Annotated in this window: 50 protein-coding genes and 1 pseudogene (2 of these 51 cut by a window edge); 37 read left to right on the top strand and 14 right to left on the bottom strand. The window is 53.9% G+C overall.

All coding sequences use genetic code 11. The features are described 5' to 3' along the window. The 7 genes from OEV49_04850 to OEV49_04820 form a co-directional block, all read left to right on the top strand. On the top strand, positions 1 to 407 hold the 3' portion of the coding sequence (locus OEV49_04850) for a PorT family protein (GenBank protein ID MDH3890390.1). It extends 271 nt beyond the left edge of the window; 407 of the gene's 678 nt are visible here — the last part of the coding sequence; the start codon falls outside the window, past its left edge; the stop codon is at positions 405 to 407. A gap of 27 nt (positions 408 to 434) precedes the next feature. Beyond that, a complete protein-coding gene (gene atpG / locus OEV49_04845; protein ID MDH3890389.1) occupies positions 435 to 1,313 on the top strand; it encodes an ATP synthase F1 subunit gamma in 879 nt (292 codons plus the stop codon). Between the two features lie 42 nt (positions 1,314 to 1,355). Beyond that, positions 1,356 to 2,762: a F0F1 ATP synthase subunit beta gene (atpD, locus tag OEV49_04840; protein MDH3890388.1), complete on the top strand. Its 1,407-nt coding sequence runs from the start codon at positions 1,356 to 1,358 to the stop codon at positions 2,760 to 2,762. A 6-nt stretch (positions 2,763 to 2,768) separates the two neighbouring features. After that, the gene (atpC, locus tag OEV49_04835) at positions 2,769 to 3,182 is read left to right on the top strand and encodes an ATP synthase F1 subunit epsilon (GenBank protein MDH3890387.1); all 414 of its coding nucleotides are present in this window, start codon (positions 2,769 to 2,771) and stop codon (positions 3,180 to 3,182) included. 671 nt (positions 3,183 to 3,853) lie between these two features. After that, the gene (gene acs / locus OEV49_04830; GenBank protein ID MDH3890386.1) at positions 3,854 to 5,818 is read left to right on the top strand and encodes an acetate--CoA ligase; all 1,965 of its coding nucleotides are present in this window, start codon (positions 3,854 to 3,856) and stop codon (positions 5,816 to 5,818) included. A gap of 40 nt (positions 5,819 to 5,858) precedes the next feature. Next, positions 5,859 to 6,800, top strand: coding sequence for a hypothetical protein (locus OEV49_04825; protein MDH3890385.1), 942 nt, complete (start codon positions 5,859 to 5,861; stop codon positions 6,798 to 6,800). Beyond that, positions 6,793 to 7,692: a twin-arginine translocation signal domain-containing protein gene (locus OEV49_04820; protein MDH3890384.1), complete on the top strand. Its 900-nt coding sequence runs from the start codon at positions 6,793 to 6,795 to the stop codon at positions 7,690 to 7,692. The genes OEV49_04825 and OEV49_04820 overlap by 8 nt, the downstream gene beginning before the upstream one ends. 115 nt (positions 7,693 to 7,807) lie before the next feature. Here OEV49_04820 and OEV49_04815 read toward each other — a convergent pair whose 3' ends face one another. After that, on the bottom strand, positions 7,808 to 8,203 hold the full coding sequence (locus OEV49_04815) for a hypothetical protein (protein ID MDH3890383.1): 396 nt from the start codon (positions 8,201 to 8,203) through the stop codon (positions 7,808 to 7,810). 252 nt (positions 8,204 to 8,455) lie between these two features. Then, positions 8,456 to 10,252 (bottom strand): cation:proton antiporter, encoded by a 1,797-nt coding sequence (locus OEV49_04810; protein MDH3890382.1) that lies wholly within the window; start codon positions 10,250 to 10,252, stop codon positions 8,456 to 8,458. 1,242 nt (positions 10,253 to 11,494) lie between these two features. Between OEV49_04810 and OEV49_04805 the strand changes: the two genes are divergently transcribed. The 8 genes from OEV49_04805 (at position 11,495) to OEV49_04770 (ending at position 19,247) form a co-directional block, all read left to right on the top strand. After that, positions 11,495 to 11,878: a RidA family protein gene (locus OEV49_04805; GenBank protein MDH3890381.1), complete on the top strand. Its 384-nt coding sequence runs from the start codon at positions 11,495 to 11,497 to the stop codon at positions 11,876 to 11,878. 115 nt (positions 11,879 to 11,993) lie between these two features. Further along, positions 11,994 to 12,446: a ubiquinol-cytochrome c reductase iron-sulfur subunit gene (locus tag OEV49_04800; GenBank protein ID MDH3890380.1), complete on the top strand. Its 453-nt coding sequence runs from the start codon at positions 11,994 to 11,996 to the stop codon at positions 12,444 to 12,446. Further along, positions 12,446 to 13,564: a cytochrome bc complex cytochrome b subunit gene (locus OEV49_04795; protein ID MDH3890379.1), complete on the top strand. Its 1,119-nt coding sequence runs from the start codon at positions 12,446 to 12,448 to the stop codon at positions 13,562 to 13,564. The genes OEV49_04800 and OEV49_04795 overlap by 1 nt, the downstream gene beginning before the upstream one ends. Before the next feature lie 12 nt (positions 13,565 to 13,576). Continuing rightward, positions 13,577 to 14,815 carry a cytochrome c3 family protein gene (locus OEV49_04790; protein ID MDH3890378.1) on the top strand — a complete coding sequence of 413 codons (1,239 nt, stop codon included), beginning with the start codon at positions 13,577 to 13,579 and terminating at the stop codon, positions 14,813 to 14,815. A 499-nt stretch (positions 14,816 to 15,314) separates the two neighbouring features. Beyond that, positions 15,315 to 17,654 (top strand): GAF domain-containing protein, encoded by a 2,340-nt coding sequence (locus OEV49_04785; GenBank protein MDH3890377.1) that lies wholly within the window; start codon positions 15,315 to 15,317, stop codon positions 17,652 to 17,654. Positions 17,655 to 17,813: 159 nt separating this feature from the next. Next, complete coding sequence (locus tag OEV49_04780) at positions 17,814 to 18,269, top strand: hypothetical protein (GenBank protein ID MDH3890376.1); 456 nt, start codon at positions 17,814 to 17,816, stop codon at positions 18,267 to 18,269. A gap of 86 nt (positions 18,270 to 18,355) precedes the next feature. Further along, positions 18,356 to 18,859 (top strand): hypothetical protein, encoded by a 504-nt coding sequence (locus OEV49_04775; GenBank protein MDH3890375.1) that lies wholly within the window; start codon positions 18,356 to 18,358, stop codon positions 18,857 to 18,859. Beyond that, complete coding sequence (locus OEV49_04770) at positions 18,852 to 19,247, top strand: hypothetical protein (GenBank protein MDH3890374.1); 396 nt, start codon at positions 18,852 to 18,854, stop codon at positions 19,245 to 19,247. Before OEV49_04775 ends, OEV49_04770 begins: the two co-directional genes overlap by 8 nt. A gap of 58 nt (positions 19,248 to 19,305) precedes the next feature. On the opposite strand, the gene OEV49_04765 is transcribed toward OEV49_04770, so the two are convergent. Together OEV49_04765 and OEV49_04760 are read right to left on the bottom strand one after the other, a co-directional pair. Then, complete coding sequence (locus OEV49_04765; protein ID MDH3890373.1) at positions 19,306 to 19,494, bottom strand: hypothetical protein; 189 nt, start codon at positions 19,492 to 19,494, stop codon at positions 19,306 to 19,308. Between the two features lie 21 nt (positions 19,495 to 19,515). Next, positions 19,516 to 21,969, bottom strand: a complete 2,454-nt coding sequence (locus tag OEV49_04760) for a tetratricopeptide repeat-containing serine/threonine-protein kinase (protein ID MDH3890372.1) — start codon at positions 21,967 to 21,969, stop codon at positions 19,516 to 19,518. Positions 21,970 to 22,132: 163 nt separating this feature from the next. Between OEV49_04760 and OEV49_04755 the strand changes: the two genes are divergently transcribed. From OEV49_04755 to OEV49_04680, 16 genes are all read left to right on the top strand, one after another. Beyond that, positions 22,133 to 22,933: an aldo/keto reductase gene (locus tag OEV49_04755; protein ID MDH3890371.1), complete on the top strand. Its 801-nt coding sequence runs from the start codon at positions 22,133 to 22,135 to the stop codon at positions 22,931 to 22,933. Between the two features lie 611 nt (positions 22,934 to 23,544). Further along, positions 23,545 to 23,895 carry a hypothetical protein gene (locus tag OEV49_04750; protein ID MDH3890370.1) on the top strand — a complete coding sequence of 117 codons (351 nt, stop codon included), beginning with the start codon at positions 23,545 to 23,547 and terminating at the stop codon, positions 23,893 to 23,895. Next, a complete protein-coding gene (locus OEV49_04745; GenBank protein ID MDH3890369.1) occupies positions 23,895 to 26,144 on the top strand; it encodes a sigma 54-interacting transcriptional regulator in 2,250 nt (749 codons plus the stop codon). The genes OEV49_04750 and OEV49_04745 overlap by 1 nt, the downstream gene beginning before the upstream one ends. Before the next feature lie 599 nt (positions 26,145 to 26,743). Further along, positions 26,744 to 27,334 carry a BMC domain-containing protein gene (locus OEV49_04740; protein MDH3890368.1) on the top strand — a complete coding sequence of 197 codons (591 nt, stop codon included), beginning with the start codon at positions 26,744 to 26,746 and terminating at the stop codon, positions 27,332 to 27,334. A gap of 3 nt (positions 27,335 to 27,337) precedes the next feature. Beyond that, positions 27,338 to 27,670 (top strand): EutN/CcmL family microcompartment protein, encoded by a 333-nt coding sequence (locus tag OEV49_04735; protein ID MDH3890367.1) that lies wholly within the window; start codon positions 27,338 to 27,340, stop codon positions 27,668 to 27,670. Then, positions 27,667 to 27,834 carry a hypothetical protein gene (locus OEV49_04730; GenBank protein ID MDH3890366.1) on the top strand — a complete coding sequence of 56 codons (168 nt, stop codon included), beginning with the start codon at positions 27,667 to 27,669 and terminating at the stop codon, positions 27,832 to 27,834. The genes OEV49_04735 and OEV49_04730 overlap by 4 nt, the downstream gene beginning before the upstream one ends. A 358-nt stretch (positions 27,835 to 28,192) precedes the next feature. Continuing rightward, positions 28,193 to 29,515, top strand: a complete 1,323-nt coding sequence (locus OEV49_04725) for a 4Fe-4S dicluster domain-containing protein (GenBank protein ID MDH3890365.1) — start codon at positions 28,193 to 28,195, stop codon at positions 29,513 to 29,515. 3 nt (positions 29,516 to 29,518) lie between these two features. Continuing rightward, positions 29,519 to 30,070 (top strand): BMC domain-containing protein, encoded by a 552-nt coding sequence (locus OEV49_04720; GenBank protein ID MDH3890364.1) that lies wholly within the window; start codon positions 29,519 to 29,521, stop codon positions 30,068 to 30,070. A 560-nt stretch (positions 30,071 to 30,630) separates the two neighbouring features. Then, on the top strand, positions 30,631 to 31,329 hold the full coding sequence (locus tag OEV49_04715) for an ACT domain-containing protein (GenBank protein ID MDH3890363.1): 699 nt from the start codon (positions 30,631 to 30,633) through the stop codon (positions 31,327 to 31,329). A gap of 4 nt (positions 31,330 to 31,333) precedes the next feature. After that, positions 31,334 to 32,191 (top strand): hypothetical protein, encoded by an 858-nt coding sequence (locus tag OEV49_04710; GenBank protein MDH3890362.1) that lies wholly within the window; start codon positions 31,334 to 31,336, stop codon positions 32,189 to 32,191. 29 nt (positions 32,192 to 32,220) lie between these two features. Next, complete coding sequence (locus OEV49_04705) at positions 32,221 to 33,576, top strand: PFL family protein (protein ID MDH3890361.1); 1,356 nt, start codon at positions 32,221 to 32,223, stop codon at positions 33,574 to 33,576. 481 nt (positions 33,577 to 34,057) lie between these two features. Continuing rightward, positions 34,058 to 34,669 carry a hypothetical protein gene (locus tag OEV49_04700; GenBank protein MDH3890360.1) on the top strand — a complete coding sequence of 204 codons (612 nt, stop codon included), beginning with the start codon at positions 34,058 to 34,060 and terminating at the stop codon, positions 34,667 to 34,669. Positions 34,670 to 34,919: 250 nt separating this feature from the next. Further along, positions 34,920 to 35,939, top strand: a complete 1,020-nt coding sequence (locus OEV49_04695) for an asparaginase (GenBank protein MDH3890359.1) — start codon at positions 34,920 to 34,922, stop codon at positions 35,937 to 35,939. Between the two features lie 142 nt (positions 35,940 to 36,081). Beyond that, on the top strand, positions 36,082 to 37,485 hold the full coding sequence (locus OEV49_04690) for a tryptophanase (GenBank protein MDH3890358.1): 1,404 nt from the start codon (positions 36,082 to 36,084) through the stop codon (positions 37,483 to 37,485). 140 nt (positions 37,486 to 37,625) lie between these two features. Next, positions 37,626 to 37,922: a hypothetical protein gene (locus tag OEV49_04685; GenBank protein ID MDH3890357.1), complete on the top strand. Its 297-nt coding sequence runs from the start codon at positions 37,626 to 37,628 to the stop codon at positions 37,920 to 37,922. A 294-nt stretch (positions 37,923 to 38,216) separates the two neighbouring features. Further along, the gene (locus tag OEV49_04680; GenBank protein MDH3890356.1) at positions 38,217 to 40,406 is read left to right on the top strand and encodes a hypothetical protein; all 2,190 of its coding nucleotides are present in this window, start codon (positions 38,217 to 38,219) and stop codon (positions 40,404 to 40,406) included. 428 nt (positions 40,407 to 40,834) lie between these two features. Here OEV49_04680 and OEV49_04675 read toward each other — a convergent pair. The 3 genes and pseudogenes from OEV49_04675 to OEV49_04665 form a co-directional block, all read right to left on the bottom strand. Next, positions 40,835 to 40,924: pseudogene (locus OEV49_04675) on the bottom strand (prepilin-type N-terminal cleavage/methylation domain-containing protein). A gap of 432 nt (positions 40,925 to 41,356) precedes the next feature. Continuing rightward, complete coding sequence (locus OEV49_04670; GenBank protein ID MDH3890355.1) at positions 41,357 to 41,800, bottom strand: prepilin-type N-terminal cleavage/methylation domain-containing protein; 444 nt, start codon at positions 41,798 to 41,800, stop codon at positions 41,357 to 41,359. An 81-nt stretch (positions 41,801 to 41,881) separates the two neighbouring features. Then, a complete protein-coding gene (locus tag OEV49_04665) occupies positions 41,882 to 43,285 on the bottom strand; it encodes a sigma-54 dependent transcriptional regulator (GenBank protein MDH3890354.1) in 1,404 nt (467 codons plus the stop codon). Positions 43,286 to 43,508: 223 nt separating this feature from the next. On the opposite strand from OEV49_04665, the gene OEV49_04660 reads away from it, so the two are divergent. From OEV49_04660 to OEV49_04650, 3 genes are all read left to right on the top strand, one after another. Further along, positions 43,509 to 44,300 (top strand): DUF169 domain-containing protein, encoded by a 792-nt coding sequence (locus OEV49_04660; GenBank protein MDH3890353.1) that lies wholly within the window; start codon positions 43,509 to 43,511, stop codon positions 44,298 to 44,300. A gap of 234 nt (positions 44,301 to 44,534) precedes the next feature. Beyond that, complete coding sequence (locus tag OEV49_04655) at positions 44,535 to 45,533, top strand: hypothetical protein (GenBank protein ID MDH3890352.1); 999 nt, start codon at positions 44,535 to 44,537, stop codon at positions 45,531 to 45,533. Beyond that, positions 45,533 to 46,003 carry a GAF domain-containing protein gene (locus OEV49_04650; protein ID MDH3890351.1) on the top strand — a complete coding sequence of 157 codons (471 nt, stop codon included), beginning with the start codon at positions 45,533 to 45,535 and terminating at the stop codon, positions 46,001 to 46,003. Before OEV49_04655 ends, OEV49_04650 begins: the two co-directional genes overlap by 1 nt. Positions 46,004 to 46,286: 283 nt before the next feature. On the opposite strand, the gene OEV49_04645 is transcribed toward OEV49_04650, so the two are convergent. The 5 genes from OEV49_04645 to OEV49_04625 all read right to left on the bottom strand — a co-directional run bounded on the left by OEV49_04645 (position 46,287) and on the right by OEV49_04625 (position 52,993). Continuing rightward, positions 46,287 to 48,788 (bottom strand): sugar phosphate nucleotidyltransferase, encoded by a 2,502-nt coding sequence (locus OEV49_04645; GenBank protein MDH3890350.1) that lies wholly within the window; start codon positions 48,786 to 48,788, stop codon positions 46,287 to 46,289. Positions 48,789 to 48,816: 28 nt separating this feature from the next. After that, positions 48,817 to 49,473, bottom strand: a complete 657-nt coding sequence (locus OEV49_04640) for an MtnX-like HAD-IB family phosphatase (GenBank protein ID MDH3890349.1) — start codon at positions 49,471 to 49,473, stop codon at positions 48,817 to 48,819. A 37-nt stretch (positions 49,474 to 49,510) separates the two neighbouring features. Then, positions 49,511 to 51,073, bottom strand: coding sequence for a S41 family peptidase (locus OEV49_04635; GenBank protein MDH3890348.1), 1,563 nt, complete (start codon positions 51,071 to 51,073; stop codon positions 49,511 to 49,513). Beyond that, entirely contained in the window at positions 51,073 to 51,702 is a 630-nt protein-coding gene (tmk, locus tag OEV49_04630; GenBank protein ID MDH3890347.1) for a dTMP kinase, read from the bottom strand. The genes OEV49_04635 and tmk overlap by 1 nt, the downstream gene beginning before the upstream one ends. Before the next feature lie 85 nt (positions 51,703 to 51,787). After that, the gene (locus tag OEV49_04625; GenBank protein MDH3890346.1) at positions 51,788 to 52,993 is read right to left on the bottom strand and encodes an inositol-3-phosphate synthase; all 1,206 of its coding nucleotides are present in this window, start codon (positions 52,991 to 52,993) and stop codon (positions 51,788 to 51,790) included. 699 nt (positions 52,994 to 53,692) lie between these two features. Between OEV49_04625 and OEV49_04620 the strand changes: the two genes are divergently transcribed. After that, entirely contained in the window at positions 53,693 to 54,340 is a 648-nt protein-coding gene (locus OEV49_04620; protein MDH3890345.1) for a TetR/AcrR family transcriptional regulator, read from the top strand. A gap of 15 nt (positions 54,341 to 54,355) precedes the next feature. Here OEV49_04620 and OEV49_04615 read toward each other — a convergent pair whose 3' ends face one another. Then, entirely contained in the window at positions 54,356 to 55,291 is a 936-nt protein-coding gene (locus OEV49_04615; protein MDH3890344.1) for a PfkB family carbohydrate kinase, read from the bottom strand. A 206-nt stretch (positions 55,292 to 55,497) separates the two neighbouring features. Beyond that, a complete protein-coding gene (locus OEV49_04610; GenBank protein MDH3890343.1) occupies positions 55,498 to 56,148 on the bottom strand; it encodes a CDP-alcohol phosphatidyltransferase family protein in 651 nt (216 codons plus the stop codon). Positions 56,149 to 56,279: 131 nt separating this feature from the next. On the opposite strand from OEV49_04610, the gene obgE reads away from it, so the two are divergent. Further along, positions 56,280 to 57,257, top strand: a complete 978-nt coding sequence (gene obgE, locus OEV49_04605) for a GTPase ObgE (GenBank protein MDH3890342.1) — start codon at positions 56,280 to 56,282, stop codon at positions 57,255 to 57,257. After that, positions 57,244 to 57,671: the 5' end (the start) of a DNA-processing protein DprA gene (gene dprA / locus OEV49_04600; protein ID MDH3890341.1), read on the top strand. The gene runs 688 nt beyond the window's last position; only the first 428 of its 1,116 coding nucleotides appear in the window; the start codon lies at positions 57,244 to 57,246; the stop codon falls past the right edge of the window. The genes obgE and dprA overlap by 14 nt, the downstream gene beginning before the upstream one ends.

Raw genomic sequence — 57,671 nt, 5'->3', positions numbered from 1 at the left:
TTAACCTGAACTATTTTGAAATCCCCGTGCTTTTGAAGTACACTTTTCCGACGACCGGAGAAATGCAACCATTCCTGTTTGTCGGTCCGGCGGTAGCTTTTGCTCAGAAAGCCGAATTTACAGTTGAGGCCGGTGGTCAATCGGCCAGCCTGGATATCGCCAATGAAAAGTCAAATGATGTAGGCTTGGTTATCGGCGGCGGCATAGATTTGGCCACCGGGGGTGTTGCTTTGGTGATCGACGCCCGGGTTACTCTCGGATTGTCAAAGGCCTTTGAGGATGTTCCACCTTTCGATTTTGTGGATGTGTTCCTTGATGAGCTCGACTTCCCGATGGCCTGGGAATCCGGGCAAGCGCTGGATGTCAAGAACGGCGCCTTTGCGCTCATGATAGGGGTTGCATTTTGATCGTTAGGAGTATTCAGAGACGCGCCTATGGCTACGCTTCGTGAAGTAAAAAAATCTATTCGCACCGTCGTATCGACGCAACGGATCACCAACGCCATGGAGATGGTGGCGGCGGCCAAGCTACGGCGTGCCCAACAGCGCATCGAAGAGGCGCGTCCGTATGCGGCCAAGATGGACGAGATGCTGAGCCATCTGGCCGGTGCCTCCACCGGCGAAATTGTGCACCCCTATTTCGAACAACGAGAGATCAAGAAACGCACCCTGGTGGTAGTTACGTCCGATCGTGGTTTCTGCGGATCATTCAACTCCAATATCATCAGGCAGGCTAGCGGTTGGATCGAAAAACACCAAGCCGAGGATCTGGATCTGATCACCATCGGCAAAAAGGGGAACGACTTTTTCAAACGTCGCTCCACTCCCATCCAACGCTTTTGGGGTGACTGGGGTGGCAGTCTTGACTACAACCGGGCGCGCGAGGTGGTAGCCTTTCTGACCGACCGCTTCGTTGAAGGCGAGACCGACCATATCAGCCTGTTGTATACACAGTTTGTATCCATGGCCAAGTATAAAGTGACGTGGCAGGACTACCTGCCGATCCCGCCGCCGGAATTACCCGATGATGATGACGACCACTCAGCCGGCAGCGGTGAATACATTTTTGAGCCGGACGCCGAGCAGATTTATGCTGCTTTGATGCCCGGTTATGCCACAACCAAAATGGTAACGGCGCTGGCTGATTCGTTCGCCAGTGAGCACGGCAGTCGGATGATTGCCATGAACGCCGCCACCACCAACGCCGGTGAAATGATCCAGGCGTTGACCCTCGAATACAACAAAGCCCGTCAGGCGCAGATCACCAAGGAGTTGCTTGAGGTTGTCTCCGGTGCCGAAGCGCTGAAGGGTTAGCAAATATGAATATGAGTGTTTTGACATAACGGAGTTTAGTCCATGGCGGAAAATATCGGGAAAATAGTTCAGGTTATCGGCGCCACGGTAGACTGCGAGTTTCGCAGCGACGCCCTGCCGGATATTCTGAACGCGATTGTCATCAAAGATGACTCAAAGAAGATCGACCTCACTGTCGAGGTAGCTTTGCACATCGGCGACAACATCGTCAGGTGTGTGTCGCTGGCCTCCACTGATGGTCTCGTGCGCGGCATGCCGGCCACCGATACCGGTGGTCCTATCACCGTACCGGTGGGTGAAACCTGCCTGGGGCGGGTGTTCGATCTGCTGGGTCGCCCCATCGACGGCAAAGAAGCGATCGCGACCGAGGCCAAGCGAAGCCCGATCCATCGTCTGGCCCCACCATTTGAAGAACAGGCCACCCATGCTGAAATGTTTGAGACCGGTATCAAAGTGATTGATCTGCTTGAGCCTTACCTCAAAGGCGGCAAGGTGGGTCTCTTCGGTGGCGCCGGAGTCGGCAAGACGGTGGTCATACAAGAGTTGATTCACAACATTGCCAAGGAACACGGCGGCTATTCTGTCTTCTGTGGTGTCGGCGAACGGACCCGTGAGGGCAACGACCTCTATCTTGAAATGACCGAGTCCGGCGTACTGGAACGCACCGCTATGGTTTTCGGCCAGATGAACGAACCGCCCGGTGCGCGTCTCAGGGTCGCTCTGTCCGGACTGACCATGGCAGAACATTTCCGCGACGAAGACCATCAGGACGTGCTGATTTTTATCGATAACATCTTCCGCTTCGTTCAGGCAGGTTCGGAAGTGTCGGCCTTGTTGGGACGCATGCCTTCGGCGGTGGGATACCAGCCGACCCTGGGTACGGAGATGGGTGGTTTGCAGGAACGAATCACTTCGACTCGCGCCGGTTCGATTACTTCGGTGCAGGCGATTTACGTGCCGGCCGATGATCTCACCGATCCGGCTCCGGCAACAACTTTCTCGCACCTCGATGCTACCACCGTGCTGTCGCGTCAGATCGCCGAGTTGGGTATCTACCCGGCGGTCGATCCGCTGGATTCCACTTCGCGCATTCTCGATCCGGCAATTGTCGGCGAGGATCATTACCGGGTGGCCCGCGAAGTTCAGGTGATCCTGCAGCGTTATAAAGACCTTCAGGATATTATTGCCATTCTCGGCATGGACGAACTATCTGAAGACGACAAGCAGATCGTTACGCGCGCCCGTAAAATCCAGCGCTTCTTGTCGCAGCCGTTCTTCGTGGCCGAAGTATTCACCGGCAAGCCGGGAGTCTATGTCAAAGTGGAAGACACAGTCAAAGGGTTCGACATGATTATCAAAGGCGAACTCGATCATATTGGTGAACAGGACTTCTACATGGCCGGTGGTATCGATGAAGTGATCCAACGTCACGAGAAGAGCAAGGCGTAAGCGAAAATGTTTCGATTGTCGATAGTCACACCCGAAAAGACGTTTTTCGAGGCGGATATAAAGTCGTTGGTTGTGCCCGGCACCGAGGGATACCTCGGTGTGCTGTCCAATCACGCGCCGTTGATCACGGCTCTCAAGCCGGGTCGGATCGAGTTTCGCGATGCCGACGACCGGGTGAAAATCACCGCAGTCTCAGGCGGCTTTCTGGAAGTCTCCAACAATGTTGCCACGCTATTGGCCGATGCTGCCGAGTTCGGCGACGATATAGACATCGAACGGGCGCAGGCTGCCTACGATCGTGAGAGGAACCGTCTCGTCTCGGCCGGTGCCGGTGAAACTGATATCGATTTGCCTTCGGTGCGGGCTGCTGTCGAACGCGCCGCCAACCGTATCAAAGTCTACAAAGAAACGCACAGGTAACCGATAAATCGGTTTTTTGTGCATCGCGCGTTATTCAACAATTGTCATACCTGCCCGCCATTTGTCATTCCGGCGCGCCATTTGTCATTCCCGCACTCTTTCTGTCATTCCCGCACTCTTTCTGTCATTCCCGCGCAGGCGGGAATCCATCTTCAGATTAGACGCGGGTGTCGGGCGGGGTCGCCCAACACCACCAGTGAACAGTAGGGCGGGTCCGTCTTCGCCTGCGCGCCGCGGCGTGAACCCGCCTATGTTGACAGTAGTAGGTCAGGACCCTTGTGGTCCTGACTTTTTCGTCAGGTCCGTGAAGGACCTGACCTACGAATTGTGCCCGCGTGATCTTCAGATCGCGCGGGTGTTTTGTTGCCGGGTGGCCCGGACTTCAGTCCGGATGTCGAAAAGTTTCATACCTCGACTCCGCTCGGTATGACATTGAAGTGATTCGCGATGAACGTGCTGTCAGGTGACTCGCCTGACAGCCAGCTAGTTGGAAGAAAGGTGTCGGGCGGGGTCGCCCAACACCACCCGTGAGATCTTATTCATGGCCGAGTCTGAAGACTCTGTCACCACAACGACATTGTGTGAGCCGCCACGCATTATAATTCTTGACTTCGTTGACCCGGACGTACAATATCCAACAACGGCCATTACCTGAAAGTATGGAGACCAGAATGCCGGCCAGCAAGAAACCAAAAAAGCAATCGTCCAAAGCAACTATTGACACGCTGTTGACCGAGAGACGTTCGTTCAAACCGCCAGCCGGTTTCGCCAAAACGGCCAATGCCAAGAAAGGAATCCACGCCGCCGCCGCTCGCGATCCCGAAAAGTTCTGGGCGGGAATGGCCAAAGAACTGGTGTGGAAGAAAAAATGGCGGCAGACCTTGAGCTTCAAAGCACCGGACGCAAAGTGGTTTGTCGGCGGCAAACTGAACGTAACCGAAAGCTGTCTTGATCAGCATATCGAGGGCGGACGACGCAACAAGGCAGCCTTAATATGGGAAGGTGAGCCGGGTGACCGCCGCACCATGACCTACTTCGAACTCTACCGACAAGTTAACAAATTTGCCAATGTGCTCAAAAAACTGGGTATCGAAAAAGGTGATCGGGTAGCTATCTACTTGCCGATGATCCCGGAACTGATGATAGCCTGTCTGGCCTGCGCGCGTGTGGGAGCGATTCATTCGGTCGTGTTCGGTGGTTTTTCGCCGGAGTCGTTGCGTGATCGCATCGTTGACCTGGAAGCAAAACTTCTGATAACCGCCGATGGTGGCTACCGTCGCGGCCAGATCATCCCGTTGAAACACGACGCCGACGTGGCTTTGGCTGATTGTCCGTCAATCGAACACGTTGTCATCGTCAAGCGTGGTGACTTCCTGCTCAGGTTCAAAGAAGGTCGCGACCACTGGTATCACAGGCTTATGCAGGAAGCCGACAATTTCTGTCCGCCGGTCTACATGGATTCAGAGGACCCGTTATTCATACTGTACACATCGGGCACCACCGGTAAGCCGAAAGGTATCCTGCACACCTGCGGCGGCTACCTGACCGGCGTTTATGCAACAAGTAAGTTGGTTTTTGATCTCAAAGATGACGACGTCTTCTGGTGTACGGCCGACGTCGGCTGGGTGACCGGGCACTCATACCTCGTGTACGGTCCTACGGCCAACGGCGCCACCCAGGTGATGTACGAGGGTTCGCCGGACTGGCCGGATCGTGATCGCTTCTGGCAGATTGTCGAGGACTACGGCGTCAACGTGTTCTACACTGCACCGACGGCTATTCGCGCTTTCATGAAATGGGGTGAGGAGTGGTCGGGCAAACATGATCTGTCATCGCTGCGCCTTCTGGGCACGGTCGGGGAGCCGATTAATCCCGAAGCCTGGATGTGGTACCACGAAGTGATCGGAGCAAAGCGCTGTCCCGTGGTCGACACCTGGTGGCAGACCGAGACCGGCCACATCCTGATCACACCGCTACCCGGCGTAACGACCACCAAGCCGGGTTCGGCGACACATACTTTCCCCGGTATCGAAGCAAAGATCCTCGATGAACAGGGCAAGGAAGTCAAACATGGTGGCGGATATCTGGCCATCACCAAACCATGGCCGGGCATGCTGCGCGGTATTTGGGGCGACCGTGAGCGATTTGTCGAGACCTACTGGTCAAAATGGCCGGGCGTTTATTTTCCCGGTGACGGCGCCAAGATCGATAAAGGAAAGTACTTCTGGATTCTGGGTCGAGTCGACGATGTTATCAACACAGCCGGACATCGCATCTCGACTATGGAAGTCGAATCGGCTTTGGTTGAGCATGACACCGTGGTCGAGGCAGCCGTGGTCGGTGTGCCACACGACTTGAAAGGGGAGTGTCTGGTAGCTTTCGTGACGCTGGCCGGTTCGCTTGAGTTCGACGACAAAACGGTGGCGCGACTGAAGGAGTTTGTCGCTCGCAAGATCGGTGCTATCGCTCGTCCGGAGCGGATAATCTACGCTCCTGAGTTGCCCAAGACACGTTCCGGAAAAATCATGCGCCGTCTGTTGCGCGATATTGCCACCGGCAAAATCCTCGGAGATACCACCACGCTGGCCGATCCCGATGTGCTGGGTCGAATCAAGCGGCAGTACGAAGAGGACTGAGCGATGAAATGCCGAGTTTAGAAGTAGGATGATGGGAACGATGTATGGCAGGACTCGATTCAAGGCGATTGTACTATCACTGGCCGCAGTATCGGCAACGCTGCTGTCTGTCTGCTCCGAACCGGGAGAAGACATGACCTCGGCAATAGCACCCCCCAATGAAATCATGGGCTGGCGAGCCGCCGACAGCGTTGAAACCTACGACCGTGAATCGATCTTTGATTATATCAACGGCGCCGGCGAGGTCTATCGTTCGTATGCCTTTCAAGAAGTAACCGTGCATCGCTACACGAAACCGGACGCGCCGGAGATTACGGTTGAAATCTTCGATATGGGGTCGTCCGACGATGCATTTGGTGTGTTCAGCTATACACGTGAGTCGGAGGAGCCGGGCATAGGTTCAGCCTTTGAACGGCGCGGCAGTGTGCTCTGTTTTTGGCAGGACAGGTATTACGTTTGCGTCGTTGCCTATAAATCATCCGATGATGTGAAAACCGCGATTGACTCGTTGGCCCGAGCAATGGCCGAAAGGCTACCGCCCGCTGGGACAATTCCAGCTCTGATATCGCTTCTGCCTGCAAACAACCTCATCAGGTTCACCGAACGGTTTTTTCACATCCATCCATCGCTGAACTATCATTATTTTCTGGCCGAGCAGAATATTCTCAATTTGACCGAACATACCAACGCCGTGCTGGCCTCGTATGAACCGGGTACGACGCACTTGTTGTGCATCGAGTACCCAACAACAAGCGACGCGAAGGCGGCACGCCAAAGTTTTATAGACAACTATGTGCCTGAAACTGCGAACGGTGACGCCGTTATGATCGAAACCGATAAGTGGGTTGCCTCAACACAAGCTGACAATTATCTCACAATCTGTTTTGATGCCGTCGACAGTGAAACAGCGCTGGAACTCATAGGAAATATGAAGGCGAATCTGAAAAAAGCCGGGATGCTTGGAGAGGACGACCATGAATAAGAAAACCCATCGGATTACCCGACGAGATTTTGTAAAAGGAGTCTCAGGCGCCGCCGTTGGCGTGGCCCTTGGTCTGCCGGCCGTGGCAGAGGAGATTATCACCGAACCTGACAAGTCGCGGGTCGTTTTGATACGTGATGCGGCCGCGGTCGATGCCAAAGGGAAGATCAACGGTGAGGTCATTCAGACGATGCTCGACCAGGCGGTGATGAAGCTTTTCGACAAAGACGATCCGGTGGCCTGTTTCAAGTCAATGATCAAACCGCATGACAACGTTGGGATCAAAACCAACGTATGGGAACCTTTGCCCACCACCACCCAGGTTGAGCAGGCTATCAAGCGGCGCGTTATGGATGCGGGTGTGCCCGAGGAAAGAATCGGTATCGATGATCGTGGTGTGCTGAATAATCCTCTCTTTAAGAAAGCGACAGCATTGATCAATGCCCGCCCGATGCGCACCCACGCCTGGTCCGGGGTGGGTAGTTTGATCAAGAACTACATCATGTTCGATCCCAATCCGCCCAACTATCACGATAACTCATGCGCGCCGCTGGCTACTTTGTGGGATCTGCCGGCTGTTAAGGGAAAGACACGGCTGAATGTGTTGGTGCTGTTGACACCGCTCTTTCATGGTGTCGGCCCGCATCACTTTGATACTACTTATGTGTGGACCTATGGCGGGCTGGCTGTCGGTACCGATCCGGTGGCTGTAGACAGTGTCGGCCTGCGTCTGTTTAACGCCAAGCGCAAAGAGCATTTCAATCAGGACAAACCGATCAAACCGGCCGCCCATCACATTGCCTTTGCCGACACGCGGTATAAACTGGGTAATGCCGACCCGTCAAAAATCGAACTGATTAAGCTGGGCTGGGAGGAAGGGGCGTTGATTTAGGGAGGGGCTTGTGCGCGGTGTACATGGTCGTGCGTCGGGCCCATGTCATTCTGAGCGGAGTCGAAGGGTGAGCACAGTCGAGGCATGGGCATTGGGCAGATAAGGGATATAGCCCTCACGCCTCCTGCGGCTCGACCCCGTTCTTGATCCAGTCCAGGGCCACCTTCTCCCAGTCTTTGACCAGAGATGCATCGATGTACCGTTCCCATAGCAGGATACCGGTCTGTTTGGCGATGCGTTGGAATTGGCGCGTGAGAGTCGCGCTTTCGAGAATAACCACCGACCGTTCCATCCCCTTCTGCTTGTACATCCGTTGTCCCTTCTGCATCTGCACCTGGGACTCCGAGGCAATCGGTTCGAGCGTGCGCATATCCACGAACACCGAGAATTTGCCCCGCTGTTCGGCTAACACCTGTACTGACTCCTCGACCCAGGCAGCCATCTCGTCTTCGAGTATCTTACCACCAAAGGTCATGTGGTAGCCATATTCCGTTTTTTCGATTATATACATTGTTCCAGGTTCCCTTTTCCATTTGCCGTCCGGCCGAAACTCCACTCGGCATCCTGTGCCGAAGATCTAACTCCATGCGGGCGCAACAACCTGGTGAGGACGGTGTTCACCAGAAAGTCGTATTCTGCTCGCCGGTCGATCCGGGTGAAGCAACTTAATTCAATCGCAGTACTCTAAATCAAGTGTATTAGGCAGCCGCTGTCAAGTAATAGACCTCAAAAGATACCGCCCAAGTCCTCAGCGGATAACCTGTCATCCCTGATCCTTGTTCGGTGTTACCAGACTAATCAGGTGATCGCCGACACTTACCGACGGTACATCGCCTGACACACAGACATTGAGAGCGCCCGATTCACTCATCGTAAACAACGGTAGCGCATTCTCGCCATAGAGATCGTGCAAACCGTCCAGGTTGAACTCCTCAGTAATAGAGTGTTTTTTGATCACAGCTCCTTTGGCGAAGCGTTTACTGATCGTGGCGTGGTCAGCATCGGCCGCGAACAAATATCGGCCGCGCAAATCCGCCGAGCGAGCATCATCGATGCCTGTCGGGCTCGGCGCCAACTGGTAGACACCGGCGCGTGAGAACAGATGGACAAAGTGCAAAGCGGCCAGCGAGTTGACATTGTCGTTAGGTGTTAGTGCCAGTAGCTTGCCGATGCCGTTAAGTTGCATCTCATGCAACGTTTTTTCCGCGAGAACGTTCCCCAGGTGCGCCGTCAGGCCCATACTTCGAGCCTGGGTCACATGGTTCCAGTTGGTGTCTATCAGTGCTACTTTGTAGTTCTCCTCGGTCAGTTTTTGGGCTATCTCCCTGGCCCAACTGTGGGCGCCCACCAGAAGCACTCCCTGTGGATTCGGCTCGGCAACCTTCAGCCGACGAGCCAGCGGCAGGGCTGTCAGGCCGTAGATGGCAACCGTGCCGATTATCACCTGAAAAGTCACCGGGACCAGTTGTTCGCTGCCCTGGACACCCTGCTCGGCCAGGCGGATAGCAAAGACCGAAGCAATGGCGGCAGCGACAATTCCACGCGGCGCCATCCAGCCCAGGAATATCCGATCGGTCCGTTTGAGCGATGATTTGACTGTTGACACCAGTACCGACAGCGGGCGCACTAACAATACCAAAACAAGCACGAAGATCCATCCCTGAATACTGCCCATTTGACCATCGGCAATCGGCAACCGGGCGGCCAGAATAATGAACAGGCTGGAGATCAGGATGACCCGAAGGTCTTCTTTGAACTCGGTGATATGCTTAACCGAAACATACTTTTGATTGGCCAATACCAACCCCATGACGGTCACAGCCAACAGTCCGGCCTCGCTTTGGAGCATGTCGGCGGCGGCATAACAAAGGACCACCACCATTAGGGCGGCCGGGTTTTGCAGGAAATCCGGGATCAGGTATTTCCTGAGAAGCAACATCATGATTGCGGCTCCGGCCAAACCGATAACGCTTCCATACAAGAGAGCTGCGGCCATAGACAGAATGGCCTGTGAGGTACCCGCCTGCGATCCACCGGCCAGAATCAATTCGAATATGATTACAGCCAGGATAGCACCCAGCGGGTCATTGATGATACCTTCCCACTTAACTATCGAACCTACCTGCCCGGCCGGTCGTATCTGGCGCAACAACGGCATGATTACGGTCGGACCGCTGACCACCAGCACCGCGCCCAACAAAAGAGCTGTCGACAGCGACATCGAAAGAAGCAACCAGGCCACCGCCGATGTCAACACCCACGTGATCAGCACACCCAAAGTGGCCAGGCGCACTACCACGCCGCCCACACCGCGCAGTTCACGAAAGCGAAGATTGAGGCCGCCCTCGAAAAGAATCACCGCCACCGAAACAGAAACAAGAGGAAACAGAAGCTCACCAAAAAGTCCGTCGGGATTCAGCAAGCCGCTAACCGGACCGGCGAATATCCCGAAAACCAACAAGAGCAGGATAGCCGGTAATTTCAGCCGCCAGGCCAGCCATTGGGCGCCAATGCCCAGTGCGACAATACCGGCCAGGCCTAATAACATTTGTTCGTGCATAGTTTTCCTTGACCGACAAGATACCATGCTTGCCGGGCATGGTCCACCAAAAACCACGCGGTGGCTTTTTCGTTGTGAGTAACATGAGGATAGCGATATATTCAGGCATGTTACATCGGGTGGCCGTCTCAAGCCTTGTTTGGGGCGGGCAGGCAAGCCTGCTATATGCGCTACGCGCTCAAAGGTCAAGAACCTGCCCGAGGTTACAAACTAGAAAGCGATTTATCACCACCCCCAAAGAAGCTTTGAGGGTGCCACCCAGGAGCGAAGTCGGTTTTAGTGGGTGGCCGTCTCAAGCCTTGTTTGGGGCGGGCAGGCAAGCCTGCTATATGCGCTACGCGCTCAAAGGTCAAGAACCTGCCCGAGGTTACAAACTAGAAAGCGATTTATCACCACCCCCAAAGAAGCTTTGAGGGTGCTACCCAGGAGCGAAGTCGGTTTTAGTGGGTGGCCGTCTCAAGCCTTGCTTGGGGCGGGAGTAAAGTTGATATTGTGTGAAGAATGGGTAGACGAAAGCGTTTCAACACTCCGGGTCACGCTCACGAACTGACGTTTTCATGTTACCAAAACCGTCAGTATCTGTCCAATCACCAATACTGCCAATACTTGGCTGAAGCAATTTCGCTGAGCAAACAAAGACATTCTCTTATGCTCTGGGCTTATGTGTTCATGCCGACTCATGTCCATCTAATAATCTATCCAACTTATGCCACATATGACATTGCCAGGATTCTTCAGGGTATCAAGCAGCCAGTGTCACGACGCGTGATGGATCAAGCCAGAAAATCGGGATCAGAAAAGTTGGCGCAGTTCTCGACCACAGAAAAGTCCACGCCGTATAGGTTTTGGCAAGCAGGCGGTGGTTATGACAGAAACATTGTCAGTAGAATTGCCTTGGTGAAATCTATAGATTATATACATAACAATCCAATTAGGGCAGGCTTAGTGAAGTCTGCTGAGGAATGGAAGTGGTCGAGCTTTCTGGATTGGGCGAATTTGGGATGTGGTCCGATAAGCTTGGATCGAGATGATATACCGTTGACGTAGCAAAGACACCCCCAAAGAAGCTTTGAGGGTGCCACCCGGGAAGAGAAGTTGAAGTTACAAGCACGCGACGCGCAAGAAGCCCATTTATGGGTCACCCCCAAAGGAAGCTTTGAGGGTGCCACCCGGAAATGAAGTTGAGGTTAACAACTAGAAAGCGATTTATCGCCGCGAAGCGCGAGAAAGTGATCTATCACAATGAAAGAAATCATCACAACCGACCAGGCTCCGGCCGCAATTGGCCCCTATTCGCAAGCCGTTAAAGCCACTGGAAGGAGCACGATATACTGCTCTGGTCAAATAGCTCTGGTGCCGGGGACAAGTGAACTGCTCGATGGTGACGTAACTGCTCAGTGCAAGCTGGTCATGACCAATTTGCAGGCTGTTCTCAAGGCGGCCGGGGCGGCTTTTTCCGACGTGGTGAAGACTACCATCTACTTGCAGGATATGGCCGATTTTGTCGCTGTGAACGAGGTTTACGCTTCCTATTTTGACGACAAGCCACCGGCGCGGGCCACAGTGGCGGTGCGCGGGCTGCCCAAAGGGGTTCAGGTTGAGATTGACGCCATAGCCGTTCTCTGAGAATGGTACATAAAAACAGTCCTGATTGATTGAATAGGAGACCGTTTCCGTTTGACTTAAACGGCGCATCTTCTTACCATGTCCGCTGATGTAGACGAACGACTTCGGAGGTATAGTGACAGAGAAGAAAACAAGCCGCCGTAGTTTCCTGGGACTGTTTCTTGGTGGTGGTGCCGTGGCTACGCTCGGATCGATATTGTACCCGGTGGCGAGGTTCATTACCCCCCCGGCTGTCGGTGAGGCCAAGCTTTCCCAATTGAAACTGACCTTTGCGCGGACCGACATTGAGGCCGACCCTACCCGGGCGAAGTACTTCAAATATGGTCGTGAGTTAGGTATTATCTTCATGAGTGATGCGGGCGAGTTGAGGGCTCTGGCCGCCACCTGCACTCATCTTGACTGTACCGTGCAGCACCGACCCGACCTTGGTATTATCTGGTGTTCCTGCCACAATGGTCGTTATGATCTTGATGGACAGAACATATCCGGTCCGCCCCCCAAGCCGCTGGCTTCGTATGTGATTAACGAAGTCGACGGAACGATCTTTGTCAGTCGGGAGGATGCATAATGACGAACCCCACCGACAATAACATGGGCTCACAAATCTACGGTTGGTTCGATGAGCGTTTCAAATTGGATTCGCTGGTAGAGTACATGCGGGGCAAGGTGGTGCCGGTCCACAGCCACTCGATCTTCTATTACTTCGGTGGCATTTCGGCCTTTCTGTTTATCGTGCAGGTCCTGACCGGAATTCTGCTTCTCATGTACTATCGCCCCGGCGCCGATTCCGCATACGAGTCGGTGCGGTTTATCATCTCCAACGTCGAGTTCGGCTGGTTGATACGTTCGCTTCACTCATGGTCGGCCAATTTGATGGTTCTCGCCGTGTTCATCCACATGTTCAGTGTCTATTTCACCTCGGCCTATCGCCGACCGCGTGAGATGACCTGGCTGTCGGGAATGGCGCTACTGGGACTGTCATTGATGTTCGGGTTCTCAGGCTACCTGCTTCCGTGGAACGAGCTGTCGTTCTTTGCCACCCGAGTAGGTACCGGCATGGCCGGCGCGATACCGGTGGTCGGCAAACAGATTTTGATTGTCATGCGCGGTGGCGAGGAAGTTACCGGCGCCACCATCGGACGGTTCTTTGGATTACACGTCGCCATCCTGCCCGGCATCACCACGTTGGTTTTGTCGGGGCATCTGCTCTTCTTGCAGCGGCAGGGGATGAGCGAACCTCTGCACTGGGAGAACATGCCGGCCGATCAAAAGCGGTATCAGAAGTTTTTCCCCAGCTTCATACTTCGTGACTTGCTGGTCTGGCTGATCGTGCTAAACCTCCTGGCCGTTTTATCTGTGCTTTTCCCGGATGGCATCGGCGCCATTCATTGGCCGCTGGGGGCCAAAGCTGATCCCTTTGCTCCACCGCCGGCCGTGATCAGACCGGAGTGGTATTTCATGTTTGCCTTCCAGGCGCTCAAAATGCTCCCGGCCCACGTCTGGTTTATGGAGGGTGAGCTGTTCGGCATCGGCGTCTTCACCATTGGTGGGCTGATATGGACCCTGGTGCCTTACTTAAATCGAAAATCCGCCAAAGGAAAGCCCTCGAAACTGTTCACGGCTTTCGGCATATTCGTGCTGGCCTTCGTGATTGTCATGACGGCGCTCGGATACATACTGGAATAGGAGGCGGATGAAATGAATACAAAACTGTTCATAATAATCCTCGGGCTGATACTCGCACCCACATTTGTCACAGCCCAGGATGACAACTGCCTCACCTGTCACCAGGATTTTGAGGACGAAGATAGCGGACCGTCGCACCTGATTACACGCGACATCCACTTCCAGAAAGGTCTCGGCTGTGCCGATTGCCACGGCGGCGATCGGTCGCTTGACGATATGGATGACGTTCGCGAGTCGCGCGGCTGGCGTGGCGTGCCCACCCATCTGGAAGTGCCGGACTTTTGCGCCCGTTGTCACAGCGATGCCAACTACATGCACGAGCACAATCCCTCGCTACCGACCGACCAGTTGGCCAAATTCAAAACTTCGATTCATGGTCAGCGCTTGTTCAATGACAGAGATGACAAGGCCGCCAACTGTGCTTCGTGCCATGGCTCACACCAGATAGCCGACGCACGTACACCACACTCCAATACGCATCCTTTGAACCTGCCACAGACCTGCGCCAACTGTCACGCCGACACAACGCACATGGCCGGTTATAACATCCCGACCGATCAGTTTGAAAACTACACGGCCTCGGTTCATGGCAAGGCGTTGTTTGAACGCAACGACCTGGGTGCGCCGGTCTGTAACGACTGCCATGGCAACCACGGAGCGGCGCCGCCGGGGATGACATCGGTGTCGCACGTATGTGGTAACTGCCATGCGATTGAGGCGGAGTTGTTCGACGCCTCGCCCCATCGGGCCGCTTTCGAAGAAAACGACTTCCCGATGTGCGAAACCTGCCACTCGAACCACTTGATCGAAGAACCGTTCGACCAGATGGTCGGCAACAGAGAACCGTCGCTGTGCGTAAACTGCCATGATGAAGATGACGGTACACAGGGACTGGCTATCGCCGCGGCCATGTCGCTGGCCGTTGAGAAACTTGCCAACGCCCACAACGAAGCGCGACTGGCTCTCGACGACGCTATCACCAAAGGCATGATGACCACCGATGAAGAGTTCCGCTTCAAAGAGGTTCAGCAAACTTTGATTGCCACGCGGACCCAGGTCCACGCTTTCGCCTTGGATACTATCCTGGCCATGGCCGACGAAGGTTACAACAAAGCGATGGAAGTGAGGGCTAACTCCGGTGCTCTGATTGATGAGTGGTCTTTCCGGCGGCAGGGGCTTGGTCTGGCCACGCTTTTCATCACGTTGGTGGTAGTGGCCCTGTGGACCTATATCCGACGCCTGGAGGAGTAGGGGCGCGCGGTCCTTAGCCCGTGCGATTTGATCTCTCTGGTTCGGGGCTTCGATCAGGCTGCAATAGCCTGATCCGAAGCATGAATCGACTGTTGACACCTTGTTTTAAGTTTACTATACTTGCGCAAGTGTTCAAGACCAGGCAAATAGGGAAACGGAGTGACAGGCGATGACCGATCCAGTATCTGGGCGACCAACGGATCGATCCCGCCCAATCAGCGGCAAGACCAGGTGGCCGATCAATAAGGTCCGTGGTTGGTTCGACAGGCAAGCCAGAAAGCTCTACGAAAGAAGCGTGCTTGAGGCGTTGGTGGGACGGTTCAGCCTGCTGCGAGGACTACAGCGCTACCAAGTGACAGAGTTGCGACACTCGCCGCTGGCCATGTTCTTCTACAATCAGCGAGCGATCTTCCTGGCCCTATCGGGGGCGTTTTGGGGGTCCTACGTCTTGCTCGTTTGGTATGGGTGTACCGTAGCTGAGGTCTATGAGGAATACTGGATGTCGGTGTACGTGTTAGGGGGCGCCTGGTTCACTGCGGTTGGGCTGAATCTCGCATTGCACAGATCGTTTGCGAAGGGGATTGAGCGATGGGCTGCAAAGGCCGGCTCGGAAGATCTTCCGCCCCGGTTCGACTTGTACTTCACGTTGGACTTTGGTGTCTTGTATGTCACAGTACTTGTCGGTGCAATAATGGGACTCGGATTCTCGCATCTGACTATCTTGCTGGTGTTGAATCTGGTTATCTACGGTGCATACGTAGGCCGCAATCGCAACTATGCTGTTCTACTCTTCGCCGGTTTGTTGGGCTTGTTGATTATTGGACAGTTTGTCGCACCTCAATTAGGTGTTGATCCGCACCACCCGACGGGGGTCTTTCTCTTTCTGGGCGCTGGTCCGATATTGGGGACCCTGGCGGTCACGGTCTTTACGGTGACCATAATATCTTCGCTCAGATCCGCCGCCGAAGAAGTAGTAAAAGCCAGGCTCCGCATATTACAAAGATGTAAGGACCATTTTCGCCAGGAATCCAGTACAATTCCTGATTATGGTTCTTTAGCTGTTTCTGATGAATCGGTGCAATCGAGATTTGATGAAGCCGTTAGTAAGTCACTTGAAGATCTCTGCACAAGCGAAGAGGCTCTGTGGTATGGATCGGCGTGCCTCTGGTACGAGGTAGTGCACCAAGACAAGGGGCGGCTCCTCATAATGGGACCCCAATACGGGAGGCAAGCTGAACAGGCTGACACCTCAAGGGTTATTTCAGATGGCTCAGTAATGGCAACCAGAAAATGTCTGTTCTATCGTTCCCTAAAGAAAGCGGTCCAAAAGCAAGAGGAGGTTTGGGACCTGTTCGCGGACGCCTTAGATGCTCCGGCTGTGATAGTACCGATCATGGTGGGACAGCGCAGAGTTGCGCTGTTAGTTTTGACAGGAAGGGAAAAGGGACCACCCATCATCACCCAGGAAGAGTTATTCGTGAACGTACTCGGAGATGTCTTTGCTGATGCGTTGAGCCAAGTCTTGGGACGAGCAAAAGCGGAGGCGATTCGGGAACTTGATGATTTATTCCGATTGAAGGAATTCGCACAAGTGTTCCCATCGGCGGCAGATGTTCTAAAGAAGCACTTAGACGCCGAAGGTTGCATGATAATCTACCGTGACCCGCCGGACAAGGATCTATTTGCTCTCGAGGCGTCACCTGGTTTCTCAAAGAAGATAGAGCTTGAAGATGATCACATAATCTTCCGGACTGGAAGTATGACTGATCTGGTGGCTAACGGTGGGGAGACAATGCGAATCGATGATGTCCGCCTTCATGAGCAAGAGTTCAATGGACCAATGCTCCAAATCCTCGAGAAGGCACTTGGCAGTCCTATCGAATCCTGGATGGGGATACCGATAGGCTCCAAATCTGAGAACTACGGCGTCATCAAAGTTGTCAATCGTCGACTCAAGGGTAGCTGGTTTACAGATGCTGATCAAGAATTGGGCGAAAGACTCGCTCTGCGATTGGTGCAAATAATCAGGTGGCAGTTGCAGATGCAGAAATCGGAGGCAAACAGGCTGGAGGCTGTACGGCATGCAGATGCAGCCGAACAAGCGCTGCAGGTAGCTGAAGCCATGGCCGATGACCGAGAGAAACAACTCCTGACACTCACGCATCAGATAGTAGGCCCCTTGACCAGTATGTCAGGCGCAGTGTCGGTTGTGCTTGATGTCCATCTGACGCCTTTTCTTCAGGTACGTCTGCGTCGGCTCCATGACTTGATAGAGGACGCCCTCTGCCTTTCTGTCGGCACCTTCAGCACTTTCGCTGTAGAGGCTGAGCAGGACGTAAGATTGGTCAACGAACCGATCAACGCGCCAGAAGAAATGCGAAGGCTTGCCGAGAGACTACAAAGTACCCAAGCTCGGCCTGACTTGAGCTTTCACTCCATCACTGCTCAGGGCTTTCCGACTGTACACTTGCCACGCATGGTCTTCACGAGCGTTCTTTACAGTCTAATCCATAATACAATGAAGTACGCCGATGAGGACTCAAGAGTGGATATAGAGTGTGGCTATGAACGGAAGACTGGTGAAGCAGTGCTGAAGGTCAGGAGCGTTGGCGAACCCATACAACCTCATGAAGTCGAGCGGATTTTTGTGAAATTTGGACGCGGCTACTATGTTGGACTGGGTCGCCACCATGGTGGAGCAGGGCTGGGTCTTTGGGTAGCCAGGGAATTGATAAAAGCGGTGGGGGGAGATCTGGGTGTGGAACTGTCTGAAAAGCACGAAAGACTCTCCACTTTCATCGTACGCCTGCCAACACAAGGGAGTCTAGACAGAGTATAAAATAAATTGCCTAATAGGGAGTAACTGTTGTATGATTAGATGGGTTTGAGGGATAGTGAAATCCGCCGCCAAGGCTCTTCAAGGTTGCTGATGTCCAGCGTAGAAGTACAAAGACCAGCCGTGCGGCACACTACAAAGGTAAGGAGTTAATACAGTCTTATGCAGGAAGAAGCGCAAGAGAGCAAGGGTCGAATCCTTTGGCTCGACAATGACGCATCGTGGTTGACGCCATATGTTGAGAAGCTAGAAATGGCTGGATATGAAGTCACCACTGTGAATCGTGTCAGCCAGGCCGAAGAGAAACTGTGCGAATTCACCTATGACCTGTTGATTCTCGATGTAATGATACCGACCAAGAATACCGAGGAAGAGAAGAAGTACCCTGCATCGAAGACGGATTCAGGTTATGATACTGGTCTTGTGTTCTATAGGCTGATGAAGAGCAAGTTGGATGCATCTGGCACAAGCGTACTCGTTCTTACGACGCGCCTTGACAAAAAGATAGCAGACGACTTTACTGAGGCGCTCTTACCTGCTGGGTGTTTTTCCACCCGTTTGGAACTGAAGGATGTTGGCGTTTTTCTTGCAAAGGTTGAGCAAATCATGCCGCTGTAGGAATCGCTGACCTGTTAGAGCCGTCGCAGGATTTGCCAAAACTAATGCGCGACCAATAACACAGAAGACTTTGGGGAAATACCGATATGAGTGAAGATAACACGAAGGTGCCCTACACGGGCGAACCGGTAATCAGGGCGCAGCACACAGACTGGCGAGTCTGGCAAGTTGTGCTTCCATTGGGTGTGCTTTTAATGGTGTACTTCGATCAGAGTTTTATCGTCGACTCTAGACACCCGGTACTCAAGGTGTTTGCACAGGGGGACCTTTTGCTGTTTTCCTCAATGCTCCTATTTGGAGTCTCTGTGCACTTGAGACAGGTCCAGTTGCGTTTGCCCCATTTCTTCAAATTGAACAGCCCCGCAGAATATTCTCGGATGGTAGCAATCCTGATTCTGATGGTCTTCGGTTTCATTAAACACGATGTCTTGACCAAAGAGTATTTTTGCAACGAAGCGACCCTTGGCCTTAGCAAGCTTTATTTATACCTCGTGGCCAATCTTGTGGCGGTATTAGCCAGCGTGTCGTATACGGTGTACACTTTCGCCAAGGTCACCCAAAAACAACTGCAGGAGGACAGTGATGGCTGAAATAGTTGTACTGGCTGTGAGCGCACTGCTCCTGATCGTATCAGTCTTATCGATTGTTCGTACCAGGACCATCCGAAAGGATATTCGAGCGCTTAAGCTGTCTCGGCTTACTGCCGCCCAATCCTTGGCAGAAGAGACCCAAGCATACATCACAAGACAGATTAGAGCAGCGCAAGCTCAAATTGAATCGGAAGACGAGGATGAAGTGATGGTAGCGTGTCAGACATTCGAAATCGTTGGCAGTCCCAGACATCTGAAAATCCTTGATCGCGTTGCCCGCAGATTTCGTGGCAACTCAAGTGTTGTGCGTCAGGTTACCACTGCTCAGTGCAGGATCAAGCATCGTCATGAACGTCAATTATCCGAAGAAGTGGCTGTTGCCAGATAAACCGAATACCCAAGGCAGGGTTGTGAAGGAAACTGGATAAAGTAGTTCGGAACACTTCTCAACTACCGCGCTGAACGAGCCCGTGCCTCTCCAACAAAGACTGAAAACGAGGGTGCTCACGCAGGGGATCAAACTCAGGATCGAGATTCAGGCTGTGCGCAGTGTAACCACCCTCTATCGACAACAAATACTCCAACTCATCGATGGCTGCGTCCTGCTCCCCCACCATCGTGTAAATCTTGGCCATGACCATGACCACACCCGGTCCTCACCAGTGGCAGTCGTCAACCGACATCATCTCCTTCGCTTTGAGTCCCGCCTCAATCGCCCTGTCAGCCTCTCCCAGACAGGCATAGGCCATCCCCAAAACTTCGTAGACCCCGTGCTCGTTTGTCACATAAGACAAGATCGCCTCAAGTGCGATCCTTGTGGAATCACAGTATTCGATCATCAATTCTGTTTGTCCGGCAGTGCGGTATGCCTGGGCGACTGCGCCGTAATACATTCCGGGAGGTACTGAATCTCGGAAAGGCCCCGAAAGGCTGTTCAAAAGCGAGTCGTTTGAAATCTCCGTTAATCCATACTGCAAGAATTCCACAGCCAATACTTCGAGCACGTCCACATGCTTGGCCGCTTCCTCAAGAACTGCTTTGGCGCCTTCCAAGTCGCCGTATCCATCTATCAGCAAACCTATCTTGCGCGTATAGTACATTGCCTGGTCCGGCTCCAATGCAATTGCTCGATCCATTATCAGCAACGCTTCGTCAAACTCATTGGTGAAGGAAAGACATATTGCCAGACTAAACTGGTTCTCTGCCGTGAGCGGATCGAGCTCCACCGCTCGACGATAGTTCGCCTGAGCATCACCAAATCTCCCCTGACGCCACTCGACCAGAGCAATCGAGGAAATCAACTGGGCATCACTGTGGATCTCTGAGCGTGCCTTTGAGAATTCCTCAAGTGCTCGATCATAATCTCGTCCCACCAGATTATGATAAGTACCCATTGCCAGATACCCCATCGACAGTTGCGGCTGTAGTTCAAGTGCCTTCTGAGCGGAAGTAAGCGACATAGCTCGGTGATCCGTCGTGTCCTTCTGCCACCAGAGAAAGCCAAAGGCCTCCCAGGAATGGGCGATCGACTTGTAAGCGTGGGCCAGTGCGAAGTCCGGGTCTAAGGCCAATGCGCTGTCAAACTGGGCAATAGCAGGATTACTCCCCCGAATCGATCCTATGTCAGGATCCCGGGTCATGCTTACTCCCTTTAGGTAGTGGGCATAGGCTTCCGGATTGTCGGTTGGTTGTGAAGCTAATCCCGTGCGATCAGTTTCTACCAGTGTCAGACCAAGTTGCTGAACGATCTGCATTGCAATATCAGCCTGGACCGCGAACACCTCCATCAGTTCACGATCGTAGATCTCCGCCCACATCTGACGATCGTCGGCAACCCGAATCAACTGCGGTGTGATGCGCACCTTTGCCTGACCTGAGACCTTGCTCCACCTTACCGTGCCGGCCAGTATGTAGCCAACGTTAAGCTCTTGGCCGATTTCGGTTAGGCTTTTGTCACTGTCCTTGTACTTGATGGCACTGATGCTGGAGATCACGCCCAAACCTTCGATAGTGGCCAATCGGGAGGTTACTTCGTCGGCCATACCATCGGCAAAGTATTCGTCATCCGGCGCCCCCAGGTTCTCAAACGGCAGCACGGCGATCATTGGTACCGTGTCCACCGGTGTTTCTGTCTCCCACGGCTTCCAGAAAATCACCGCGACAACCAGAACGGCCAGAACGCCGATTAGTCCGATCAGCGGCAACGGTGAGCGTTTGCGAGGCAGCACCACCGGCGTCGATTTGGTTGAGGAACCAGCCCGAAGCGGGCGTAGGTCTGGAAGTACACCTTCGGCTGACTGATACCTGAGGTCCGGGTCTTTGGACAGAAGCTTGTCGACGATTTTGCACAAATCTTCCGGAAGGCCACTGCGATATCTTTCGAGCGGTTGTGGTTCGTCGTTGACTATGGCCTGAAGTGTTGCTGCCTCGCTGTCACGTTTGAACGGTGTCCGACCGGCCAGCATTTCGTAGAGAACCACGCCAAGGCTGAACAGATCTGAACGCTGGTCTATCTGTTTGCCGGCAACCTGCTCCGGCGACATATATGCAATCGTACCGATAGTGGAGCCTGTCTTGGTCAGTTTTGCATCACCGGCCACCGTGGCCAAACCAAAATCGAGGATGCGTGGTCGACCTTTTTTGTCGACTACGATATTGTCCGCCTTGATATCGCGATGCACTACCCCATGACTGTGCGCTTCAGCGAGCCCCTCGCACAATTGGAGCATCATCTCTACAACTTCCTCCACCGATTGGGGGTCATCGTGGGCGAAACGATGCAAGGTGTCACCGGGTACGTACTCCATCGCGAAATAGGGTCGATCGTGAAACTGACCCACTTCGTAGATATGAATAATATTCGGATGATTCAGGACCGCAGCCGACTGAGCCTCCCGCATGAACCGTGACTTGGCCTCTTCATCGTTCGCGAGAGCCGACGGAAGGAATTTGAGCGCCACCTGTCTCTGAAGTTTGGTGTCGTCGGCCAGATAAACCTCACCCATCCCGCCGGCTCCGACTTTCTCAACCAGACGGTAGTGTGCGACTGTTGTGCCGGGCTTCAACGCGAAATGAGTACTGGTCCGGTCGTCTGAATTCGGTTCCTGCATATACTTCGACACACCTTAATTGTAAGTAAAGCCGTGTTGGCACTCATAAATAGAGTCTCCAAGTCCGTTTTGCAACAACAAAGTTAACTCGCTCTAGTTCCGCTGTTGGAAGCAATCTCAGGCCTTGCCAAGGCCGAATGGCGATAGTACAATAGAAACAACCATGGACCGATCTGATTTCACAGCCCACCGACCACTCGGCCGCACAGGACTCAAGGTCAGCCGTCTTGGGTTGGCCAGCGCTTACGGAACACCCGCGGCGACTGTCGAAAAGGCGTTTCACGAGTATAATATCAACTACTTCTATTGGGGGGCCCTGCGCACCCGTGGTATGCGAGACGGTCTTCGGAATCTGGCTGCCAACAATCGTGAGAATATGATCGTAGCGCTGCAATCCTTCGATCACTTCGGGATAACGCTTTCGCGTTCGATCAAGAAGGGTCTCAGAACGCTTGACTTGGACTATGCCGACGTGCTGGTTCTGGGCTGGCACAACAAATCTCCGTCCGAGCGCATAATTGCCAAGGCAATCGACATGAAAGAGGCAGGTCTGGTCCGCCACATCGCATTGTCCGGACACAACCGGAGTCTTTTCGGGAAACTGGCGCAGCTGGAAGATTCATCGATAGATATATTCATGGTGCGATATAATGCGGTGCACCGAGGGGCCGAAGGGGATATTTTCCCATACCTTTCAGACCACGACAGGCCGGGGATCACAGTCTTCACCGCAACCTGCTGGGCGAAACTGCTCAAGCAGAAAAAGATGCCACCCGGTGAAGAATCGTTGTCGGCGGCCGATTGTTATCGCTTCGTTTTGTCCGATCCACACGTCGATCTCTGCATGATGGGACCTCGCAACGAGAGGGAGTTCGATGAAGGTGTCACTGCCCTCGCCAAGGGTCCTCTGTCCGACGATGAGATGATTCGCATTCGCAAGATCGGGGATTATATTCACAGGTAGTTTAGGATAGCATGTTTGCGCCCCGTGACCTCAAAACGAGCACACCAACTTCATCTTGAGCAGAGTCGAAGGGCGACTCAAGTCTTGCCGTTCAGTAGGGTCCTGGTCCGCCGCGGCGGAGTGTGACCCTGCTGGTCATCCACGCGCTGGGTCTCATCCCCCGCCCGTGGCGAGAAGGACCCAGCGCAACATCCAAACCCTACGTAGAGCCCACCCATCGCAGCAGTCTTCGTAGGTTGGGACCCCTCGGGGTCCCGGCGATTCGTTACGTCAGCGGACAGACCTGCCTTGCTCCCCCCCCGCAAGACTTGCCGCCTCTGTGTTTGATGGCTGACCCGTCCGGACCGCAATTCTGTGCCGTTCCACTTTTGCCCCGTCCACTACCTACCAGCGAGATAGTAGGCCCACAAAGGCTTTGTCGCATCTTCGCACACACCATGTCTCACCGGAAAAAGCCCTTGACAAACAACACCTTACGGCGTACCTTCTATGTGAGGGTGGGATGCATAATGGGCTTATGGACCAAGCCAACCTCATTCCGCCTACCCCGCCATACATGAAGGTGACAAGAATAGTTATCTTTACCATAACTCATACCAAGGAGTGATGCGATGAAACGCACGATTTTTGTGTCAGCGTTGGTGTTGACGCTGCTGGTCGCGCTTAGCGGTGAGGCTTTCTCCCGTTCGGCGCCGTGGAGCTATGCCAGTCCCTCAACCGGTGATGACCACACCTGGGGTGGCGACAATGGTCCCGACGATGGTCCCGGTGGTACCGGTGGCGCAATCGGCGGCGGCTGGATTCCGGCCGATATGATTATCACCGACATCCTGTTCAAGTGGCTGGGCTTTAGCGGCGTCGAGGACAAGAACGATGCCGAAGCCGACCACTTCATCCAAGGGCGGATCCAGGAGATTGAACCGACCCAACCCGTCAACACCAACTTTGGAGGCAACCAATAATGTCGAAGGAAACACCCGTTGGCATTGAGTTTCGCGATGCCATGGCGCACTACTTAGCGTCATTGGTAACAAAGCGAGATTTCGCCGGCGCGGTGCGGTATTACGAAACGAATCGTGATACTTTTGACACCGCCGGCGGAACATGGGCAGGTTCTATCCTGCACCATGTCGCCAAGGCCTACGTTTCCCTCGACAACCACCCCGCCGCTTTGCGGACCGCCAGAATGGCCCAAAACAAGACCGCCGAAGAAGGCGACTCTGTTTTGTTGGCTGAGATCTTCGTTACATTGGCGAAGATCACACGTTCTATGGGTGAATTGAAGGAAACGGAAAAGGCCCTGCGCGACGCAGAGTCGATTTTTCGTAGAAACGACTGCTTGGAAGGACAGACCAGGGTTCTCAACCTTCTGGCCGGACACTTCTACAGTCAGCATGAGTACCAGAATGCTCTGGGCAACCTCATGGATGCTATTCAGATCGCCAAACGTTTAGGTGATCGGGCCAAGCTGGCCTACATGGTAGGCAACATTGGCCGTATCCATACTTTCATTGGCGACTTTGAGGAGGCTCAAAAGCATCTCAATCTCAACATTGAACTATCAAGCGAGTTGGGCGACTGGCTCGAAGTAACCCGGGCCAATATTGCGCTCGGCTATGTCCAGATGCTCAAGGGTGAGTATGCTATTGCTGAGGAAACTCTCGAAGCAGCCTTACCGGGCACACTGGAATTCAGCCGGCCTCGTGACGAAGCGATTTGTCTCACTTATCTGGGTGAGTTGCGCTATCGGTTAGGCCGTCTGGATGAAGCTCGCGAGACGCTGGAAAAGGCGCTGGAGATCGCCGAGCGGACCGCGCCGGGCACCAGTCTTGGTGGTCGGGTCATGCGTCATCTGGCCGAACTATGTGTCAAGATAGGCAACTACCGCACAGCTCGACGGTACCTGTCGAAAGCGACCGTTACAATGGAAACGGCGCACGATCGTGTCGAGATTGGAGCCCTCAAAAAGGTAGCTGCCATTATCGCCGAGGCTGATGGTCGGACTGATGAAGCAACCGCTCTATTCGGTGAAGCTCTCGCTATGCTTGAAGCTACCGGAGTACGAGCCGAATTGGCCGAAGTGTTGATAGCGGCCGGTTGCTCCGAAGTCTATCCGGTGCGGCGACGACTCACCCTGTTATTCAGGGCCGAGGAGTTCTTCACCGGAATGAAGCTGATGGTCAAGCGTCAGGAAGTGGAAAAACTGATAGGCGCCATCGACTACCATGAAGGGGCAAGCGGTCATCGACTCAGTCGGTCGGACGAGAGCGATGTAGACTTCCCGACCAACTGTGCCGCGATAATTCAATTCAAGGAACAGTTGGCCGCTATCGGACGAGCCGATCTGACCCTTCTGTTGACTGGAGAAACCGGTGTCGGTAAGGATCACATGGCGCGCTATTACCACCATGTGGTTCGACCGGGAACACCATACGTGGCCATAAACTGCGCTTCGGTACCGCACACTCTGCTTGAATCCGAGTTGTTCGGCTATGACCGCGGCGCTTTTACCGGCGCCGACAACAAAAAGCCAGGCCTGTTTGTAGCGGCCAACGGTGGCGTCCTGTTGCTGGACGAAATCGGTGATATGCCGCTTCAGTTGCAAACCAAACTGCTCAATGTGATTGAGGAGAAAGAGGTAACACCTCTCGGTACAACTGAACCTGTTCGCCTGGATATCAAACTGGTTGCCGCGACCAACCAGGATCTTGAGGCGATGGTTGAACGGGGTGAATTCCGGCGTGACCTGTACTACAGGCTCTCCGGGATTCCTTTCAGTATACCGCCGTTGCGCGAACGCAAAGAGGACATCCCAATGTTGTTGGATCACTTCCTCACTCAGCGAAAGCTTTTGGCCGAGGGTCAGAAGCCGCCGATGGAGTTAGTGCGCCAGTTTGTGGCCTACGACTGGCCCGGCAATACACGGGACCTGTTCAACAAGGTCAAACGGCTTGAGGTCATGGCCGACCTGGTAGCCGACAAAGACTTAGTTGAGCTGTCGCGAACCCTATTCACGACCGAATCTGCATCAGCCGGCAGTTCCTTGTTCGAGCGGGTTGAGCAGTTTGAACGTCAATTGATAGTGGAGGCACTAATCACCGCCGGAGGAAATAAATCCGAGGCGGCCCGGATGCTCGGTATCCACGAGGCTACCGTGCGAACGAAACTAAAACGATACGACATTGTGCCCCAGTCAGGGCAGGCCAGCTAGCCCAGGCAGCAGGCTTGTTCCTGGATGCATGGTGAAGCTTCGGCGCGGTTGAGCAGATGCCAACGTGGGCCTGACGAGGCCACATTTGATGCGTATCAATACCGGTGGCCCGGCCTGCCTACCTTAGCTGCGGCGACTTAGCCCTGTATCAGGCAACATTTTCGTATTGAGCGACGAAACGATAGATCACTCCTTGGTTGCGGTAAGCGTCTGTATTACAGGCGCTTGCCGCTTTTTTTGTGCGTTTTCGCTCGTACATCTGTACGAATCGAATTTGCAGGCGAATCCTCAATTCTGGCGGGGGCTTACGGTAATCGGTTGGCACACTGTAGGTTATGGGCGCTAATAGGCGACTCCAGGGAGATGCGGCATACCGGTTGCATACATGTTGACTGTCATTTTTGCTCCCTGAGCGCTGTAAAATGTGCTTGGATGTTTTTTCTCTGAGGACAGGCCACCCGCATTCGAGGGGAGTGCGGGTGGCCCACTATCTCGGGGCGGTATTTCAACGGGCTCTCTGGAATGCCGCCCCGCTTTTTTTACCCGGTCGCACAGTGCTACCGGTTTACTTTTGGACCGCTTTGACTTATTCTTAGGCAATGTCCAAATACGCCCTCGGCCTTATAGAAACGCGTGGCTTGATAAGCACTATCGAGGCCACCGATGCCGCCGCCAAGGCGGCTGCGGTAGTGGTCGCGTCGGTTGAGTATACCGGTGCCAGTATGATGATCATACGAATCGAGGGTGAACTCGGAGCCGTACAGGCTTCTGTAGAGGCCGCAGCTCAGGCAGTGGAACGAATCGGTGAACTGGTCGCGGTACATGTCATCCCCAATCCCGACGATGGTTTGTCGCCGCTCATCCCGACAAAAGTATACAACTCGCAGTTCCGTCCCGGTGACGACCGCCCGCCACTGAGTTACGACTCCGCTCCCACGCCGCCCAGCCCTACTGTTCCCGGCGGATTGTCGGGTAGGGCCCCGATAGCTCCGCCTAAATCGTCGGCGCCTTCGCAGGTCGTGGATCGAACTCCAGGTGCTGATCCGCACGATCTCGAAAACATGACCGTGGTCGAACTGCGCCAGGTGGCCCGTGGACTCAAGCGGTTACACTTGAAAGGGCGCGAGGTTTCAAAAGCAAACAAACAACAGCTAATCGACGCTATCAGACGCGTCATAGATATGGATTAAAGCATGTTTATCGGAAGAGTTGTCGGGTCGCTGTGGGCTACTCGAAAAACCGCCAACACCGAGGGGATGAAATTCCTCATCATCCAGCCGTATAACCTCGATAAAGCACCCAACACCGACACGGTAGTAGCGGCCGATATCCTCGGCGCCGGTGAGGGGGAGTTGGTGATGGTGGCTTATGGACGCGCGGCCAGGTTGGCCGTGGAGAATGACGACTCATCGATCGAGGCGGCTGTGGTCGGAATCATCGATGAGTACGAGGTCAAAGAGCAGTTTTACAGAGGTGATCTGGACCCCGAGAAGATCACTTTCAAAAAATCGGTGCATGAAGCATGAAGGATTTCATGATGCGTAATCTCAAGTGGTACTATATTGTCGCCGCCGTGGTCGGACTGGGTGCGATTGTTGCCATAGTTTACATTGTTGTTCGCTCCGGTGGGCTTTTGGAGCGTATTAATCACCGACGGGCTCAGCAGCTCGAATCGGATGTTGAGGTTTAGCCTCTTTTGTGAGGTCGATTTGTCGGTCATTGCAGAAAGCGTCTTTCAGGAAGAGCGCAGTCTTATAAGTCCCCTCTTGAGAGTCGGTTTAGGGGTGTGTTATTGATTTCATTGCGTGAAGAACACACCCCGCCCCGCCGTCGGCGGGGCACCCCTCTCTAGAGAGGACACACAAGTGTGTTTTTCGCTCTACATGCGGTTGTGCGGGAGCACAATTGCCGTCATTCCCGCGAAGGCGGGAATCCATTGGTCACCCTGAGCGCAGTCGAAGGGTGAGAGATATATCGGAAAGATCATGCCTCGACTGCGCTCGGCATGACAAAGGTGCGATTTAGATTGGATAACGGGACCGTTCCGAGTGCATAAAATAGTTGAACAAGTAAAACAGGCCGGCATCGTGGGTGCCGGTGGCGCCGGGTTCCCCGCCCACATAAAGTTCGACGCCAACGTTGAGATAATGCTGGCCAACGGCGCCGAGTGTGAACCGCTTTTGTCCAAAGACAAAGAACTCATGCTGCGCTTTCCGAACGAGGTCAAGCAGGGCATGGAACTGGCCTCCGAAGCTGTGGGTGCCTCGCGCACGATTCTCGGAATCAAAGCCAAAAACTCAGAAGCTATCGGACAGTTCAGGCGCATCTTCGGCGACACCGGTTTCGAGATATTCGAAATGGGTGACTACTACCCGGCCGGAGACGAGTACGTGCTCGTCTTTGAAGCAACCCAGCGACTGATTCCGTATGGTGGCTACCCGGTCGATATCGGCTGCGTTGTCTCAAATGTCGAGACGCTTCTGAATGTAGCCAATGCCGCCAGCGACATCCCGGTGACCGAGAAGTTTATCACCATAGCCGGGGCGGTGAACAGACCGATTACGCTGAAAGTGCCAATTGGAACCAGCTTTTCCGATCTATTGCGACTGGCTGAAGGACCCTCATGCGAAGGCGATATCGCCTTGCTCGATGGCGGCGCTATGATGGGTACACTGGTGACCCATTTGTCATCCCCTGTCACAAAAACAAGCGGAGGATACATCGTGCTGCCGGTGGATCACACCCTGATCCGTCGTCGCAGCCAGACGATACCTGAGATCAAGAAGATAGGTCAGTCGGCGTGCGACCAGTGCACCTACTGCACCGAGTTTTGCCCCAGGTATCTTTTGGGCTATGAGATCGAGCCACACAAAGTGATGCGAACTCTGGGTTTTGCCGGTGAGAAAGAAGATTTCTGGAGTAAGTTCGCCCTCAATTGTTGCGAGTGCAATCTCTGCTCGCTTTACGCCTGCCCGGAGGATCTCGATCCCAAACAAGCCTGTGTCCGTTCCAAGGTCAATGTCCAATTGAAAAATCTGCCCTACACACCGCCGGATCACGACCTTAAGGCCCATCCGATGCAGGCCGACCGCAAAGTGTCTATCAAACGTCTGACTCGCAAGCTTGGTTTGATGCCGTATGATAGACCGGCGGAATATGTAGAAAACGGTTTCCAACCCGAGCAGGTAGTGATACCTTTGAAACAGCACTTTGGATACCCGGCTGTCCCGCTGGTAGAGGTTGGCGAAAATGTCACGAAGGGACAGAAGATCGGCGAGATACCGGAAGGAACAATCGGTGCGACTGTGCATGCATCAATCGACGGACGGGTGACGCACATTGACGACGGCATTAGAATCGAGAGTAATTAACAGATGGCTTACAACGCAATCGGCCTTATAGAATACAGTTCAATCGCCCGTGGTATCGGCTCGGCCGATGCCATGATGAAAGCGGCGGCGGTCGAACTGGTGCTCAGCCGCACGATCTGTTCCGGCAAGTTTATCAACTTGATCGCCGGTGATGTACAGGCGGTGCAGGCATCTATAGACGCCGGTGAGCAGCACGGAAATGAAACGGTGATCGACTCGTTCGTGATTCCGAATGTTCATCCGGATGTTTTCCCGGCTATGTCGTCTTCAACCGATGTGAGCAAACTCGATGCACTGGGCATTATCGAGTCGTTTTCGGTCGCCTCGTTGATCGAAGGGGCCGATGCCGCCGCTAAGGCCGCCGATGTTAAGCTGATTGAAATCAAACTGGCCATGGCCCTTGGTGGGAAAGCGTTTGTTACGCTGACCGGTCCGATCGGCGCCGTGCGTTCGGCGGTGGAAGCGGGCCGTGAAGTGATTTCACGAAGCGGGATGTTGGTCAATATCGAAGTGATCCCCTCCCCGCGCGCGGAGTTGTTGAAGGATATACTGTAATGGAACCACACAGTCATTCCCGCAAAGGCGGGAATCCATCCGTGCTCGCCAAGACTTCAACGCCGAAGGCGAGAAACCGATTTATCGGTGTCACCCTGAGCGCAGTCGAAGGGTGTTTACCGACAGTAAAACGTCATGCTTCGACTCCGCTCGGCATGAGGTTAGTGTGTTTTTCAAAGTCCCCTCTTGAGAGTCGGTTTAGGGGTGTGTTATTGATTCGAACTCCCAAAGAACACACCCCGTCACGCCTTCGGCGCGACACCCCTCTCGAGAGGGGAAGGAAGACGGTGGCCCACCCTGCCCCGGCTGGGCTGTGGGATCATTAGGAATGTAGATCAGTTGACGGATATACTGCGATGCAACTTTGCTGTCATTCCCGCGAAGGCGGGAATCCATCCGTGCTCGCCAAGACTCCAACGCCGAAGGCGAGAAACCGATTTATCGGTGTCACCCTGAGCGGAGTCGAAGGGTGACAGGCAAGCCTGTTTTTCGCGCTACGCGCGTGACTGGTGTACCCCCAGCTTGCTGTGGAATGTGAAGGATAAAGATGGAATGGTAACATGAGCTTATCAGACTTTGAAATAGGCAAGATCGCCGAGATCGTCGCCGGACAGTCCGGGACTAAACTCGACGCCAAAGCGTTGCGCCAGGTGATCGACCGTGTCGTCGACCAACTCAACCAACAACGCGGCAACCCCGAAGTCGAAGGCGCGACGTGCGACACGCCGGCAGCCAATGAAAATGAACAGGTCACGAAGCGACAAGAAGTGGCTTCGCCACCAGACCTGCCACCAAAGGCGGGTTCGAAGACGGACCCGCCCTACGAGGAAGCCCCCTCCAGTCATTCCCGCGAAGGCGGGAGTCCATCTTCGCCCGTGGGTGGCCCACCCCGCCATAGCGGGCCTGTGGGTTCCCAGCTGCCCCCTCCCGACGAAGCGTTGGTGGAAGCACAAGGCGGGCTCTACCAACAGATCGAAAAGTCCGACAAGACGCGTGTGATAATCGCAGCTTTCGGCAAGGACCGTCCCGGTGTCGGCGCGGCGTTGACCTCTGTGCTGGCCGAAAGTAATTGTTCTATCGAGGACATTTCGCAGACGTTGTTGCAGGATTTCTTCTCGATGATAATGATCGTGAACATCGAGGGGAGTACTGTTGACTTCAGTGGTTTGCGGGAACGTTTGCAGGAGACCGAAACGCAACTCGGCATGAAGGTTTATGTCATGCACGAGGACATTTTCAGGTACATGCACAGGATATAGGCGCGTGACCAAAAAGGCAGCAAAAGAGAATCTCAGGGAGCTTAAGAGCCACTTCAAGAAGAGCATCACTGAGTTGTCCAGATTCGTAGCACTGGTTGGAGAGAAAGCCCACGAGGAAACTAAAAAGTCCGTCAACGCATTTATTGAAGAAGTGGTCGACGCGGCCCAGAAAGCCCCCCAAGTTGTGAAGTTAGAAGCCAAGCCAGGCCCACTTGGTGAGCCTCCAAAGGGTGAGGAGTACAAGGACGCCCTCATAGAAGCAGTAGCAAGAGAGCGAAAAGCCCGGTTCCCGAGTTGGCAACAGCGAGTGAGTCAAACAGGTTTTCCGTACAGCATAGCCATCGTCAATAAGATCGCACTCGTCTATGGGATTATGTTGTTTGAAGAAATCGTGAAAGAGTATGTGCGAGTGTTCTTCGCATGTAGGCCTGGACAACTAATTGGTGGTTCAAATCAGCGGGATGGTCAACAACGGAAGTCCCTCGACTATAGCGAAATCTTGTCAGCGTCTTCTGTAAAGCAGTTGAAGAACAACATTATTGATCGGGAGTTAGACCGACTTGGTCATGAGAGCATCGACGGCATTGCAAAGTTTTTTCAGGAACGTATGACTGTTCACATTAGCCAAGACCTACTCAAGTGGTCCGATCTCAGGGCTGCCTATTACACTCGAAACCTTGTCGTGCATAATCGAGCTGAAATGAATAAGTACGTCCATGATCGCATAAAGCTATGTCCTATAGGACAGAAAGTGACCGTCAAATCGAAGCTCATTACAGATCTGACTGATGCTCTGACCGAGTTGAACGAACATCTATATAGGACTGTACGAGTCAAAGCTGGAGTTGCGGACAAAGCTTAAGTACCCTTATTGATAGATTGAGCGAGCCCATGCCCTACGATCCGAACGAAATAGTCGAAACGATTCACATGACCGAGGTGCAACACCTCGACATAAGAACCGTGACACTCGGTATCTCCCTGCGCGATTGCGCCAGCCCGGACCCGGGCAAGCTGGCGTCTAATATCCGAGAGAAGTTGCTGAGAGTGGGGGAGCACCATGTCAAGACAGTCGAGACGGTCTCCAGCGATTTCGGGATACCTATTGCCAACAAACGTCTGGCCGTGTCACCTATCGCAATAATCGCCGACGGACACTCGCATGAAACATTTGTGAACATTGCCAAGACGTTGGACGAGTGTGCCGCTGAACTCGGTGTCGACTATCTCGGTGGCTTCTCGGCGTTGGTGCAAAAAGGCATGACCGCAGGCGATGTCACCATGATCGACTCGATCCCCGAAGCACTTGCAGCAACCCAGCGCGTTTGTTCATCGGTCAACGTCGCCTCGACCAAGGCCGGGATCAACATGGACGCGATCGGTCGCATGGCGATAGTTATTAAAGACCTTGCGGAGAAGACCCCAGAAGCAATCGGCTGCTGCAAGCTGGTCGTGTTCGCCAACTGTGTCGAGGACAACCCGTTTATCGCTGGTGCCTTCCACGGCATGTCGGAACCGGACACGGTTATCAACGTAGGTATCTCCGGACCGGGCGTGGTGCTTTCAGCAGTCAAGAAAGCGGGACAAGTCGATCTGGGCGTCCTGGCCGAAGTGATCAAACGGACGGCCTTCAAAGTAACCCGCATGGGTGAGTTGGTTGGTCGCAAAGTATCCGAACGGTTGGGCGTACCGTTCGGCATTATCGATCTGTCATTGGCTCCTACGCCCGCCGAGGGCGACTCGGTGGCCGATATACTTGAAGCGATGGGTCTCGAACGATGTGGTTGCCCCGGCAGTACCGCGGCTCTGATGATGCTCAACGACGCAGTCAAAAAAGGCGGTTTGATGGCGTCGTCGTATGTCGGCGGACTGTCCGGCGCGTTTATTCCGGTTTCCGAAGATGCCGGTATGATACGTGCGGTCGAGGCGGGTGCTATCTCGCTTGAAAAACTTGAGGCGATGTCGGCGGTCTGTTCGGTCGGGCTGGATATGGTCGCCATACCCGGCGACACACCGGCTGAAACTATCGCCGGGATCATCGCCGACGAAGCAGCTATTGGTGTCGTCAACAATAAGACCACCGCCGTGCGGATCATTCCGGTGCCCGGCAAAATGGTTGGCCAGTCAGCCGAGTATGGCGGGCTTTTGGGGACAGCGCCGATTATGCCGGTGTCGAAGTTTTCCTCGGAGCGGTTTGTTCTTCGCGGCGGACGTATCCCCGCCCCTTCGACGGGGTTGAATAACTAAGACGGTCAAGCCGTGTTTCTCGCGCTTCGCGGCGATAAATCGCTCTCTCGCGCTTCGCGGCGATAAATCGCTTTCTCGCGCTTCGCTCCGACTTCCTACTATCCACTACATTTCCTCCACCCCATCCTGAGCTCCTCCTCCATCTCATCCTGAGCGGAGTCGAAGGATGAACTTCGGTATCCCACCAAGAGCGATGCGGCTCGTGGGTTCGTTCACGTCTATCAGAGCCTTGAATCCCGGACTGAAGTCCGGGCCACCCATCCGCTGCAATGACGCGAACCAGCACGTTGCATGTGCTGTTAGGCGACTCGCCTGACAGCAGGCAGGTTGACCGGTAGGCGTCGGGCGGGGTCGCCCAACGCCACCCACGAAAGGTCCGACTATCCGCCCGCTTGCCTTACCCCGCTTTTTTGCCTACCTTGCCCGCCATGTTTGCAGGACTGTTTTTGAAGAACAAGTTGTATTTCAGAATGGAGATAAAATGACAAAGAGAACTTCGACACTGAACTTAGCGGTTCTACTCGGACACTTGTGCATCGTTGCCATGGTGATGGCGGCTTCCTGTTCCTCGGGCGGAGGAGGTGGAACCGGCGAAGCGAGCAAAGCAGCCAATGCAGCCCACGACGCCTACCGTGCGACCGATTGGACAACATACGCACAGGCGTTGCACCCCGACGGTCTGGACCGCTACCAGTCGATCTTGCGTCCGATGGTCGAATCTGCGATTCAGGTCGATTCCACCGGCGCCGTGGCCGATAGTTTTCAGTGGCTCGGTCGGTCACTCAACACGCAGGAGTTTATGAACATGTCAGCCGCTGAGTTCTTCGCCTTTTCCATGACGGAGATTCTCACCGCCGTGCCGCAGTTGCAAGCGGCCATGAGTAGCGCCGAGATCGAGATACTTGGTGAAACGGTGGAGGGTGACACGCTGGTACATGTGGTAGTGCGGACGTCGGCTGAGGCTATGGGGATCGGCATGTCGGAGGTTTCGGTTTTGACCACGAAGAAACATGAGGGTGTCTATCGCGTGATGTTGTCCGGGCAGTTGGAGGGCTTGATCACGGCTATCGCCCAAAACATGGGACCTAGGTAACAAGTTACTTTTTTCGCGCTACGTTCCTTAGGCAAGAAACCGACTTATCTGTGTCACCCTGAGCGCAGTCGAAGGGTGAGCGCGTGGCGAATAGGATTTCATGCTTCGACTGCGCTCAGCATGACACGGTATTAGTCATTGCGAGGAAGCATAGCGTCGCGGTAATCACCTGTAGGTCGATACCCTCGGTCCGAAGGACTGCCCTGAGCTCAGTCGAAGGGTGAACGGACCCAAAGATCGAAATTGACACATGAATAACCAACCCCACCTCGCGGCCCGCGTGTATCGCGGTGATGAAATCGAAGCGCTACACTATGCCTCGATTGCCGTAGTCGACGCATCAGGTAAGCTGACCCATTCGCTTGGTGATCCTGAAATGGTCAGCATGACCCGCTCGTGCATCAAACCGTTTCAGCTTCTCCCGCTGATGACCGCCGGCGCCGCCGACCATTTCAAGTTCACACCGCGACAACTGGCTATCATGTGCGGCTCACACAACGGTTCCGACGACCACCGCGATGTCGTGCTATCGATTCTGGAAGCCATTGGCTGCACGCCGAATGATCTCCAGTGTGGCAGCCACTGGCCGCTCGGTATGCAAGAGACGATGGAGTTTCCGCATGACGGCGAAGAAACCGATCCGGTACGTCATAATTGTTCGGGCAAGCATGCCGGGTTTCTGGCGCTGGCGAAGTTTCTCGGTGAAGAGCCCGGCGAGTATATCAATCCCGAGAGTAAGACCCAGAAACTTGTAAAGCAAGCGGTCAGCGATTTCTGCGAGTATCCGATTGAGAAGATGCCGACCGGGGTCGACGGGTGCAGTGCGCCGAACTTTCCGCTACCGCTTTTGAACATCGCACGAGCATTTATGAGACTGGCCAATGTCGATAGTGACGATCTAATCGTTCGGGCGGCGCTCACTCGTATCCGAGACGCTATGCGCAGCTACCCCGAGATGGTCTCCGGTCGCCACCGGCTCGATCTGGCTTTGATGCGTTCATTCGAGCACAATATCGTCTGCAAGGTGGGTGGGGAATCCATCGAGGGAGTCGGTCTGGCCGAACCATCGGTCGGGATCGCAGTCAAGGTCCACGACGGCAACTGGCGGGCGATGGGGGCGATAATAATTGAAGCTCTCAAGCAGCTTGACATAATAAAGAATATTGAGCATTATCCCTTTATGAAAAAGCACGAGCAACCAGAGGTTCGCAACGCCCGGAAGATAGTCACCGGACGGATCGTTCCATCCTTCAAGCTAAGGAAAGCATGATGGCGAACGCACGATACACAGCTCTGTCGCTCATACACCTCGGGATCGAGTACCATCGCCGCTGGGTAAAAGACGCCACCTAAGCCGCTCTCTTTGACCGCTGGTCCGTAAACCTGGAACCGTCAAAAAAGAGAGTACTAAAATGAGAAAGCGTCCACCCGCGGAACCCTACCGCGTTAAATCAGTCGAACCGATTAAGCTGCTGTCGCCGGAAGAACGTCTCTACCGGCTCAGGCAGGCCAACTACAATGTTTTCAAGCTCGATGGCGAATGGATATACCTCGATTTGCTGACCGATTCCGGTACCGGGGCGATGTCGGCGCAGCAATGGGCCGCCCTGATGTTGGGCGATGAGACTTATGCCGGGGCGAGGTCGTTTCGTAAGTTCGAAAAGACCGTCAAAGAGATATTCGGTAAGCGGTTTTTGCTCCCCTGCCATCAAGGGCGTTCGGCTGAGAACATAGTGTTCACATCTATCCTGGAAAAAGGAAAGTATGTGCTGAACAACACCCACTTCGATACTACCCGCGGCAACACCCTGCACAAAGGCGGCATACCGCTCGATCTGCCGTGCCCGGAAGCGGACTCCGATGAACCACTACCGTTCAAGGGGAATATGGATGTCCTGCGGTTGGAGGAGTTTATCCGGAAGCACACTTCGGAGCAGATTTCGATGGTAATCATGACCATCACCAACAACTCGGTGGGTGGGCAGCCGGTGTCGATGGCCAACATTCACGAAGTGTCGCGCATCTGTCGCTACTATCGGATTCCGTTTTTCTTCGACTGTGCTCGCTTTGCGGAAAACGCCTACTTTATCAAGCGGGACGAGCCCGGGTATCAGGATAAGTCTATCGCTGAGATCACTACCGAGATGTTCTCACTGTGCGACGGCGCCATGATGTCGGCCAAGAAAGACGGGCTGGCCAATATCGGCGGGTTTATTATTCTCGACGATGAAGAGCTGTTCGGCCGACTCACCGAACTTTTGATTCTGATTGAAGGCTTCCCGACCTACGGCGGTTTGGCCGGGCGCGATCTGGAAGTGCTGGCCATTGGATTGCAGGAGGTGATGGAACACGACTACCTCGATTTCCGGATCGATCAGGTGAAATACTTCGGTGAGCAAATCAAGGCGGCTGGAATACCTATCGTCGAACCGACTGGCGGTCACGCCGTGTTCTGTGATGCTGGTAAACTGCTGCCCCAGATACCGGCTGAACAGTTCCCCGGTCAGAGTCTGGCCTGCGCCTTTTATGTTGATGGTGGCGTTCGGACCGTGGAGATAGGTTCCTTGATGTTCGGTGGGGTCGACCCCAATACCGGTAAGAAGATGCACGCCAGTCGTGAACTGGTGCGGATGGCTTTACCTCGAAGAGTGTTTACCAATTCACATCTGGATTATATTGCCGAAACGGCCGAAAAGATTGTGGCTCGCAAAGACAGCCTGAAAGGTTTCGAGATCGTGAAACAGCCGGTGTTTCTCAGGCATTTCACCTGCGATCTGAAAGCTCTCAACGCCGAGACTGTGACGGTCGACTCATAAACTGATAAATGGGTTCTTGGCGCTTCGCGCCCGAGACTTCATCCAGGTTAACAAGGTAGGTCGAAACCCCTGTCCCGAAGGGGTCGTCCTGAGCGCAGTCGAAGGGCGAGGTTTCGACAGTTGATTAGGTCTGAGGTATTTTGGCCATTCCAGACGCTGACAACGAAGAATCCGATAAGTCTGCACATCAACGGATCAATCCCAGAGACCGCCTTACCCTAACGATTCTCGTATATGCTCTTTGGGCGGTGGCCGGTTATTTGATACTCGGAGCGGTCGAGAATGTAGACATTTCCTCCGGCAACATTTTTGAGATTCTTTTTCGGCTGTTCAAAGCCGTGCTCACATCAGATCGAGGTCTCTTTGGAGTGGCGTTGTTGGCCGCAGCCATTTGGATATCGCGTATAGTGTTCAAGAAGCGCAAGGAAAAGCTGTAGGCTCCAGGGATTACTCGCTTACTCCGACCGCAGGATCACACCCTCCTGCGGCGTGCAAGACCCTGTGGAACACGCATGATGGAAATCGGGAGAGGGCAGCGAAAAATGGTTGAGTTCCTCTACGGTATTTATTATACTCTCACCAACAATACGAACTTGCTTGGGAGTGAGAATCGTTGATGTGTGCTCAGCTATGAATGTACTTTTGGCTCTTCATCTGATCGCAGGTTAGTTGACCAATGTCCATCTCTGATTAGGAAACGTGGCTACAGTTACAAGACAGGGAGCTGGTGAATGACAATCAATAGGCAACTCATAAACTCGCTTGCTTTAACCTTACTGATACTCTTTGCTGGCTTTGTTGGTTGGGCAGATGAGGGTACAGAGGGCGGTTCCCTTCTTGACACCGTAATCGCCACTGGGCCAGAAGGGAGCATTTACGCAGAGATCGGCAAAATGGCATCGCAGTTGAGCCAGAATTCGAACGTGAATGTCCGAGATTCCATCACAAACGGTTCTCAGCAAAACCTCCGCATGTTGGATTCCGGAAAAGTCCGGTTCGCGCTAACTCAGCAGGATGCTCTAGTCGAGCATTTGAGGCATGATTCCGAGTCAACTATCCAAGTCATCAAACCCATATTCGAGGAATATCTTCACATTCTGGTCAGATCTCAGTTCAATATCCAGCGCGCCTCGCAGTTTCGTGATCTGCGGATATTTCCCGGGCTCCCCGGCAGCGGTACGAAATCTACTACCCAGGGACTGTTCAACACTCTCGGTATTTCGTCCGGGCAATATACGCATAGAGAAGATGTTTCCTTGGACGAAGTTGAAGGACTCTTTCGTGCGGATGAACTTGATGTCGCGACCTATGTTGACGGGTTAGGAAACGATCTAGTTAAAGACCTCATGAGGGCGAGAGTGGCGCATCTATACTCACTAGATCATGATGCACGCAAACAAATCACAATCGGACGATCCAAGGACAAACGTACAGGGATTTACATCCGAAGTATTCCTGCCAGGACGTATGCTAACCAGTCATCCGACATCCACGCCATATCGGTGCCGGTACTTCTGGTTACAACAAGAAACGAGGATTCAGCACTTGTAAGTGGAGTTGTGACTCTAATTAATGCCGCCACTGCTGAGCTCGAAAACCGCGACAGCAGTGACTACTCAGGGCTCTTCTCCAGGTTTCAATCCACTCAATCCCTGGACAATTTCTCTATATACGGCAATGGTATCTACATGCCCCCTCCGAGCACGTTTTTCACCCCCATCAACATTGTCTTGGCAGTAGCCTTTGTGACGCTGATAATCTTGTCATTCCGGTTCCGTCTGAGGCTGTTTAGATTCTTTCGTTCCCATCCCGCTCGCGGACTCGGAGTCATTGCTATTATGCTGGCTCTTGCCTGTTCCTATGGTGCCTATTTAGCGGAACACGAGATCAATGCGGCCTTCTCCAATTTCTTTGAGTCCGTGTATTCTGTTGTGATATACATAGTCAGCGGAATGGAAAATCGTGTCCCGGTAACTGGAGTGGGTAGGCTTTTTTGCCTATCGGCACTAGTCCTAGGGCCATTGATGATTGCCCTCATTACCGGTCTATTCGCATCGAGTTTTATAATTCATTTCATGGAGGCAGGTATGCCCAAGCAACTCTCCGATCACTTTGTCATTGCCAATTGGAACTCCCGCGCCCTCGCCGTAATCGAACAGCTTAGGAGTCCTATCCTTGAACACTCGGTAATCGCAGTGGTTTCGGACGACCCCGGAATTGACTTCAAAGAGCTCAATCGACAATTCCAAAAACGGCGATCGGAGGGATTCGAAGATGTGTATTTCTGTCCCGGCGACCCCGGGGCCAAAATGTCACTACTAAACGCAAATGTCGAGAAATCAGATGCCATCATTGTGCTTGCTGATGATCGCGAACAGTCCAGTGATGAAAAAACACTTCGCACGGTATTTGTGCTAAAGGAGATCGCGGAAGATAACGATGTGGAGCTCGATGTAGTGGTGGAATTGCGAAATGTCGCCAACGTCAAGGTGATTACTGAACTGAGACGATCTTTCCCCGGAACGCTGGACTTTGTTGCCTCAAGTAACATTCGGACTATGCTACTTGCCCAATGTGCTTTGAACAGAGGTCTCAGCGACGTCTATCGCCAGTTGTTAACACCCACGGGAGACACCTGCGAGCTTTATACCGTGAAAATACCGGATTCTGTGACGGGTGCTTCCTTCAGAAAGTACCGCGTCGCATGTACCGACGTCACAACCAAAGACGGTGTCATTCCCATAGGTATTGGCCGGCGAGTGAAAGGAAGGATTCAGTTCAAGATCAATCCGTTGCCGATGCTGTCCAACAAGAAGGAGAATCCTTTTCACACGCTACAGAAGGACGATATGCTTCTGGTCATTGCTTACGATCCGCCCAAGACGAAAGATTTGCCAAGCAGTGTCAAACCATCTGTATAGCGGCTAGCACAGGCCGTTGAAACTCAGGTGACTTATCACCAAAAAAAAAGCGCCCCCGGAGGGGCGCTTTGTTGTCTGAGTTCAGCTTGGCTCTATGCGCAAGCCGCAGCCTCAACAACATCATCACAGTCTGGAGCGAGTAATCCAGTCTGATCGATAGTCCAACTATCAATCGCAGCATCGTCATCCAGGTTGGCGGTGGCGGTGCAGGAGAAAGTGTTGTTGGCGGCCGTCATGGTGTAAACGTAGGTGGCTTCGCCACTGACTTCAACACCGATATCCGCGAAGACGTAGTCAACACCTAAGGTGCTGGCATCTCCGTTATGGGCGTAGAGGCCGTTTTCCTGACGGTAGGCACGCTGCATGGTGTAGATCTGCTTCAGAATCTGCTTGGCTTCCGACTGCTTGGACTTGGTGGTAGCCTGCATGAAACGCGGGATGGCCAGAGCGGCCAGAATGCCGATGATCACGACAACGATCATCAACTCGATGAGGGTGAAACCCTTGCGATTGTGAATACGACTGAACATTGCGACCTCCTTGGGTTGGTCTTCCGGTTCTTGGTTTCGTGTCTTCTTCTGCAGGGGACTATCGCATAAACCGTGCAAAACCAGCCGACTTTTTCTGCACAGCTTGTAAGTCCTTTGAAGGCATAGGTTCTTCTCTAAGTGGCTAATATGTATGGTCTAACCTCCACATTTTTGACAGGTTTTCGCAGTGAGAGCAGTTGCGTCTTGCGAAAAAGCATGGCAAAATGCAATGACAATAGGCTCGGATTAGATAGAGTTTGGCCACAGTTGTGTTCAGGTCCAAACCCCGTAACGTTCCGCGGGGTTTGCCAACATGCGACAAGCTTAAGGCCGCTTTCGGAGAGACGGGGTGGAGCTTACAAAGACAAAAAAAGGCGCCCCCACAAAGGGCGCCTCAAGCATTTTCAGGCCGGTAGCAGCTTAAGCACAGGGGGCGGACTCATCAACATCGTTACAAGTGCAAGTCAGCACACCGGCATCGTCAATAGTCCAGGTGTCCACGGCCGCATCATCGTCTATGTTCCCCTCGGCTGTGGCCAGAAAGCCGTTGCCCACACTGACCACGGTGAAACTATACTTGGCGGTGGAGCCGATCTCTATCCAGATTTGGTTGAGAGCGTTGGGGGTTAACGCCGAGGCCGGTCCGGCCGGAATATAATAGGCGTTGTTCCCCTCCTGTTGACGAAAAGTGCGTTCGTTGACATAAATCTGCTTGAGGATCGATTTGGCTTCCGCCTGTTTGGTTTTGGTGGAGGCCGACATATACCGGGGAATGGCCAGGGCCGTTAGTATGCCTACTATCACTACCACGATCATCAACTCGATCAGTGTGAATCCGGCTGAGCTATTTCTGAGTATCTTCATAGTGTCCTCATGTCATGAGTTCGGTCACTGCACCGCCGAATAGTGGCAAATCGTGTTCCTTTGAGCTGCCTGAATTTCCTACTAATCTACTTTGATCGATTTGAGCCCCTCGGTGTCCTTCGAACCGGCGGTATCCTTCAAACCATATCGTTCGATTTTTCGGTATAACGTGGAGGTGTCGATCCCCAGAATCTTGGCCGCCTTGGCCTTTTTGCCGTCGGTCTGGCTCATCACGAAGTGGATATATGCTTTCTCGATCGACTCAAGGGTGGGTGTCGACGGCTGAGATTCCTGCACCACCCCCATCTGCGGAGTAGTGTTGATTTTGTCCGGCAGGTCGGAGGCTTCGATAGTATCGGACCGGACCAGCAGGACGGATTGTTCTATCATGTTCTCAAGCTCTCGGACATTGCCCGGCCAGTGGTAGTTTTTCAGAAGGTCTACCGCTGTTTCAGACACGTTCTTCAGGGTGCAGTTGAGCTTGCTGCAATAGAGGTTAATGAAATGGCCGGTCAGCAGTTTTATGTCTTCTTTCCGTTCCCGCAAAGGAGGGATGTGCAAAGGGATCACGTTAAGACGGTAGAACAAATCAGCGCGGAACCGCCCGGCCTTGACATCATCTTCCAGGTCTGAGTTGGTGGCCGCGATAAGCCGAACATCAACCTCAACCGGTTTGGTCTCGCCCACCGGTGTGATTGTCTTGTCTTCGAGAACTCTCAGGAGTTTCACCTGAATAGCCAGAGAAGTGTTGCCGATTTCGTCGAGAAAAAAGGTGCCGCCGTCGGCTGCTTTGAAGAGTCCTTCTTTATCTCGAATGGCGCCGGTGAAGGCCCCTTTTTTATGGCCGAAGAGTTCCGACTCCAACAGTTGCTCGGGCAGGGCGGCGCAATTGATAGTTACGAACTGGCCGCCGCAACGTGGCGAATGATGATGAATGGCCTTGGCGATCAGGTCTTTACCGGTGCCGGATTCACCCAAGACCAGAACCGTCGAGTCGGACGAGGCCACCCGGCGGGCCAGTTTCTTCAGCTTGGCAACCTGTTCGGAGGTGCCAATGAAATTGTCGAATGAGTTATCGCCCTGGAGTTGTTTTTTGAGTGTGTCGTTCTCGATCAGCAGGTGTCGACGGTTGATAATCTTTTCGATTGTCAGCTTGATCTCATCCACTTTGAATGGTTTGGTGATGTAATCGGCGGCGCCTTGTTTCATTGCTTCGATGGCCGTTTCCACCGAGGCATAGGCGGTCATCACAACCAGGTCCTGATCCTTCTTAAAGGCACGAATCTGTTTGAGCACGTCAATGCCGGACATTTCGGGCATATTCAAATCGGCAATGACCAGGTCGTAGTTCTTCTCTTTGAGCATCGAAACGCCGTCAGGAGCAGAGACAACGGTATCGACAGTGTAGCCTGCCTTGGCCAGCATGATCTCCATGAAATTGCACATGGAATCTTCGTCGTCTATGACCAAAATCTTGGTGGGCATCAAAACACTCCGTCTGAGTTTACTCGCGATAGACTACATCATTATTAGTTTCGGCAATCGCTTGAAAGACTGAAGGTTCCCTCAGGTTTTACTCAAGCAATAAACAGCGTTGACCCCATCGATAAACATCACTTATATTGCCCTCTAAGTCTGCCGCACCGGCTTGTTGCCCGGTGGGCCGAACCAAATAGGCCACAGCACGTTTATCTATGGAAGAATGAGAGTGCCGAAAGTGAATATGGACGCCAAAACTCAGTTGGACCAGGCTATTAGCAGGCATGTCCGCCCGGACAGTTATCCCCTGGCGGTGCGAATGGTAAAACCGGGGGAGACATTGCCGGAAAGGACAAAGCGACCCCGTCAGGAATTCGGACATCCGGTGGCTGTATGCCAGACTTTCTCGATCGCCCGTCGCTATGGATGGCAGATGGCCGTAGGTGTTGAAGATATCAACTGCCCGCTGGCTCTGACCGCCTTCGGGTTCAAACCGGAAGTGGACGCTTTCACCTGCGGCGAGATGTGCTCGGGCATGTTCACCGAGTCCAAAGAAGCGGGCCAACGCACCGAAGCCGATGTGCCGAAGTTTAACTTTCAACAGTACAGCCATATCCTCACGGCGCCGATCGGTCGGGCCGGATTTGAACCGGATTTATACCTGATCTACGGCAACTCGGCCCAGGTGATGCGCTTGTTGGTGGCCTGTCTTCACAAGGACGGTGGGTACATAAACTCACGCTTTTCCGGTCGGCTCGATTGCGCTGATATTTGCATTGAGACGATCAACACCAACAAACCGCAAGTAGTCCTGCCTTGCTACGGCGACCGCGTTTTTGGACAGACCCAGGATCATGAAATGGCCTTGACCATTCCGAGCGGTATGGAACAGCAGATTGTGGCCGGGCTTTCAGAAACCCACAAAGGTGGTATCCGGTTTCCCATCCCAAGCTACTTGCGCGCCGAACCTGAGTACCCCAAGCACTACTACCGGTTGTTTGAGCAGTGGGGGGACAAGTGATCGATAGGCAGACGAGATCGAACCGTAGGGGTCTGTTTACCGACGTCTTCTTGTGGTGGCCGAGTCTTCAGACTCGGCCACGAGTCGATCCCCCTGTGTCTACTCCCGCGCGATCCGAATATCACGCGGGCACCACGCCCTGTTCTCTCCCAAATGGCCGTCAGGCGAGTCACCTGACAGCACCTGAATCAATCGATAGAACATCAGAACCTGCGCAATTAACAGGCACCTGCTATGGATAAGTATAATCATCGCGAACGCTGCCAGATGATCCTGGCCGGTGAGAAACCGGATCGGTTCGCCGCTTCATTTTGGCGCCATTTCTTTCACATGGAACACCATGCCGAGGGTACTATCGAGGCGATGGTTGGTTTTCAGAAGATGCTCGACTGGGATTTCATGAAGCTCAACCCGCGCGCCGATTATCACGCCCAGGGCTGGGGTGTGCAGCTTGAGTATTCCCACCACGAGTTCACAAAGCATGGCAAGAGCAACTTTCCGGTGGTCACGCCTGATGACTGGACGAAGATACAGCGGCTGCCGCTGTCCAGCCCACCGCTGGCCGAGCACCTCAAAGTCGTTGCCGGAATCCGCAAGGCTCTGGGCAAGGAGCTGCCCATTCTGATGACAGTCTTCACGCCGTTGTCAGTGGCCGGACGGTTGGTAGAAAACCATCAGACGCTGCTTGAGCATCTCAGGTCCGATCCGGATTCAGTCCAACCTGCCCTGGAAGCCATCGCCGAAACCTTCGCCGCCTTCACCAGCGACCTGCGTAATGCCGGGGCCGACGGGGTTTTTTATGCCACCACCCAGTGGGCAACCAGAGACATGCTAACCTGGGAGGAGTACGAACGGTTTGGACTGCCCCACGATCTCAAGGTCATCGAAGCGTCTGAGAGCGATGCGATTAATCTTCTGCACGTTTGCGAATCGAACAACTATCTAAAACAACTGGCCGGCCTTGACCACCACTGCCAGTTGGCCAATTGGGACTGTTGTGATCCAACCAATCTGCCTCTGGACAATGCCTCCGACCAGATCAAGAACCTGACACTGGTGGGTGGGGTAGATCAAAACGGATGGCTACTACACAGCAACCCCGAAGAAGTCGGCTACCAGATCGACAGGATCAAGTCCGATCACGATCCTCGTCGATTGATCATCGGACCCGGCTGCTCGATCCCACCGGAGATACCCATGGAGAACCTGCGGGCGATCAGGGAGAAGCTGTAATGGAATCGCAACGCCTTGAGTTGATCGATACTGTAAGGACGGCCGCGACTGAAGCTGATTCTGAAGCGGTGCTGCTAAGGACCGTGATTGAGTTGATCGACGGCTTCTCGGACGGTTACAACTGGACCGGTTTTTATATGATGCAGGGCAGTCACCTCGAAGTGGGTCCCTATATCGGAGAGGAGACAGAGCATGTCAAAATCGAACTCAACCGTGGCATCTGTGGCGCTGCAGCGTCACAGAAAACGACTGTCACTGTCGACGACGTTCAGTCCGACTCACGCTTTATCGCATGTTCACTTTCCACTCGTTCAGAAATTGTAGTGCCGCTGATGGATGGTGACACTGTCCTGGGAGAGATCGATATCGATTCGGATCAACCGGCTTTCTTTACCGATCAGGACAAGCTTATGCTCGAAGAGATTGCCGCCTTGGTCGTCGATCGCCTGCGCCGGATTCGTTCCCTGTAAACCCCAACATGGCGGCCGGATGCTTTGCATACTTGTAACCTCACCCTGAGCGGAGTCGAAGGGTGAACCTATTGTGCCTGCGTGATCTTCAGATCGCGACAGCCGCATCGCCGACGAACCGTGTTGCCGAATCTGAAGATTCGGCAACCACAAACTGGGCAGATACCTGTCCGCGAAGATAGTAGGTCAGGTCCTTTAGGAACCTGGCACTTTACAGGAAGTCAGGACCACAAGGGTTCTGACCTACAAGACTGGCCGTAAGGATACCTGTTGGTGAAAGCCGCTATGCGTCCTGCGATTCCTCGACGATGGCCGAGTAGCGCTCGATCAGGTTCTGGATTCCCTCCGGTGATTCCGCTTCGGCTGATATATTGAAGGCCGCGGTCAAGCGATCCGGCGCCACCAGTACCCAACCTTCATCCTCAAATATCCGGACGCCATCGATCAACTGCCTTTGCTTGTCGTCCGAACCAACGATCAACTTACGCATGACCGTCCCCTTCATCGACCAGGGGCACGGCACCGAGACCGTCCGCCTGACCAGGTGTTCGAACTTGCCACGGATGGAGCCTAATCGTGTTTTGGTGGTGGCCATCATCTCAAGGAGTTTCACCGCCGCCAGCATGGCATCGGTGCTCATCTGGAATCCCGGGAAAATAAATCCGCCTCGGGTGCCTCCGACAAAATCTACTTCGCCTCGTCTGAAGACCTCCATCATGGCCAGATGATCGTTGGCCACGCGCACCACCTCGACGCCGTGGTCACCGGCTATTTGCTCGACACCCATCGATGCGGCCACCGGGACTGCGATTTTCCTGGCTTGGTTGGTGCTCAAAAACAGATCGGTGACGATCAGCAAGAGCAGTTGACTCTCGATCGGCCGACCGAGTTCGTCGATCGCGGTCAGTTTCTCAGCGGCGCTATTCAACAAAAAGCCAATGTCGCAGTTGAGCGAGGTGACAATAGAAGAGAGTTGAACGATTGCCTGGCTGTGTTCTTCAAGGGAGCTTGAGAACTTGCGCGGATTCAAGTTGGCGTTCAACTCAATCGCGGATATCCCCAGGTTGAAAAACAGAGTGGGAAAAATCTGACTGGAAGAGCCATTGGAATGATCGACGACCAGCTTGAAACCGGCCTGCCTGATGACGGAGCTGTTAATCGCAGCCATGAAATCGGTGCGATAGTTTTCCTGCACATTCGCAGGTATTTCCAGATGACCGGTGGCATCGAGCGATGCCCGTTCGAACTCCTCGCCGAAGTAGATTCGTTCGACCTTTTTCGTCTTGGAGGTCGGCAGATCCAGCCCTGTGCCGTCGAAGAAAATGCAATCGATCATTCGATAGTCCTGGGGGCTGTGGCGGACATAGATACCGGCGGCGAAGTCTCCGCGTCTGAGTCCGTGGCGCACCACCGGGATGGGCAGCATGGCCAGGTCGGATACATTCACTCCGGCCGCCAGGAGACCGGCGATCAGACCACGTTTCAATAGCCTCGAAGTATCCGAAGCATCACGGCTGGTAACCACCGCCGCGCCGGAGCCAAGAAACGCGCCGAAGGCGGCGCCGATTCGGACCATCATCTCAGGCGTGATTTCCACCAGGGCCAATCCGGCGATTTTTGAGTCGGTAAACAGCTCTCGATTCCACTTCTCGCCCCAGACCATTGAGGTGGACACGATAGCGCCGGCATCGACCGACTTGCCCGGCCAGATTTTACAGTTGGCGCGCACGGTGGCCTTGTCGCCTATAGCGCAATCGTCGGATACGATGACGTCGTCCAAAAGCTGCACGTTTTGGCCGATGCGGGTATGATAACCGACCACAACGTTGCTCATGGTAGTCTTGGCGCCAACCACATTGTCATCCCAGAGGACGGTGTTGGTGAACTCGCAGCCGGCCCCCACCCAACTACGATGCCCGACCACGCAGTTGTGCAGTCGCGCCTGGGGTCCCACCGACACATCGTTGCCGAGAATCACTTTCCCGCTTAGATGCGCCCCTTTGTCTATCTGAACGTTTTCCCCTCGGTACAGGGCGAAGCCATCACCTTCTTCACCGGTCGTTTTCAAGTCGAGTTTCAATTTGTCGTCGAACAGATCGATGTGGGCGCGGCGGTACTCGGCCACATTACCGATATCCTTCCAGTATCCCTCCATGATTTTTCCATACAACCCCATCTCCTTCGACAGCATCAACGGAAAGAGGTTTTGCGCGAAATCAAAATTGGTCTCGGGTGGAATAAGCCGGATAGCCGCCGGTTCAAGGATGTATATTCCGGTATTGATGGTGTCGGAGAATGCCTCGCCCCATGACGGCTTTTCCAGAAACCGAACGATACGGTCATCGGAGTCCGTTATCACGATACCGTAGGCCAGCGGGTTCTCACGTCGCGTCAACAGCAGGGTGGCCTCGGCTCGATGTTGCTGATGCCAGGCGAATGCCTCGGACAGGTCAAAATCGGTCACCAGATCGCCGGAAATAATCAGCACCGGCTCATCGGTTGTCTCCAGAGCACATCGCACGGCGCCGGCGGTGCCGTAGTCATCATCCGGTTGGACATAGTCGATGCTCACCCCGAAGGAGCTTCCGTCGCCGAAGTAGTCACGAATATGATCGGCCTGAAAATACAAAAGCGATGTGATACTCTCGACACCATGCTTGACCAGCAGGGATACGACATGCTCCATCATCGGCAGATTACCGATAGGCGCCATTGGTTTGGGTATGTTTATTGTGAGTGGTCTCAGCCGGGTACCGAAACCACCGGCCATGATGATAGCTTTCATGTCTCAACTCTGTTCAGTTTTGTGGCCATCAACTTCTCAACAATCGACGCTCGGTCAAGAAGCGCGACACGTCGTCGAACGTATCGTATCTGATGTGGTCAATATTGTGTATGACACAGTATTGTTCAAGGTCTTTCTTGGCCAAAACAATATCGGCCTCGGCAGCGCCGCAGGCGTCGGAATAGCCGTCGCCCACAAACACAGCCTTTACCTCCCCATGCCGAAGCCGATATTCCCGTATGCGTTCCCCTTTGCAGCTTCCGCATCGGCGGCACGACTGGTTGTCGTGGGGAAAGGTCACGATCAGGCGGTTGTCCTCCAAACGTCCGGCGTTCGCAATGAGCGGCAGATGATTCAACCGATGGCGCTTCAGCACGTACTCAATGTAGAAATCCAGACCGTCGGAGAGAATCGCCAAGTCCGCCGAATTCGCCTGACACAACCGGACAAACGGTTCGAAACCTCGATTGAGTTCAAACTGGTCCAGGTAGCGATAGATCTCATCGGAGTGCGCATGCACCATCGCCGCTTCCTTAAGCAGACATTCGCGCGTTGTCAGTTCACCTTTTTTCCAGAGCGGGACAAGTTCATCGTTTCGTCCTTGCGAGAAGTGATGAAACAGGTTGTAACCGATATCACGTCGGGAAATAGTGCCGTCGAAATCACAAAAGATAGCTGTCTTCATGTTGCCTGTGACCTAACGTTTGCAAAGGCTGTGTCATTCATCGCTTCAACAGTTGGCGGGCGGCTATAGCGATTCCGGAATCGTGTCTCATAACACCTTCATCATAGGCTCTGTATGCGGAGTAGGCACGTTCAAGAGCAAGTTGCACCAGGCGTCGCTTGATATACGGTTGATACTGGAACAATCGTTGCCGATCATACCGGGTGGCGGCGGCCAATAGATCCTGAGTCACCTTGCCTGTTTGCAGTGCGCTGTCTGCGTCTTCGGCGACCTCAAGCAGGAATTCGACTTGCAGCATCAGGTCGGATGGATAGTCAAATTCGTCTTGGATAAAGTCGGCCAGCAGTTCGATCCATACATCATCCAGCTGGGCACTGTCGGCTTGTGCTATAATCTCCGTCTGATGAATATGTGCGAAACGCTGAAGCAGGAACGACCGCTCCAAAAGGCGCACATAGGTTTCGGTGCCGTCCGAATCGAAGTAAACGTCCGGCGGTAAGCCGTGTCCCGTGTCATGTAGCGTCGAGTCGAATTCGTTCAGGTAGACGCCGCCTTCGAAGTAGTACCGCGATATTGTCAGGCGCAAACCGTCGTCGCCCAGGAACCTCAGGTATCCCTGCACCAGCCCTTTGCCAAAGGTCGTATCTCCGACCAGTATGGCCCGGTTGTTTTGCTTCAGCGCTCCGGCTACGATCTCTGATGCCGATGCCGAGGCGCGGTCGACCAGCACGGCCATCGGCAGACCGTTGGTTTTGTCGCCTGAGGAGGTCGTGAACTGTTCGTCATTCCAGCGTGAGCGTCCATCGGTGCCGACCAGAAACAGACCGTCGTTCAAAAACAAACCGGCCGCTGCCTGAGCCTCGACAAATAAGCCACCCGGGTTTCCACGCAGGTCCAGAATGATACCTTTCACCTCCCGGTCAATAACCAGCGAATCGAGAGCCGCTTCGACGTCGTCGGTGGCGCCCGGTGCGAAATCGGTCAATTTGATATAGACGACCGAATCATCCGTACAGCCGGCGTAGGCCACATGGTGGTAAATGACCTCGCCACGCACTACCGGCAGTTTAAGACTGTCATTGTCGGTCGGTCTGTACACCGTTAATGTAACTGTGCTGCCATCCTCGCCGCGCAGTAGCCTTGATGCTTCGCGGGAAGTCTTGTCGGCCAACACCGTCGAGTCCGCAGCGACAATGATGTCACCTGAGAGCAACCCGGCGGCCTTGCCGGGGCCGTCATCGCGGATAGAATGTACCAATAACCCGTCATCGTGTCCGATTACGGTAACGCCGATGCCCGAGTAGTATCCTTCGCGCTGTTGTCTTTTTTCGGCGAAATCGTCAGGCGTGACATATCCGGAATATCGATCCAGGTCATCCATCAGGGCTCGGCGACCGATTGGCAGCAGCCGATCCCAGTCCACTTCTTCGAAATGGTGCTCGTCAATTAGGCTGGCAACTTGCATCAGACGGTGGGCATGGTCGAAAGCCGGATCGGACAAGACAAGTAGCGCCATCATCCCGTTAAGCACGATCATGACACTTAACAAGGCCGCCGCGGTCAGGATTGAGCGACGGTCGATAGTCTGAGATGTCGTCATTATCTGTTGATCCGCCGGTCGAGGATTTTAGTTATACTACGAAACACCTGGTCAACCGTCTGTCTGGCGTCGATCACTTTTACACGCGGGCGCTCCTTGCGGGCAAGTTCCAAAAAGCCCGCCCGCACTCTGGTGAAAAACGCTTTCGACTGAGATTCCAAGCGGTCCGGTCGTCCTGTCCTGCGACTGAGGGCGGTACGTAAGTCGAGGTCGAGTAGAAAGGTCAGGTCCGGTTTCAAGTCACCGACGGCAAAACGGTTGATACTTCGCACCATTCGAATGTCCAGCTTTCGACCGTAGCCCTGATAGGCCGTAGTGCTGTCATAGAAGCGATCGCACAGAACGGTATACCCGGAGGCCAACAGCGGCCTGATCTCACGATGGCACAGTTCGGCCCGGGCCGCCTCGTACAGAAAGAGTTCAGTCACCGGGGCGACCAGCCCTTCTTTGTCCAGAAGCAGATCACGGATCCGTTCGGCGGTGGCCGTGGAGCCGGGTTCACGCAGAAGTTTGACCCGGTAGCCATGCGATTTCAGGTATTGGTAAGCCATCATGGCCTGAGTCGTTTTACCGCAGCCGTCGATACCCTCAAAGGTCAGAAAGAGCGCTTTCTGCTTTCTTGCGGACAACTGTAAATCCTTGCTGTATGCGTACAAAAAACCGGCGACTTATTCAATCGCCGGTCAAGTTAGTCAAATCAAAAATGTGAGCAAACTACTTTTTGCGTTTCACCACCCGCTTCTTTGAACCGGAAGCCGATCTTTTCGGTTTGGCCGCAGCCGGGCGCGCCGTTTTGGTTCGTTTGGCTGCCACTTTGGCTTTACGCTTTGCCTTGGCGGTCTGTTTCCAGCCATACTTGGTGATGAACTCCTCGGTCATGCGGCGAGCATCGTCATCGGTATACTGGACCGGCGGTGATTTCTTGAAGTAGGATGACGGCTCCAAAAGTGGTCCGGCCACGCCGTTATCCAGAGCCAGTTTGCAGCAGCGCACGGCATCGATCACCACGCCGGCCGAGTTGGGGCTGTCCCAGACTTCCATTTTCATTTCAACATTGAGAGGGACATCGCCGAAAGTGGTTCCTTCCATTCGAATGTAGGCCCACTTGCGATCCGAGAGCCATTCGACGTAATCGGACGGGCCGATGTGTACGTTGCCGTCGCCGATGTCGTAATCCAACTGGCTGGTCACGGCGTTGGTTTTGGATATCTTTTTGGACTCCAAACGCGAACGCTCCAGCATGTTCAAAAAGTCGGTGTTACCGCCCACGTTGAGCTGGCTGGTCCGATCCAACCGGACACCGCGTTCGAGAAACAGGCGCGTCATCACTCGGTGCGCGATAGTAGCACCCACCTGCGATTTGATATCGTCGCCGATCACCGGCAGACCCTTCTCCTTGAACCGCTTCTGCCAATACTGTTCTTTGGCGATGAACACCGGGATACAGTTGACAAAGCCGCACCCAGCCTCCAGAATCTGCTCCACATACCACTTGGTGGCCTCTTCGGAACCGACCGGCAGGTAGTTGATCACGACGTCGGTCTTGGTATCCTTGAGGAGTTTGACGATGTCGACAGTGTCGCCCGGCGCTTTTTCAATAACCTGCGACAAATAATGACCGAGTCCGTCATGAGTCATGCCTCGCATAACTTTGACGCCGAGCTTGGGTACTTTCGAAAAAACCACGGTGTTGTTCGGCTTGGTGAAAACAGCCTCGGAGAGATCCTTGCCAACCTTGTTTTTGTCGATATCGATTGCAGCGGAAAACTCAACGTCGCGGACATGATAACCCCCCAGGTTGACATGCATCAACCCCGGCACCTGATCTTCGTCCTTGGCCTTCTTGTAGTATTCGACGCCCTGCACCAACGACGAGGCGCAGTTGCCGACACCAATAATGGCGACTCTTACTTTGCCCATGAATGAATCCTTTCTTATCGAACTGTATTGTTTTCTATTCCGCCGAAAAAAGTACGCCTCTTTTCAAACCATGTCAATTCTGTGTTGACAAAGATCGAGTTTTATATAATATTAGTATATGGTTTATGACCGGATGGTCATAGGGCATGCGCGGCTAGGATTTGCGGACGTCCGGGTCACAAGATCCAACGGATGTTCTTCAAAGTCCCCTCTTGAGAGGGGATTTAGGGGTGTGTTACTCGAATCCCACAGCAAGCTGTGGGCCACCCGCAGGAGTGTCGGGCGGGTTCGCCCGACACCACTTGAGTGGGTTCACCCTTCGACTGCGCTCAGGGTGACATGATCTGTGGGCGGCAGACGTCCTCGTCTGCCCCGGTATTCGCGTGGTACACGAGGACGTACACCACGCACAAATTGGCCGGATGGTCACCGGACTATTGTGGTAGAGGTAGGTACTGGTAGGGCGGGTCCGTCTTCGCCTGCGCGCCGCGGCGTGAACCCGCCACAGGCGGCAGGTCTCCAAGAAAAGAGAGACCTGCCCTACAAGATAACCGATCGCGCATTGTGCCCGCTGAGTCTTCAGACTCGGCGGGATAAACTGCCGAAGCCGAATCTGAAGATTCGGCCGCCACAACAACCGGGTTTGAGGCTGCCACCCAGTAGCGCTACGTTGACAACACCACGCCACGAGGAACCTCGATGTTGGATGAGAACATAACGGCCAACTTAGCCCAACGGGGCATCGTCACGGAAACTTTTCGCCGCCTGACGCCCGATAAGAAAGAGCTTATTTACCGCGCCGCTATTGACCTGTTCGGAAAGTTCGGCTATGACGGTCTGGCTGTCGACCAACTGTGTCGTGAGGCGGCCATTTCGAAGGGTTCTTTCTTTCAGTATTTCCCCTCGAAGAGCCACTTGCTTGAATACGTCGTACTTATGTTTGACGATTTCCTGACCAAGTGGATGGCCGATCTGAAGCAGGCCGAGAAAGCGGTTTTGGCGCGAGAACGTTTGTTGTATTTGTATGATGCGATAGTTGTGAACTCAAAACTGTACCCGGCTCAGGAGCGCTTCTTTCTATTCGTGACGCGCGGTCTGGAACATGCGGCGGTACGCCTGGAGGGGATCGATTTGGAGCGACATTTCAACGGCTACATTGCCCAGATCATCCAACGCGGCGAACAAACCGGTGAGATTCGCGGTGATTTCGATGTGGAGTTGACGGCCCGCTTGACCTCGTTACTGATAGAGGGGTTAATCCGGCGTAGGTTTAGAGCCGGGCGTTTGCCTCGGCGGGAGACCGGCGAGTATCTGATCTCGTTTCTGTTCGATGGCATTAAGGCGTGAAGCGACAGGTCAGCCTCACCGGTTTACGCCGACATCGACTTTGAAACCCGCAAGCTTCACCAACTCAGCCTGTCGTTCGCGGATCATGTTTTCGGTCATGGAGAAATCAGGCCCGGAGTTTTCGATCATCACCGACGACGTGCACGATGCATAACAACCGGCGCGATGCAGATCGCCACCGGTTTTGAGGTACTCGAACGTAAACCCGGCCATGTAGGTATCCCCGGCGCCGGTCGAGTCCATCAGGTTGATGTCATAAGGGGGGATGTCGACAAAGTCCACGCCGTCATATACAATGGACCCCAACTCGGCCAGCGTGACGATAACGATCTTCGGTCCCCACTCCTTGATGATACGGGCCGCCTGGTATGGGTCCTGGCGGCAATCGATACCGGTGAGTATCTGCCCTTCCAGTTCGTTGGGTTTAACGATATCAAAGGCGCCAAGCGTCTGTTCAATTCCCTCGCACTTCTCGTGGAAGATGCGTCCGTTTTCGTCGGCGCCACGGATCAGTCCCTGCGGATCGCAGAAGAAAAGCCCGTCGAACGATTTGCGTATCCTGTGGACAGACTCAAACGATACTTCCCCGAGAATTGGTCCGATCAACACCGCTTCGGCGTCATGGTACCAGTCGGGATCGATTTCGCCTATCACAGCCGCGCGTCCCAGTAGATCAAGGGTACGGTTGCCGAAGTCATCGTAGTAGTTAAGCGAAAAACCGCCGGTTTCAGCCGATGGTACAATGCGGAACTCGATGCCAAGGGCAGACAACTCACTTTTGAGATGTTCTGAGTAGTCGTCGCCAATGGCTCCCACCAGGCGCGCATCGGCGCCCATTTTTGCCAGGGCCAGAGCGGCGTTGGTGGAGCACCCGGAGAGGACGCGGCCTTCCGGTTCGACTTTTTTGGTTTTGATATAATCGTAAACGGGATTACCGATAGCCGTGATCATAATAGCATAACCTTTATTCTACATTGAGATGCAAACCGTAACTACCGACGGAATCAGCCACACTCTGGTGCAGGGGGTGGCCCTGTGTCGCCCCTGCGGAAGTCCCCCTCGACTGCGCTCGTGGTGACAGAACTTGGCGGAGACAAGCCCCGCCGCTACGGTTATGGAAAACGATTCCTGGAGACAACCTACAGTTTCCTCGCCACTCACACGTCCCGCTTGTCGCCGAGCAGTCTTTTGGCGTAAACCAAACGCTGGATAGCCGTAACCAACGAGGCTGTCCCGACAATAATCAGGGCCAGTTCCAACCAGCCGCCTTTGGGCCAGCGGCCGGTGGGGAGCCAGTGTTCGACAATTGAACCGGCAATAATCAGCAGGAACTTCTCCACTCGGCCCATGACGCCAACTGCGCAGTTTTCGATTTTTCCGATCGACTCGGCTGCCGCGCGCGTATAGCTGGCAATAATCATCCCAAACAATGCGAACAGCCCCCAACCCGGATGGACCGCGCCGGACATAGTGATTCCGGCCAGTATAAAGAACTCGCCGTAACGGTCGGCCACATGATCCAGAATGCCGCCGAACACCGTGCCGAGATTTCCGGCTCGCGCCGTGGACCCGTCGAGCATATCCAGAACGGCGGAAGAAATCATCCAGGCCACTCCCCAGAGCATCGCCCCCTTCCAGAACGACAACCCGGAAGCGACCGAACAAAGAAGCGATAACCCGGTGAGCAAGTTTGGTGTGAGGCCCAGTTTGAGACAGATACGTCCCAACCCCAAACTGGACTCTTCATACCATTGCCTCTTGCGCTCGTTGAGCGTGGGCACACCGTTCTGGACTTCAGCCTTGGCCATGCCGGAATATAGTAGACGGTTTTTGCGAGGTCAACAAAGAGCCAAAACCATTTTTCGGCGATCCGGGACCGTCGCCACTTCACACCTCTATATGATTGACAACAACGGCAACGGGTTGAATATTGCGTCCGATGTTTATCGATCAGGTCGAAATCGAAGTCCAGGCCGGCAATGGCGGATCGGGCTGCATGTCGTTCCACACCGAAAAGTTCGTTCCCAAAGGAGGACCGGACGGCGGCGATGGGGGTCGGGGCGGTGATGTAATCGCAGTGGCCGACACCAACCTGACCACGCTGTTGGATTATAGGTATCGTCGACACAGCAAAGCAGAAAACGGCCGGGGCGGACAGGGGAGCAACAAAACCGGCCGCTCCGGCGCGGATATCAAGCTGCGGGTGCCGGTGGGGACACTCATATCAGATGTCGAGACTTCTGAACAATTGGCCGATCTGGATCAGGCCGGTGCCGAAGTAATACTGGCCAAAGGTGGCCGCGGCGGCAAGGGTAACGCTCATTTTAAGTCCCCCACCAATCAAGCGCCCCGACAGTTTCAGCCCGGTCAACCGGGTAAACATCGGAAACTGAAACTGGAGTTGAAGCTGTTAGCCGATGTCGGCCTGGTTGGCATGCCCAACGCCGGCAAGTCAACAATACTGGCAACCTTTTCAGCAGCGCGGCCCAAAATCGCAGATTACCCCTTCACCACCTTAGTGCCGAATTTGGGCATCGTCAAGATACGTGAGTTTAAGTCGTGTGTGATGGCCGACATTCCGGGTCTTATCGCCGGAGCTTCAGATGGCAAGGGATTGGGACATCAGTTTCTTCGCCATATTCAGAGAACGCGACTGTTGATTTATGTTATCGATATCAACGAACCGGACATTCAACAAACGTATGAAGACCTGCAGGGGGAGTTGACCGAATTTGATCAAACGTTGTTGACGCGACCGTCGTTTGTTGTAATAACCAAGGTCGACACGGTAACCGAAAGTGATCTAAAAGCGTTTTGTAACAGCCTGCCGGATGACTATATTTACCTATCGGCGGTGACACATGTCGGCGCCAAGACGTTCATTCAGGAAATCGAGAGGCACCTTGACCAACGGTGAGATGAGAGACTGGCTGGTTGACTGCATCGGGTTGCTGCGCATTCCGGGCGTCGGGCGCACGCGCTATCGACGGTTGGTAGAGGCTTTCGGTTCGCCTGAGAGAGTGTTGTCGGCGTCGATTGATGAGTTGGAACAGGTCAAAGGTGTGTCACGAGCCAATGCCTCGGCCATCAAACAACAGTATAACGGAATAGAGGCACGCGCCCTGGCCGGCAAAGTCATCCAACTGGGTTGGGCAGCCTTGACCCTTGATCATCCTGAATACCCAGAACCTTTGCGTATCACTCAGAGTGCACCGCCGCTTCTGTTTCGGATAGGCGACGCTACGCCGTCGGATGAAAAGATGATTGCCATCGTGGGTACGCGGAAACCCTCCGAGAAGGGCAGGCTGTTCGCCGCCCAGTTGGGCACCAC

The sequence above is a fragment of the Candidatus Zixiibacteriota bacterium genome (assembly GCA_029860345.1).
Taxonomy (GTDB): domain Bacteria; phylum Zixibacteria; class MSB-5A5; order GN15; family FEB-12; genus JAJRTA01.
The sequence above is the reverse complement of the archived record's forward strand: the minus strand, read 5'-3'. Positions and strand labels throughout refer to the sequence as shown.

Coding starts and splice junctions, on each gene's coding strand:
- OEV49_04650 (MDH3890351.1), top strand. CDS start 45,533: ATGGAATCGCAACGCCTTGAGTTGATCGATACTGTAAGGACGGCCGCG.
- OEV49_04700 (MDH3890360.1), top strand. CDS start 34,058: ATGACAAAGAGAACTTCGACACTGAACTTAGCGGTTCTACTCGGACAC.
- OEV49_04695 (MDH3890359.1), top strand. CDS start 34,920: ATGAATAACCAACCCCACCTCGCGGCCCGCGTGTATCGCGGTGATGAA.
- OEV49_04780 (MDH3890376.1), top strand. CDS start 17,814: ATGCAGGAAGAAGCGCAAGAGAGCAAGGGTCGAATCCTTTGGCTCGAC.
- OEV49_04645 (MDH3890350.1), bottom strand. CDS start 48,788: ATGAAAGCTATCATCATGGCCGGTGGTTTCGGTACCCGGCTGAGACCA.
- OEV49_04620 (MDH3890345.1), top strand. CDS start 53,693: ATGTTGGATGAGAACATAACGGCCAACTTAGCCCAACGGGGCATCGTC.
- OEV49_04665 (MDH3890354.1), bottom strand. CDS start 43,285: ATGCCCACCAAGATTTTGGTCATAGACGACGAAGATTCCATGTGCAAT.
- OEV49_04820 (MDH3890384.1), top strand. CDS start 6,793: ATGAATAAGAAAACCCATCGGATTACCCGACGAGATTTTGTAAAAGGA.
- OEV49_04775 (MDH3890375.1), top strand. CDS start 18,356: ATGAGTGAAGATAACACGAAGGTGCCCTACACGGGCGAACCGGTAATC.
- OEV49_04735 (MDH3890367.1), top strand. CDS start 27,338: ATGTTTATCGGAAGAGTTGTCGGGTCGCTGTGGGCTACTCGAAAAACC.
- OEV49_04755 (MDH3890371.1), top strand. CDS start 22,133: ATGGACCGATCTGATTTCACAGCCCACCGACCACTCGGCCGCACAGGA.
- OEV49_04635 (MDH3890348.1), bottom strand. CDS start 51,073: ATGACGACATCTCAGACTATCGACCGTCGCTCAATCCTGACCGCGGCG.
- OEV49_04790 (MDH3890378.1), top strand. CDS start 13,577: ATGAATACAAAACTGTTCATAATAATCCTCGGGCTGATACTCGCACCC.
- OEV49_04705 (MDH3890361.1), top strand. CDS start 32,221: ATGCCCTACGATCCGAACGAAATAGTCGAAACGATTCACATGACCGAG.
- OEV49_04720 (MDH3890364.1), top strand. CDS start 29,519: ATGGCTTACAACGCAATCGGCCTTATAGAATACAGTTCAATCGCCCGT.
- atpG (MDH3890389.1), top strand. CDS start 435: ATGGCTACGCTTCGTGAAGTAAAAAAATCTATTCGCACCGTCGTATCG.
- atpD (MDH3890388.1), top strand. CDS start 1,356: ATGGCGGAAAATATCGGGAAAATAGTTCAGGTTATCGGCGCCACGGTA.
- OEV49_04815 (MDH3890383.1), bottom strand. CDS start 8,203: ATGTATATAATCGAAAAAACGGAATATGGCTACCACATGACCTTTGGT.
- OEV49_04730 (MDH3890366.1), top strand. CDS start 27,667: ATGAAGGATTTCATGATGCGTAATCTCAAGTGGTACTATATTGTCGCC.
- acs (MDH3890386.1), top strand. CDS start 3,854: ATGCCGGCCAGCAAGAAACCAAAAAAGCAATCGTCCAAAGCAACTATT.
- OEV49_04810 (MDH3890382.1), bottom strand. CDS start 10,252: ATGCACGAACAAATGTTATTAGGCCTGGCCGGTATTGTCGCACTGGGC.
- OEV49_04785 (MDH3890377.1), top strand. CDS start 15,315: ATGTCGGTGTACGTGTTAGGGGGCGCCTGGTTCACTGCGGTTGGGCTG.
- OEV49_04745 (MDH3890369.1), top strand. CDS start 23,895: ATGTCGAAGGAAACACCCGTTGGCATTGAGTTTCGCGATGCCATGGCG.
- OEV49_04765 (MDH3890373.1), bottom strand. CDS start 19,494: ATGGCCAAGATTTACACGATGGTGGGGGAGCAGGACGCAGCCATCGAT.
- OEV49_04610 (MDH3890343.1), bottom strand. CDS start 56,148: ATGGCCAAGGCTGAAGTCCAGAACGGTGTGCCCACGCTCAACGAGCGC.
- obgE (MDH3890342.1), top strand. CDS start 56,280: ATGTTTATCGATCAGGTCGAAATCGAAGTCCAGGCCGGCAATGGCGGA.
- OEV49_04760 (MDH3890372.1), bottom strand. CDS start 21,969: ATGCAGGAACCGAATTCAGACGACCGGACCAGTACTCATTTCGCGTTG.
- OEV49_04690 (MDH3890358.1), top strand. CDS start 36,082: ATGAGAAAGCGTCCACCCGCGGAACCCTACCGCGTTAAATCAGTCGAA.
- OEV49_04625 (MDH3890346.1), bottom strand. CDS start 52,993: ATGGGCAAAGTAAGAGTCGCCATTATTGGTGTCGGCAACTGCGCCTCG.
- OEV49_04670 (MDH3890355.1), bottom strand. CDS start 41,800: ATGAAGATACTCAGAAATAGCTCAGCCGGATTCACACTGATCGAGTTG.
- OEV49_04805 (MDH3890381.1), top strand. CDS start 11,495: ATGAAAGAAATCATCACAACCGACCAGGCTCCGGCCGCAATTGGCCCC.
- OEV49_04640 (MDH3890349.1), bottom strand. CDS start 49,473: ATGAAGACAGCTATCTTTTGTGATTTCGACGGCACTATTTCCCGACGT.
- OEV49_04680 (MDH3890356.1), top strand. CDS start 38,217: ATGACAATCAATAGGCAACTCATAAACTCGCTTGCTTTAACCTTACTG.
- OEV49_04750 (MDH3890370.1), top strand. CDS start 23,545: ATGAAACGCACGATTTTTGTGTCAGCGTTGGTGTTGACGCTGCTGGTC.
- OEV49_04715 (MDH3890363.1), top strand. CDS start 30,631: ATGAGCTTATCAGACTTTGAAATAGGCAAGATCGCCGAGATCGTCGCC.
- OEV49_04795 (MDH3890379.1), top strand. CDS start 12,446: ATGACGAACCCCACCGACAATAACATGGGCTCACAAATCTACGGTTGG.
- OEV49_04770 (MDH3890374.1), top strand. CDS start 18,852: ATGGCTGAAATAGTTGTACTGGCTGTGAGCGCACTGCTCCTGATCGTA.
- OEV49_04615 (MDH3890344.1), bottom strand. CDS start 55,291: ATGATCACGGCTATCGGTAATCCCGTTTACGATTATATCAAAACCAAA.
- atpC (MDH3890387.1), top strand. CDS start 2,769: ATGTTTCGATTGTCGATAGTCACACCCGAAAAGACGTTTTTCGAGGCG.
- OEV49_04655 (MDH3890352.1), top strand. CDS start 44,535: ATGGATAAGTATAATCATCGCGAACGCTGCCAGATGATCCTGGCCGGT.
- OEV49_04825 (MDH3890385.1), top strand. CDS start 5,859: ATGTATGGCAGGACTCGATTCAAGGCGATTGTACTATCACTGGCCGCA.
- OEV49_04740 (MDH3890368.1), top strand. CDS start 26,744: ATGTCCAAATACGCCCTCGGCCTTATAGAAACGCGTGGCTTGATAAGC.